Source organism: Caballeronia sp. LZ043, assembly GCF_031451075.1.
Taxonomy (GTDB): Bacteria; Pseudomonadota; Gammaproteobacteria; order Burkholderiales; family Burkholderiaceae; genus Caballeronia.
In genome coordinates, this window is the sequence record NZ_JARUXT010000013.1 from 1 (window position 1) to 46,872 (window position 46,872).

The 46,872-nt window shown below is 61.3% G+C and carries 46 protein-coding genes and 1 pseudogene; 22 read left to right on the top strand and 25 right to left on the bottom strand.

Translation table 11 applies throughout. The annotated features are described in order from the left end of the window. Window positions 1–407: 407 nt before the first annotated feature. The 8 genes from QCE64_RS35215 to QCE64_RS35245 form a co-directional block, all read right to left on the bottom strand. The gene (locus tag QCE64_RS35215) at window positions 408–1,418 is read right to left on the bottom strand and encodes an IS110 family transposase (RefSeq protein ID WP_309927973.1); all 1,011 of its coding nucleotides are present in this window, start codon (window positions 1,416–1,418) and stop codon (window positions 408–410) included. Between the two features lie 691 nt (window positions 1,419–2,109). Beyond that, on the bottom strand, window positions 2,110–2,400 hold the full coding sequence (locus QCE64_RS38030; protein WP_404987883.1) for a hypothetical protein: 291 nt from the start codon (window positions 2,398–2,400) through the stop codon (window positions 2,110–2,112). Between the two features lie 60 nt (window positions 2,401–2,460). Further along, window positions 2,461–3,195: a MotA/TolQ/ExbB proton channel family protein gene (locus QCE64_RS35220; protein ID WP_310008870.1), complete on the bottom strand. Its 735-nt coding sequence runs from the start codon at window positions 3,193–3,195 to the stop codon at window positions 2,461–2,463. Between the two features lie 39 nt (window positions 3,196–3,234). Beyond that, window positions 3,235–3,681 carry a copper chaperone PCu(A)C gene (locus QCE64_RS35225; RefSeq protein ID WP_309936010.1) on the bottom strand — a complete coding sequence of 149 codons (447 nt, stop codon included), beginning with the start codon at window positions 3,679–3,681 and terminating at the stop codon, window positions 3,235–3,237. 426 nt (window positions 3,682–4,107) lie between these two features. After that, window positions 4,108–4,959 carry a DJ-1/PfpI family protein gene (locus QCE64_RS35230; RefSeq protein WP_310008872.1) on the bottom strand — a complete coding sequence of 284 codons (852 nt, stop codon included), beginning with the start codon at window positions 4,957–4,959 and terminating at the stop codon, window positions 4,108–4,110. Further along, complete coding sequence (locus QCE64_RS35235) at window positions 4,956–7,091, bottom strand: TonB-dependent siderophore receptor (RefSeq protein ID WP_309936011.1); 2,136 nt, start codon at window positions 7,089–7,091, stop codon at window positions 4,956–4,958. The genes QCE64_RS35230 and QCE64_RS35235 overlap by 4 nt, the downstream gene beginning before the upstream one ends. Window positions 7,092–7,246: 155 nt before the next feature. Beyond that, window positions 7,247–7,702: a copper uptake system-associated protein gene (locus tag QCE64_RS35240; RefSeq protein ID WP_310008874.1), complete on the bottom strand. Its 456-nt coding sequence runs from the start codon at window positions 7,700–7,702 to the stop codon at window positions 7,247–7,249. A 413-nt stretch (window positions 7,703–8,115) separates the two neighbouring features. After that, on the bottom strand, window positions 8,116–8,475 hold the full coding sequence (locus QCE64_RS35245; protein ID WP_309936013.1) for a DUF2946 domain-containing protein: 360 nt from the start codon (window positions 8,473–8,475) through the stop codon (window positions 8,116–8,118). A 155-nt stretch (window positions 8,476–8,630) separates the two neighbouring features. Between QCE64_RS35245 and QCE64_RS35250 the strand changes: the two genes are divergently transcribed. From QCE64_RS35250 to QCE64_RS35260, 3 genes are all read left to right on the top strand, one after another. Further along, window positions 8,631–9,104, top strand: coding sequence for a DUF2946 domain-containing protein (locus QCE64_RS35250; RefSeq protein WP_310008876.1), 474 nt, complete (start codon window positions 8,631–8,633; stop codon window positions 9,102–9,104). A 347-nt stretch (window positions 9,105–9,451) separates the two neighbouring features. Further along, window positions 9,452–11,389 carry a TonB-dependent receptor gene (locus QCE64_RS35255; protein WP_310008878.1) on the top strand — a complete coding sequence of 646 codons (1,938 nt, stop codon included), beginning with the start codon at window positions 9,452–9,454 and terminating at the stop codon, window positions 11,387–11,389. Window positions 11,390–11,566: 177 nt separating this feature from the next. Then, on the top strand, window positions 11,567–12,703 hold the full coding sequence (locus tag QCE64_RS35260; protein ID WP_309927887.1) for a branched-chain amino acid ABC transporter substrate-binding protein: 1,137 nt from the start codon (window positions 11,567–11,569) through the stop codon (window positions 12,701–12,703). A gap of 4 nt (window positions 12,704–12,707) precedes the next feature. Here the strand turns inward: QCE64_RS35260 and QCE64_RS35265 are convergent, their stop codons facing one another. Then, window positions 12,708–13,184, bottom strand: a complete 477-nt coding sequence (locus tag QCE64_RS35265) for an Lrp/AsnC family transcriptional regulator (RefSeq protein WP_309927884.1) — start codon at window positions 13,182–13,184, stop codon at window positions 12,708–12,710. Window positions 13,185–13,321: 137 nt separating this feature from the next. Between QCE64_RS35265 and QCE64_RS35270 the strand changes: the two genes are divergently transcribed. Then, a complete protein-coding gene (locus QCE64_RS35270; RefSeq protein WP_310008880.1) occupies window positions 13,322–14,539 on the top strand; it encodes a diaminopropionate ammonia-lyase in 1,218 nt (405 codons plus the stop codon). Window positions 14,540–14,549: 10 nt separating this feature from the next. Continuing rightward, a complete protein-coding gene (locus QCE64_RS35275; protein WP_310008882.1) occupies window positions 14,550–15,719 on the top strand; it encodes a M20 aminoacylase family protein in 1,170 nt (389 codons plus the stop codon). On the opposite strand, the pseudogene QCE64_RS35280 reads toward QCE64_RS35275, so the two are convergent. Beyond that, window positions 15,707–16,090: pseudogene (locus QCE64_RS35280) on the bottom strand (succinylglutamate desuccinylase/aspartoacylase family protein); the annotation flags it as partial. The gene QCE64_RS35275 and the pseudogene QCE64_RS35280 overlap by 13 nt on opposite strands. Window positions 16,091–16,093: 3 nt before the next feature. Between QCE64_RS35280 and QCE64_RS35285 the strand changes: the two are divergent. Further along, window positions 16,094–16,360 (top strand): GNAT family N-acetyltransferase, encoded by a 267-nt coding sequence (locus QCE64_RS35285; RefSeq protein WP_309927876.1) that lies wholly within the window; start codon window positions 16,094–16,096, stop codon window positions 16,358–16,360. Here QCE64_RS35285 and QCE64_RS35290 read toward each other — a convergent pair. The 4 genes from QCE64_RS35290 to nikR form a co-directional block, all read right to left on the bottom strand. Further along, window positions 16,332–17,795: a PepSY domain-containing protein gene (locus tag QCE64_RS35290; protein WP_310008885.1), complete on the bottom strand. Its 1,464-nt coding sequence runs from the start codon at window positions 17,793–17,795 to the stop codon at window positions 16,332–16,334. The genes QCE64_RS35285 and QCE64_RS35290 overlap by 29 nt on opposite strands. Before the next feature lie 81 nt (window positions 17,796–17,876). Then, window positions 17,877–20,096: a TonB-dependent receptor gene (locus QCE64_RS35295; protein ID WP_310008887.1), complete on the bottom strand. Its 2,220-nt coding sequence runs from the start codon at window positions 20,094–20,096 to the stop codon at window positions 17,877–17,879. 64 nt (window positions 20,097–20,160) lie between these two features. Next, window positions 20,161–20,661 (bottom strand): hypothetical protein, encoded by a 501-nt coding sequence (locus QCE64_RS35300; protein WP_310008889.1) that lies wholly within the window; start codon window positions 20,659–20,661, stop codon window positions 20,161–20,163. Between the two features lie 121 nt (window positions 20,662–20,782). Beyond that, complete coding sequence (nikR, locus tag QCE64_RS35305) at window positions 20,783–21,241, bottom strand: nickel-responsive transcriptional regulator NikR (protein WP_309927869.1); 459 nt, start codon at window positions 21,239–21,241, stop codon at window positions 20,783–20,785. A 172-nt stretch (window positions 21,242–21,413) separates the two neighbouring features. Between nikR and QCE64_RS35310 the strand changes: the two genes are divergently transcribed. The 3 genes from QCE64_RS35310 to QCE64_RS35320 all read left to right on the top strand — a co-directional run bounded on the left by QCE64_RS35310 (window position 21,414) and on the right by QCE64_RS35320 (window position 24,079). Further along, window positions 21,414–22,475 carry a HoxN/HupN/NixA family nickel/cobalt transporter gene (locus tag QCE64_RS35310; RefSeq protein ID WP_310008910.1) on the top strand — a complete coding sequence of 354 codons (1,062 nt, stop codon included), beginning with the start codon at window positions 21,414–21,416 and terminating at the stop codon, window positions 22,473–22,475. Between the two features lie 358 nt (window positions 22,476–22,833). Further along, entirely contained in the window at window positions 22,834–23,652 is an 819-nt protein-coding gene (locus QCE64_RS35315) for an amino acid ABC transporter permease (RefSeq protein ID WP_310008891.1), read from the top strand. Between the two features lie 91 nt (window positions 23,653–23,743). After that, window positions 23,744–24,079 (top strand): hypothetical protein, encoded by a 336-nt coding sequence (locus QCE64_RS35320; RefSeq protein ID WP_309927866.1) that lies wholly within the window; start codon window positions 23,744–23,746, stop codon window positions 24,077–24,079. An 82-nt stretch (window positions 24,080–24,161) separates the two neighbouring features. Here QCE64_RS35320 and QCE64_RS35325 read toward each other — a convergent pair whose 3' ends face one another. Then, on the bottom strand, window positions 24,162–25,088 hold the full coding sequence (locus tag QCE64_RS35325; RefSeq protein ID WP_309936023.1) for a LysR family transcriptional regulator: 927 nt from the start codon (window positions 25,086–25,088) through the stop codon (window positions 24,162–24,164). Between the two features lie 266 nt (window positions 25,089–25,354). Here QCE64_RS35325 and QCE64_RS35330 point away from each other — a divergent pair, with 266 nt between their 5' ends. Together QCE64_RS35330 and QCE64_RS35335 are read left to right on the top strand one after the other, a co-directional pair. Continuing rightward, window positions 25,355–26,500, top strand: coding sequence for a porin (locus QCE64_RS35330; RefSeq protein WP_309927862.1), 1,146 nt, complete (start codon window positions 25,355–25,357; stop codon window positions 26,498–26,500). Window positions 26,501–26,528: 28 nt separating this feature from the next. After that, complete coding sequence (locus QCE64_RS35335; protein ID WP_310008893.1) at window positions 26,529–28,031, top strand: CoA-acylating methylmalonate-semialdehyde dehydrogenase; 1,503 nt, start codon at window positions 26,529–26,531, stop codon at window positions 28,029–28,031. 14 nt (window positions 28,032–28,045) lie between these two features. Here QCE64_RS35335 and QCE64_RS35340 read toward each other — a convergent pair whose 3' ends face one another. From QCE64_RS35340 to QCE64_RS35355, 4 genes are read right to left on the bottom strand one after another with little or no spacing between them, the layout of a single operon-like run. Beyond that, a complete protein-coding gene (locus tag QCE64_RS35340) occupies window positions 28,046–28,837 on the bottom strand; it encodes an SDR family oxidoreductase (protein ID WP_310008895.1) in 792 nt (263 codons plus the stop codon). Between the two features lie 15 nt (window positions 28,838–28,852). Further along, on the bottom strand, window positions 28,853–29,593 hold the full coding sequence (locus QCE64_RS35345) for a beta-ketoacyl-ACP reductase (RefSeq protein WP_309927856.1): 741 nt from the start codon (window positions 29,591–29,593) through the stop codon (window positions 28,853–28,855). A 23-nt stretch (window positions 29,594–29,616) separates the two neighbouring features. Then, window positions 29,617–30,960, bottom strand: a complete 1,344-nt coding sequence (locus QCE64_RS35350; protein ID WP_309927854.1) for an MFS transporter — start codon at window positions 30,958–30,960, stop codon at window positions 29,617–29,619. Window positions 30,961–31,007: 47 nt separating this feature from the next. Continuing rightward, on the bottom strand, window positions 31,008–31,946 hold the full coding sequence (locus tag QCE64_RS35355) for a 3-keto-5-aminohexanoate cleavage protein (protein ID WP_310008897.1): 939 nt from the start codon (window positions 31,944–31,946) through the stop codon (window positions 31,008–31,010). A 149-nt stretch (window positions 31,947–32,095) separates the two neighbouring features. Between QCE64_RS35355 and QCE64_RS35360 the strand changes: the two genes are divergently transcribed. Next, window positions 32,096–33,121: an AraC family transcriptional regulator gene (locus QCE64_RS35360; RefSeq protein WP_309927852.1), complete on the top strand. Its 1,026-nt coding sequence runs from the start codon at window positions 32,096–32,098 to the stop codon at window positions 33,119–33,121. Between the two features lie 83 nt (window positions 33,122–33,204). On the opposite strand, the gene QCE64_RS35365 is transcribed toward QCE64_RS35360, so the two are convergent. The 3 genes from QCE64_RS35365 to QCE64_RS35375 form a co-directional block, all read right to left on the bottom strand. Then, complete coding sequence (locus tag QCE64_RS35365; RefSeq protein ID WP_309936028.1) at window positions 33,205–33,456, bottom strand: hypothetical protein; 252 nt, start codon at window positions 33,454–33,456, stop codon at window positions 33,205–33,207. Window positions 33,457–33,475: 19 nt separating this feature from the next. After that, the gene (locus QCE64_RS35370) at window positions 33,476–34,849 is read right to left on the bottom strand and encodes a DEAD/DEAH box helicase (RefSeq protein ID WP_310008899.1); all 1,374 of its coding nucleotides are present in this window, start codon (window positions 34,847–34,849) and stop codon (window positions 33,476–33,478) included. Between the two features lie 103 nt (window positions 34,850–34,952). Beyond that, window positions 34,953–35,621 carry a helix-turn-helix domain-containing protein gene (locus QCE64_RS35375; RefSeq protein ID WP_309927847.1) on the bottom strand — a complete coding sequence of 223 codons (669 nt, stop codon included), beginning with the start codon at window positions 35,619–35,621 and terminating at the stop codon, window positions 34,953–34,955. On the opposite strand from QCE64_RS35375, the gene QCE64_RS35380 reads away from it, so the two are divergent. Then, window positions 35,605–36,492 (top strand): LysR family transcriptional regulator, encoded by an 888-nt coding sequence (locus QCE64_RS35380; RefSeq protein ID WP_310008901.1) that lies wholly within the window; start codon window positions 35,605–35,607, stop codon window positions 36,490–36,492. The genes QCE64_RS35375 and QCE64_RS35380 overlap by 17 nt on opposite strands. 19 nt (window positions 36,493–36,511) lie before the next feature. On the opposite strand, the gene QCE64_RS35385 is transcribed toward QCE64_RS35380, so the two are convergent. The 3 genes from QCE64_RS35385 to QCE64_RS35395 form a co-directional block, all read right to left on the bottom strand. Beyond that, window positions 36,512–37,294, bottom strand: a complete 783-nt coding sequence (locus QCE64_RS35385) for an alpha/beta hydrolase (protein ID WP_310008903.1) — start codon at window positions 37,292–37,294, stop codon at window positions 36,512–36,514. A gap of 122 nt (window positions 37,295–37,416) precedes the next feature. Continuing rightward, entirely contained in the window at window positions 37,417–37,605 is a 189-nt protein-coding gene (locus tag QCE64_RS35390; RefSeq protein WP_309927840.1) for a hypothetical protein, read from the bottom strand. Window positions 37,606–37,626: 21 nt separating this feature from the next. Then, window positions 37,627–38,025, bottom strand: a complete 399-nt coding sequence (locus QCE64_RS35395) for a 4-oxalocrotonate tautomerase family protein (protein WP_310008912.1) — start codon at window positions 38,023–38,025, stop codon at window positions 37,627–37,629. A 99-nt stretch (window positions 38,026–38,124) separates the two neighbouring features. On the opposite strand from QCE64_RS35395, the gene QCE64_RS35400 reads away from it, so the two are divergent. From QCE64_RS35400 to QCE64_RS35440, 9 genes are all read left to right on the top strand, one after another. Beyond that, complete coding sequence (locus QCE64_RS35400; protein WP_310008904.1) at window positions 38,125–39,015, top strand: LysR family transcriptional regulator; 891 nt, start codon at window positions 38,125–38,127, stop codon at window positions 39,013–39,015. Window positions 39,016–39,254: 239 nt separating this feature from the next. Beyond that, complete coding sequence (locus tag QCE64_RS35405) at window positions 39,255–40,124, top strand: transporter substrate-binding domain-containing protein (RefSeq protein ID WP_310008906.1); 870 nt, start codon at window positions 39,255–39,257, stop codon at window positions 40,122–40,124. A gap of 13 nt (window positions 40,125–40,137) precedes the next feature. Next, window positions 40,138–40,863: an amino acid ABC transporter permease gene (locus tag QCE64_RS35410; RefSeq protein WP_309927835.1), complete on the top strand. Its 726-nt coding sequence runs from the start codon at window positions 40,138–40,140 to the stop codon at window positions 40,861–40,863. 11 nt (window positions 40,864–40,874) lie between these two features. Continuing rightward, on the top strand, window positions 40,875–41,519 hold the full coding sequence (locus QCE64_RS35415) for an amino acid ABC transporter permease (protein WP_309927834.1): 645 nt from the start codon (window positions 40,875–40,877) through the stop codon (window positions 41,517–41,519). Next, window positions 41,516–42,268: an amino acid ABC transporter ATP-binding protein gene (locus QCE64_RS35420; RefSeq protein WP_309936035.1), complete on the top strand. Its 753-nt coding sequence runs from the start codon at window positions 41,516–41,518 to the stop codon at window positions 42,266–42,268. Before QCE64_RS35415 ends, QCE64_RS35420 begins: the two co-directional genes overlap by 4 nt. An 11-nt stretch (window positions 42,269–42,279) precedes the next feature. Then, window positions 42,280–43,029 (top strand): IclR family transcriptional regulator, encoded by a 750-nt coding sequence (locus QCE64_RS35425; protein WP_309927828.1) that lies wholly within the window; start codon window positions 42,280–42,282, stop codon window positions 43,027–43,029. 209 nt (window positions 43,030–43,238) lie between these two features. Further along, window positions 43,239–43,979, top strand: coding sequence for an ATP-binding cassette domain-containing protein (locus QCE64_RS35430; RefSeq protein ID WP_309927826.1), 741 nt, complete (start codon window positions 43,239–43,241; stop codon window positions 43,977–43,979). A gap of 24 nt (window positions 43,980–44,003) precedes the next feature. Next, window positions 44,004–45,029 carry an ABC transporter permease gene (locus tag QCE64_RS35435; RefSeq protein WP_309813138.1) on the top strand — a complete coding sequence of 342 codons (1,026 nt, stop codon included), beginning with the start codon at window positions 44,004–44,006 and terminating at the stop codon, window positions 45,027–45,029. A 21-nt stretch (window positions 45,030–45,050) separates the two neighbouring features. Beyond that, complete coding sequence (locus tag QCE64_RS35440; RefSeq protein ID WP_310008908.1) at window positions 45,051–46,043, top strand: sugar-binding protein; 993 nt, start codon at window positions 45,051–45,053, stop codon at window positions 46,041–46,043. Window positions 46,044–46,872 lie beyond the last annotated feature (829 nt).

Genomic DNA, 46,872 nt, shown 5'->3' on the forward strand with positions numbered 1-46,872 from the left:
ACAGACCGCCTCGATCACTTTGATACGTTCGAGTTCGTGCATAGTCGCCGTGATGAAACCACGCTCGTTCATGGTGAGCCCCTGGAAGACGCGCCATCGCCAGCGTGCGCCTTACAGGGCAAAACCGGACATTTCTAATGAGCCCAAACCCGACATTACTTATATGGTCGCCTCCCTTTTGCAAGGCAATTGCGCGTGACGAGAAGGGTGGTTGCGGACTTATATCCGGACTCGATCGCGGGCGTGCCCGCCGGCCCCGATGGATTTCGCCGCAAAGGTCCTAATCTAAAAAGCGGACTCGAGGTCCGAGTAATGTCTCAGGCTTGCCTTTGCGCGGTCCAACCTGTCTTGCCATCGTTCAATTTACCTGTGCAACCGTGGATAGGTTTTTAAGTTGCGTAGCTTGCTTACGGTGTTGGCGAGGCTTGATATGTTCGTCCGTACGCAAGCAGCGCCCAGATCGTACGGGCCATCTTGTTGGCGAGAGCGACAGCAACGACGTTCGTTGGACGCCGGGTCAACAGCAGGCGCAATCGTTCCGGCAAGTGCGTTGAGCTTGAGATCACCGATCGAGCACCATGAATCAGCAGTGTTCGCAAATAGACGTCACCGCGTTTGCTGATACCTCCAAGCTTGGTCTGGCCTCCGGAGCTATTCTGTCGGGGCACCAGACCAAGATAGGCCGCGAACTCGCGCCCGGAGCGGAACGACTTCGCCTGTCCGATCACCGAAACCGCAGCGGTCGCGGTAAGAACGCCAACGCCAGGAATCTCGGAGATGCGGCGACAAGCTTCGTCGTTGCGTCGCCATTCCTGAATGCGACGTTCGAGCAGTTCGATCTGCTCGTCGAGCGTACGAAGTCGCGAGAGTTGATCTTGCAGACTGTCCGTCAGCATGACGGGGAACTGGTCATCAATTGACGTCAGGGCCGCTTTCGCCGCCTCAATCGATGGGCGACGGCCTTGCGGCAGTACGACGCCGAATTCGTAGAGCAATCCACGAAGCTGATTGATCTGCATGACGCGAATTCGCACTAGTTGCTGACGGATCCGGTGCAGCGCGAGCATGGCCTGTTGATCTTCGGTCTTGACTGCGACGAACCGCATGCCAGGGCGCTGGGCGGCCTCCCAGATTGCTGCAGCATCAGCCGCGTCGTTTTTGTTCGACTTCACAAACGGCCGCACGAATTGGGCCGCTATCAGCCGCACGTCGTGGCCGAGTCGTGCCAGAGTTCTGGCCCAATGATGAGCGCTGCCGCAAGCTTCCATGACAACTCGGCATGCCGGTCGATTCGCAAAGAACGGTACGAGCTGTGCACGTTTGAGCGCCTTGCTGTGAATTGCGCCGGTCTCAGGATCGACGTAGTGAATCTGGAAGACGCGCTTGGCCAGATCGATGGCGACAGTCAAGGATTCCATCTGATTCTCCTTTGCGGCGGACATGCCGAACCAGCAATGTCGCACGCCCCGGTCAACGGAGCTGCGGCGACGGATGACCGTGATGGCGGGAGGCGACCATTCCATCTAAAAAGCCGTAACAAATTTAAATGCGATAAGTTAGGTTATGTCAAATATTTGATTTCGGGGAGTCTCGTTGGAGAAGATGACGCTGCCCACCAATGGCACGCTAGCGACTACTGCAAGGTGGCGTTTTGGTCGGCCCATTGGCCGCTATCAGGCGGTACTGACCTGCGCGCATACGTGTGCGCCTGAACCGAAAGGCGGTAGGCGGTTCGCTGATATGGAAGTTCGATCAAGATGCGGTGCAGTGGAGCTTGACGGATGGCCCGACCAGCACAGGAGGACCGTCACGTCCTCCCCCAGCGATCACATGTGCCGTCGATCGAGTTAAAGAAAGGCTCTCCCGAATTCCGCCTGACAACATAGGTCGCCCCTTCCGGAACCGCGCCGAGAGGCAGTCGCGAGCCCGCGTCGTGGCAGCCTGTACGACCGAAGCCGAATATAGAGAAAGTGGATGGACATGGGGTACCGTCTGCAACGCAGCAGCATAAGCGCGCGTGCCATTCGGCTGGACGCGAGACCGGACTATATGGTTGACTTCAATTCGCGTGGATTCTTCAATGGATGCCGCAGTGATGGCAACGCCGCCTCAATCCGTCGCCCTGGTTGTTCTATCGGGCGAATGACAGTTCGAGAAAGGCACGACCCAGCCGCCCTGTCGCATCGTGCCTTCGACAAATGCGTCTTTGGAAAAGCGAACTTTGAAAATTGTCCCATCGGGCCTGGTTTCCGTTCCCTGCCCTTCAGCCTTGCCGTCGACGACCTGTCCGATGTAGCGCGTACCGTCCGTTCGCAGAATTTCCGCGGACAGGCAAGGCGTCGCCACGCAAGCGAAAGCGAAAGCGAAAAAGATCCTGTCGAATCGGAACCAGACGCGCACTGTCTGTCACCCCGGATATTCGCTCAACCAACACAACGCACTTGGTCCTGCAAGTGCGACTCATAGATCGGTCGAAAGGCCGTCCGATTGACGCGCGGCGTGCCCCGACGGCACGAGGCTCACACCCGTCACAAAAAACGCATGGAGACTGTGGGCGAACCGATTGAGCTTGCGCACGGTCGACTTATTTGCACTGTTCAACGCGTTATAACCAAGGACCGCGGGGATGGCCACGCACAGTCCGAATGCGGTCATGATCAACGCCTCACCCACCGGACCCGCTACTTGATCAATCGACGCCTGCCCGCTTGCGCCGATCGTCAGCATCGCATGGTATATCCCCCATACCGTCCCGAACAACCCTACGAAAGGAGAGGTGCTTCCGATCGACGCAAGCACGGCAAGCCCGCTTTGCAGGTGCGCGATGCAATCGTCCATGGTGGCGCGCAGATTTCGAGTGATCCAGTCGGATACATCAAGCCGGTCGTGAAGATGCGTTTGTGTAAGCTGGTGGTGATCGGCCGCATCCAGTCCTGACAGGGCCAGTGCCAGAAACGGATTGGCACCCACGGACGGAGTCGCCGTCGCAAGCCTCGCCACACCCTCACTGAAGTCGTTGGCGTCCCAGAATGTGCGCTCGGCGTGGCACATCAGGCGCTTCAACCGCAGCACATTCATGTACTTGACCGCGATCACCGTCCAGGAGGTGACGGACATTAGCAACAACACCACGAGAATTCCGCGTGTAATGAAGTCGCCCTGCGCCCATACATGGGCCATGCCGTAAGTTTGCATAGCGCGTCAGGATTGACGAAACGATGCCCTGCGCAGGTGTTACTCGGCCATGGCGCCAGGAGTCTTCACCGCACAGTTCGCTTTGACCTTTTCGCCGTCGCTGAACACGAAGGTGAATGGGAGGCTCGAACCCGGTTTGAGGGCGTGTTTGGGCTGCTCCAACATCAGGTGATAGCTTCCGGGCGTAAACGCCAGCGTGCCACCCGCCGGCACCGACACCTGATCGACCATCACCATTTTTGACGTATCGCCGCTTTTCTCCGTCCGATGCAGCATCGCCATGCCGAACGCGTCGGTTTCGACGCCAGTCAGGTCGATGGGCTTCGCGCTCATATTCATCGCCTTGAAGTAACCACCGGATGGAACGTTGCCCGGCAACGGCCGGATCCAGCAATCGGACACCATCATCGACGAAGATGCGGCCCCCGCATGCATTGCGCATGTACCGAGCAACGCGGCCAAGGACCATTTGATGGATGCTTTCATCGCGCCTCCTTTATTGATTGTTGGGCACCGAATCGAGAAGTTGGATCGGACAATTCGCGCAGTGTAGCACTCGACTTTTACGCCTCGCAGCGGCGCTGTCAGCGCTTTACCGTAGAATCTGGCCGGAGAGGGACGCCTCTTTCAATGTGCGGTTTTCATCGATTCACCCACTACGCTCGTTGTATGGAATTTCGAACCTGCGTTCTGTTCACCCTCTTGCTCGCCATTGCCGAGATTGGCTGGTGTCTGCTTGACGCGCCCGATCCGGTGGAAGCGGCACTGGCGAACGCGTATTGCTCGCCCGCACCATACGTCCATCATCACCACACCCACTGACGGCAATTGCACGCCGAATTGACCAAAACGCGCCGAAACTGGCCGCGTCGGTATGCACGCTCGCCCACGGCTTGCTGATCGCCGGTCGCGTCACGCTTTGCGATTGCTCATTGCGCTGTCAGACGCCAACTGCTCAGCCTTCTTCCTGAATCCTGAAAGCAACTGGATCATGTCGGCTTTGACTTTCGCGGGCGCCGTCTTCATCGAGCCTGCGTTAAACGGCGGATGAGGGTCGTATTCGCTCACGAGCTGGGTACATTCGGCGTAAAAACGACTGCGGAGCTCGGCCACCATCGTCAGACCAAAGTCGAGCCCGGCGGTTACACCCGCGCCTGTGATCCGGTTACGGTCGCGCACCACGCGCGCACTCGATGGGATCGCGCCGAATCCAGTGAGTGCATCCCGACATGACCAGTGCGAAGTCGCCTTGTAGCCCTTCAGCAATCCGGCAGCGCCCAGAATCAGCGATCCTGAGCAGACGCTGGTGACGTATTTCGCGCGGCTACCGCGGTCGGACATGAACGCGAGCGTGTCGTGGTCCTTGGCCGCAGCCAGCGTGCCATCGGTGCCGCCCGGCGTAAAGATCAAGGTGAGGTCGCGAGGACAAGTGTCGAACGTCGCCGTTGGCACGATAATGACGCCTGCATCGCTTGTGACTGGCTCCATGGTCTTCGCAACCAGATGAATCTTCGCGCCCATCAGCGAACCGAACATGGACTGCGGCCCGATCAGATCCATCACGGTCATGCCTGGGTACATCAGCATGGCAATCTCCTCGTCGCCTTCCCAATGCACCGTGCTATCGGGCATGTACATGTGAGCATCCGGGTGATCCGCGTGACCCGCATGATCCATGTCATGCGCGCTCGCGTTGGCGGCACCGACGGTCAAAGGAGCAAGGAGCGCAGCGAGCAGGAGATTTCGGCGGGCGGTATCGATCATATTTGTGCTTTCAGTGTGAGATAGACGGAGCGCGGCTGGATCGGCATCACAACCGGAAAGGAAAGGTATTCATAGGGCGCGTAGGCTCGGCGATTGGTCAGGTTCACGCCGGACAGCCCGATCGTGTAACGGTCGAACATGTACGCGACCTGCGCATCGACGACCGCGTATCCCGGCACCGAAATGGTGTTGGGTAAGGTGACCTCGCGCGAGCCTAAGGCTGTGATGCCCGCGCCGAACGACAGCCCCGCGGCCGGCCCATTCAACAGTCGGTAGCGGAAGGCAAAGCGGCCGCTGTTTTTGGGTACGCGCGCCAGCGTGTCGCCGACCGAAATGGCGTTGTCTTCTGTGACCTTCGCGCGGGTGTACGCGTAGTTAGCCAGAAGCGATAAGGCCGGCGCAGGTTCCCAGACCAGATCCGTTTCGATACCACGCGCACGTTGCTGGCCGGCCTGAATCGAAAAGAGCGGATTATTGGGATCGGGCGTGGCGACGTTATTGCGCGTCTGCTCGAACAGCGCGATCGTGCCGGACAAGCCGATGTCCTTCAGCGCGAGCTTGATACCCGCCTCGATATTGCGCGACGTCTCGGGCTTTGGAGCCTGCGCACCGATGAACCCGAACGCCGCGCGAAACGCCGTGGCATACGCGGCATAAGCGGCAACACCGGGCGCAAGATCGAACGTGGCGCCGACTCTGGGCGACACGCGGTGGTAAGTGTCGTTGGTGCTTTGCTCGGTTTCTTTGAACACGAGCCGCGTGTAGCGCAGCGAACCGGTCAGATGGAAGCGGCCGTAGGTCGCCTGATCCTGCACGTAAGCCGCTATCGTCTGATACTGATCATTCTGAGTGAGGCTAAGCGGCGCTAGTGAACCATATCCGAGGTTGTAATTCGGCTGCGCCAGATCGAGCGAGCCGACAGGGACGCCCTCGAAGCCCATGTCGGAGGAAAAACTGGTGTGGTCGTAGTCGACGCCCGCCATCAGTTCATGGCGTCCACCCAACGCATTGACCTTTGCCGACACGTTCGCATCGAACGTTGCCTCCCTGGTGGTGGTCAGCATGTTGAGCGGCAGGATCGGATAGGTAGTGGGCGTCGCGGGATCGGGCGGATACATGCCCGGATACACGAAGCTGCCGTACTCGGGGATCCTGCTGTTGAAGTAGCGGCCACTGACGGTCAGCCGCATGCTTTCGTTGAAATCGTGCTGTAGCTGGACGGTTGCCAACTGATTGTCGATCGTGGTGCGAGGCTGCCCGATGGTCGTCCCCGGAAACGCGTGGCGGTCAAGATCGCCCGCCAGCGCCTGCGCAGCCGGCAATCCCGAATATTCAACTTGGCTGCTGTGATTGACTTCCGCCTGCAGCAGCAGAACGGTGTTCGGATCGAGCTTGAACGACACGCTGGGTTTCACCGACCACCGCTCGCCCTTCACCTGATCGATCCAGCTGCCGTTGCTCTGATACTCCGCCGCGATTCGACCGTTGATCGAGGACGTCAGCGGCCCGGTCAGGTCGAAGTACGGGTTGACCGTTCCATAGCTGCCGGTGCGCATCGCCACGTAGCCGCCCGCCTTGCTGTCCGGCAACTCGGACTGGAGGTTGATCAGACCGCCCAGCGGCGAACCCAGGCCGCCACCGTAGAGTGTCGAACTCGGTCCCTTGAGCACGTCGATCTGCTCGATGCCAACCAGACTCGTCGGGCTGTTGGCCGCATTCATGCCATACATCGGCAGACCATCCCGATAGATCTCCGCAGGAAAGCCTCGCACGATCGGCGCCACGAAGAGGTTTTCTTCCGGCTGGCTGGGTATAACGCCAGAGACATTCACCAGCGCATCGGCGAGCGTGTGGGCGTCCTGCTCTTCAAGCAGTGTGTGCGTGAGCACCTGGACCGATTGAGGCACTTCGATCAGAGGCGTAGCGGTGCGCGTTGCAGCCGTGGTGTCCGTCGCCGTGTAGGGCGTGGTGAATGGATATCGCTTCGCCTTGACGACCACAGAAGGCAAAGTCGATATGTCGGCAACGTCGCTTTCCTGCGCTTTGTTTGCGTTGGCATCTGCTTGCTGCGCATGCAGCGGCGCAGCGAACGCCGCGATCGATGCGGCAGCCACCAAGGTCAATCTGTTCATGATTGTGATATCGGTTGAACGTGCTTACTCGAGTGACGAAATGGCCTGCGTCGCCCTTTCTTTCTGGTCAAAGAAAATCGCGTGTCGATGGAAACTCGGTCATTCTTATCTATCGTTTGAATGGCCTCCCCCCGCGATCAGGCATGGCGGTTCGTCTACATTCGGCCGCTCCGCGCACCGAACAGATCAAATTTCCGAACGCGTTTGGGATCGAGCGCGCGCTCCGACTGCTCCAGTTTTTCGATCAGCGCACGCGCCGTCGAAGCCGGAATGCCGGCGTCACGCAGTTGCCGCATGTCCTTCATGGAGTCTCCGCCGCAAGCGGCGATCGTCCACGCGCCATTTTTCTTCCTCAGCAAGGCACGTCCGCCCATCTCGCCCTGAATCCAGTCGGCGATTGCTACGTGCTGCTCGACTGCGACAGGCGCAACCTCGAGCTTTTGCTGTGGTCGATCGTAGTTGCGGGAAAGCAAAGCGCGAATCTGTTGCACGTCATCCTCCGACGCCTGCGCGATATGCGTGCAAAACATTGCTTGCACCAACACTGCGGCGAGCATCGTTTGACGGGCCGAGTTCCGGCGCGGAACAGGGTTGATCGTGTGGCGCATCATGTGCGCCTCGCAACGACTGCCGTGTTTCCGTGATGCGAACACGCGCATGGCTTGAGAATCGTGACGGACGGTGCAGGATCGGCCCAACCCGGAGACGCGGTGATCGCGGCTATCCAGATGACCCACAACACGACTGCAATCAAGGCACCGATATTCAGATGCGTCGTTAAGCGCATCATTTGCTCCATGACCCGCATGGATATCTCCCGGAGACGAACGAGCAAACGCCTGCCCGGTCGGGCAAACGCAGAACGTTCGAATGTTTTTCACTTGCTTCGCGTTCGCAAGTCGAGAAACCATGCGCGGGCACTACGCGCAGGACTTATCCAGCGATGCGACGCTCGGAATGTCTCTCGACTGTGGTGAACGGTGGCACGAAAGCGTGCGCCGGACGAAACGGGCGCCGAAATCGGTCAGGAAAAAACGGGAGGACCGCGAGGGCGTCCCGAAGGGAACGCGCCGGAGGGAATGAAGCGTACTGACAGGATTAGGACCGCACTGGCAATCGCGAGGATGACCGGCATATCCACGCGCGGCGGAGCTGAGGGCATGGCCGCATGCGTAGTCAGCAAGTCACAGTAGGCACATGCGCTTAACATGTTTTCCGACTGGCGCGCCTGATGTGATTGATGATCCGACGAACACAGCACAGCGGCAGGTTGTTGCGCCTGATGTGCTTGAACCATTTGACTGACGAGCGGCACGAGCGTGATCAGGCACATCGCAATGATGCCAAGCCAAGCGCTTAGTCTTCGATGTGCATGAATAGTCATGTGGATGCCCGTTTAGCGCGTGCAGTGTAACATTCGTTCGCCTTTTCAGACGACTCAAATACCGAGTTTTCGCACCCTCTCTGCCACGTTCCGAACGCTTGAGTCACGTCGTTTCAAAATGAACCAGACAGTACGCCATCGCTCGAATGCAATGGTTGGACTGGACGCACACCGCCCTATTTCTTTTTGTAAAGGAAAGTAAAGAAAGGCATAATTCGGGCATCTTATCTTCTTGGAATGTGAACGTGTTGCGTCGCCGCCTCTATCAGCGAACGGGATGGTTGTTGGCATGGTTCGCCATGCTGCTGATCACGTTCGCCCCGGCAGTCTCGCAACTCATCGCAGCACGCGCGCATCCGGTCGAGCTCACCGCCGAGTTGTGCTCGGTGCATGTATCTCAAGCCTCGACCCATCAGCACTCGACTTCCTCGGCCGACAGTCATTTCGATGGCCAGGCTTGCGGCTATTGCCAATTCTTCACTCACGCACCCGGCATAGCGAATGCACTGTCCGCTGCGTCGCCGCAGCGCACGTCTTATGGCACGTACGTCGTTGTCACCGCGCGTGCAGACACGAGCGTTGCGCGGTTCAGTCAGGCCCAGCCACGCGCGCCACCCGCTTCAATCTGATTTCCTTTCCTGAGTCGCTGCCCGCTCATGAAGCGTGGCACCGCTTTGTCTGCGCGAACACCATGCGTTGAATTGAACGATGGTGAGCTTCGCCCTGCGCTCTCGCATCCAAGACCGCCCTTGCCGTTCCTTGACAGGACCGGTGGGCGTCGTGCTGCCAATCACTTATGATCCGAACCATCACTTTTGTTTCGACGGTATCCGTCGCGGTAGGTCCTTCTCTCGTTCACGCCCAGACAAACAATGATCCATCCAGCACGAGCCTGCCCGCGATATCCGTCAGCGCACCCAGACAGAACGAGCTCGAACGGCCTCTGAACACCGGCACGCGCCTCGGTCTCACTTCGATGGAAACACCGGCCAGCGTCGAGCAGATCGATCGCCGGCAGCTCGACGAACGCGGCGACGAAACCATTCTCGATGCCGTGAGCCGCGCAACCGGCATCAGCGAATCGCCGCATCCGGGCAACGGTGGCGCGGAGTTGTCGGCGCGAGGATTTGTCGGCACGTCCTCGGTGACGCAGCTCTACGATGGGGTGCGACCTTACGGCGCAATCGGCGTGACCTATCCGTTCGATACCTGGGCCATCGATCACATCGACGTGCTGCGCGGTCCTGCTTCAGTGATCTATGGCGAAGGCGCGATCGGAGGTATCGTCAACGTGGTGCCGAAGAAACCGACCCGCACGCCGATCGAGAGCGAAATCCGGCTCGGCATTGGCACCGAACGCACGGCGCGGCTCGCCTTCGGCAGCGGCGGCGCCATCAATGACAAACTGTCGTATCGATTCGATATCAGTGGCAACCGCTCCGCGAACTGGGTCGATTCCGGCAACTCGCGCGATCTATCCGTGTCTGGCGCGCTGCGTTACGACATCACGCCCGAGCTGAACGTCACGGCCTCGTATGCGCAGGGTTATCAGCATCCGATGGAATATTTCGGCATTCCGCTGGTCAATGGCGCCTTCGACCGCTCGCTGGTGAAGAAGAACTACAACGTGAGCGACAGCCTGATTTCCTATCGCGATAGCTGGGCCACGTTCGCCGCGACATGGCAGCCAAGCGACAACCTGAGCGTGACGAGCACGCTGTATCGCATGAAAAGCAATCGGCATTGGAAGGATGCCGAGTATTACAGCTATATTCCGTCGTCGGGTTTGATCGAGCGCAGCAGTTACACGGAGATCTTTCATGATCAGGAGCAGATCGGCAATGTCACCTATGCCACGCTCGAAAGCGGTTTGTTCGGCATGCGCAATACCGCATCTGCGGGCGTCGAATTCAACCACACGACGTTCCAGCACGACAACAACTCGCCCTATGGTGGCGAGTCTTTCGTCGATCCGTACAACTTCGATCCGGGCCTGTTCATCAACCAGGCCGGTACGCTGCCGAAATACCGCACGCAGGCGAATCAGTACGCGTTCTTTGCCGAGGACCGACTGGCCATCACCCCGCGCTGGTCGATCGTCGGCGGTCTGCGCTACGACCATGCGAGTGTGAATCGCGACGATCTGATCAACGGCGGCGCTTTCACCAAGGTATTTCCGAACACCAGCTGGCGCATCGGCAGCGTGTATGACATCACACCGACGCTTGCGGTGTACGGCCAATATTCAGTCGCCGCCGACCCGCTCAGTTCGTTGCTGATGCTTAACGCGTCCAAAGCGAATTTCACCCTGGCGACGGGCAGGCAGATCGAAGTTGGCATCAAGCAGTCGTTCCTGAATGGCAAGGCCGACTGGACGCTGGCGGCGTACCGCATCGTCAAAAACAATCTGGTGACGGCAGATCCTTTGAATCCGAACAATTCGATCCAGGTCGGCCAGCAGTCTTCGCGCGGCATCGAGGCCACGCTCGGTGCCGAGGTCGCGCGCGACTGGCGCATCGACGCGAATGTGTCGATCCTGCGAGCCAAGTACGACGATTTCGATGAAAGCACCGGCAGCGGTGTCGTCTCGCGTGCGGGCAATGTGCCGGTGTCCGCGCCGCAGCGACTCGCCAATCTCTGGGTAAGCTGGCGCTTTCTTCAAGAGTGGACCGGCATTGCCGGATTGAAGTACGTCGGCAAGCGTTATGCGGATACGGCCAACCAGATCGAGATGCCGTCGTACACGACCGTCGATCTGGCGCTCGCATGGAAGCCACGCAAAAACACGACGGTCACGGCGCGCGCCTATAACGTGTTCAATCGCCATTACGTGCAGAGCGCTTATTACGATGAAACGCAGTTTTTGCTCGGCAACGATCGGCGGCTGGAGTTGCTGGTGAATTACCGCTTCTAGTGCTTTTTTCAGGGGCTTCGAGGGCGCGTCACCGGACGCCACCCGTTTCACCGGTAAAAAATTGCGTCTCGCCTGAGTTCAGCGCACGATATTCTCGCGCGGGCCCCTTCCTTCAATTTTGGCGCTCGCGTCCGCTCTCTACGATTGAGTCTTGTCACTTATCACACGAGACTCGCCATGCGCCATCGACTGCCCGTATCCGCGCTCCTGAGCGCCGCACTTCTCACCGCCACCGCGTCCGCGCATGCCGATGTCGCCGTCAAAATTGGTCAGGTTTCGCCGCTCACAGGCGAACTGGCGCACATCGGCAAGGACGACGAAAACGGCGTGCGCCTCGCTATCGAAGATCTGAACGCGAAGAAGATTCAGATCGGCGGTCAGCCCGTCACCTTCGTGCTCGATTCACAAGACGACGCCGCCGATCCGAAAACCGCTGTGACCGTCGCGCAGAAGCTCGTCGACGATCGCGTGTCCGGCGTGGTCGGTCATGCCAACTCCGGCACGTCAATTCCGGCCTCGCGCATCTACGCCGACGCCGGCATTCCGATGATCACCGAATCCGCCACCAATCCCAAACTGACGGCGCAAGGCTTCCAGTCGGTATTTCGCATGGTTGCGAACGACGTGCGGCAAGGCACGGTGATCGGCACGTATCTGGTCCGCGATCTGCACGTAAGCAAGGTCGCGATCGTCGATGATCGCACCGCCTACGGACAAGGTCTCGCGGATGAGGTCGAGAAGGCAGTCAAGGCCGCGGGCGGCACGGTGGTGGCGCGCGAATACGGCACCGATAAGACCACCAACTGGATGAGCGTGCTGACCACCATCAAGAGCGCGGTGCCGGGCGGTATTGTGTTCACGGGTGGCGATACGCAGGCGGCGGCGTTCGCGCAACAGGCGCAGAAGCTCGGCATCAAAGCCAGGCTGATCGCGGGCGACGAAGCCTGCACGCCACAGTTCATCACGCTCGCGGGCGCGGCGATGAACACCGAAAAATACTGCACGCTCGCCGGCGTGCCGCGCTCGCAGATGCCCGGCGGCGAGACTTTTTTCAAGCGTTATCAGGAGCGATTCGGCGCGCCCGTGCAACTCTATGCGCCCTATGCGTACGATGCCGTGATGGCCATGGCCACCGCGATGCAGGCCGCCGGATCGACCGATCCGCACGTCTATCTGCCGAAGCTGCGCGAACTCTCGATGAACGGCGTCACCGGCGTAATCCGCTTCGACGACAAAGGCGATATGCGCAACGGCGCCATCACCGTGCGCCAATACGGCAACGGCGCGTGGAACGATCTGACCGTGGTGCGTTGAGCTTTTATTCGTCGATCAGCACCGGCACGCCCAGTCCGACCTTCACGCGGCTCATGCTCACCAGCGTCTTGAAGCGCTTGACGTTGTTGTTGGAAAAGAAGAGCTGCCGCGTGAGTTCCGTGTATTGATCCATATTCTGCATGGTCAGCACCAGCACGAAGTCCCACTCGCCCGCCACGTAATAACACTGCTGGATATGCGGACATTGCGCGAAGGTGCGCTTCATTGCATCGAGCAGATCAATCTGTTCGCTTTCAACTTCGACCATGGTCACGATGGTCAGCGCACAGCCCACTTTCTCCGGTGCGACGATGGCCGCGTAATGTTCGATCACGCCTTCGTCGGACAAGCGCCGCAGACGGCGGTTGACGGCGGCGGTGGAGAGATTGACGCGCGCGCCCAGTTCGTTTTGCGGAGTGTGCGCGTCCTGCTGGACCTCCATGAGCAGCTTGCGATCGAAAATGTCGAGCGACACGGACATGACAGCACTCCCCTTGCGAACGAAATTTTTTTGCGCGGATAGCAGTAATTTTCGAACCGGCTTGATGGTCCGCATGAATATTATTTGGCAATGCCGCTTCGAGCGTCAACTCGTCAATTTCCCGGAGCACCCCGCAGATGTTGATTAACAACCCTCGCGCCCAACGAAGCGAATACGCATTGCGCGACATTCTGAGCATCGCGCAGGCCGATGAAAGCCGCGCATGGCTTTCGACATGGCCGCGTCTCAATCCCGCGCCGACGCCGCTTTACAGCCTTGCGCATGCAGCGGCGCATTTCGGTATCGCTTCGCTGCATGTGAAGGACGAATCGCAGCGCTCCGCGCTTGGCAGCTTCAAGGCGCTCGGTGCGCCGGTCGCGCTGCTGCGGCTCGTCACGCGTCTGTGGCACACGCACCGTCTCGATCCGCGCGCGTTGTTCGAAGGACAACATGCGTCGCTGCTCGCGCATCTCACCGTCATCAGCGCGACCGATGGCAATCACGGCAAGGCGCTCGCTGCGGCCGCGCGTTCGCTAGGCTGCCAATGCGTGATCGTGCTGCATGCCCAGGTGAGCGCCGAGCGCGAATGGGCTATCGCCAGTGAAGGCGCGCGCATCATGCGTATCGACGGGAATTACGATGCCTCGGTCGCCGAGGCCGCGCGTCTCGCGCATGTCAACGGCTGGCATGTGGTGTCGGATACGTCATACGATGGCTATACCGAGATTCCGCGCGATGTGATGCAGGGCTACGGCACCATTCCCGCCGAGATCATCGAACAGACCGCCAGTGCGCGCGATACACCCGCATTCACGCATGTGCTGCTGCAAGGCGGCGTCGGCGGGCTCGCTGCCGGTGTGGCGAGTTACTTCTGCGAATGGCACGGCGCGCGGCGGCCGCATTTCATCGTGGTCGAGCCGCATCAGGCGGACTGTCTCTATCAAAGCGCGCTGGCAGGGCACGCCGCACACGCAACCGGTTCGGTCGATTCGATCATGGCCGGTCTCGCATGCGGCGCAGCATCGCCGCTGGCGTGGCGCGTGCTGGAGCCGTGCATCGATACCTTCATGACCATCAGCGACGACGAAGCCATCGCTGCCATGCGCGTGCTCTCCGATCCCAGCACGAACGATGTCCCGATCGTCGCGGGCGAATCGGGCGCGGCGGGTTTCGCGGGACTGGCGGCACTGATGCGCGAGCGCTCGCTGGCCGCACTCGCCGGACTCAATTCGCAATCGCGCGTGCTGGTCATCAACACCGAAGGCGCGACCGCACCCGCGTTGTACGAAGAGCTCACCGGCCAGCACCCCGAAGACGTGCTCGCGCGTCAGCGCACGATCAGCCATCTTGCCTGAGGAGAATCACATGGAAACCACACTTCAGGCGCGCTTGCAGGACTGGCGCAGACAGTTGCACCGCTATCCGGAGACGGGATTCGAGGAGCACCGCACGTCGGACTTCGCTGCGTCCATTCTCGGCGCGCTTGGTTACGAAGTGGCGCGCGGTATCGGCGGAACGGGGCTGGTGGCCAGTCTTCGCGCGGGTAACGGCATGCGTGCCGTGGGCCTGCGCGCCGATATGGATGCGCTTGCCATCAGCGAGCACGCGCCCGCCCGCGCGCATATCTCGCTCACGCCGGGCAAGATGCACGCCTGCGGCCACGACGGTCACATGGCGATGCTGCTCGGCGCGGCGCGTCAACTGGCCGAACAACGCGATTTCGACGGCACCGTGCGCTTCATCTTCCAGCCTGCCGAAGAACACGGCCGCGGCGCAAAAGCGATGATGGCCGACGGCCTGTTCGAGCGCTTTCCCGTCGATGCCATTTTTGGCGCGCACAACATGCCCGGCATGAAGGCCGGCACGTTCGCGACGCGCGGCGGTGGCATCATGGCGAGCGAGGATAATTTCGTCATCGGAATCGAGGCGCGCGGGACGCATGCGGCGCGGCCGCATATGGGTATCGATCCGATCGTGATTGGCGCGCAGATCGTGCTGGGATTGCAGACCATCGTGTCGCGCAATCTCGATCCGTCGCAATCGGCGGTCATCTCGTGCACCGAGTTTCTCACCGACGGACTGCGCAACGTGATCCCGTCGGCGGTCACCATCAAGGGCGACACGCGCAGCTACTCGCGCGACGTGCAGGCAATGCTCGAAACGCGCATGCGCGAAGTAAGCGAAGGCATCTGCCGCACGCACGGCGCGCAATGCAACTTCGAGTACACGCACGAGTTCGCGCCGACGGTCAATTCAATCGAGTGGGTCGAGACGGCGGCACGCGCGGCGGCCAACGTGGCGGGCATCGATTCCGTCGACACCAACGTCACGCCGATGATGATCTCCGAAGACTTCGGCGCGTTTCTGCAAGTGGTGCCGGGCAACTTCATCTTTATCGGCAATGGCGAAACGGGCGAGCCGCTGCACAACCCAGGCTACGACTTCAACGACGAGATACTCGAAACCGGCGCGCGCTATTTCGCGGCCGTCGCACGCCTGGCTCTGGCGCGCGACCCGAACGCTCAGGCATATTGACGATCGTCGTCGGCGAGTTGAAACAGGCAGTCACCGCGACGCACCTGCGCCTGCACCCGCCTGCATGCAATCTCTCCCTGACCGCCGAAATACACCGTCACCGGCTCACGAAGCGGCGTGTCGGGGAAATGAATGCGTGCAGCCGCCTGCCCCTTCGTCACCCGCTCGCCGAGTTCCGCAAGCGGCTCATAAAGACCATCGTCGTGCGCGTAGACATAGTGATGTGATCCCTCGACGCGGAGAAAGCGCGTCTCGGCGGGCGGTCCTTCCGGCACCAGTTCACCGCGCAATGCACCGACATGCGCCAGAAAGTTGAGGAAGCCCTGCCGCCCCTGATCGATGAGCCTCTTGCTCGACATCCCCGCTCCGCCCGCGTGCATGTCGGATATCGCTTTGCGGTGGAGGCGTGGGGCCAGGGCTATGCAACCGAACTCGCCAGGTATGCGATCGAGTTCGGTCTCCGCGATTTGTCGCTGGATGAAGTGCTGGCCTTCGTCCGGCCAGCACACACCGCGTCACGCAAGGTACTGGAGAAGGCGGGCATGAAGGTATGCGGCACACTCGACGACGTCCCTGACGCAGCGCCGAGCGTTCTCTACACCATCTCGGCAATCAGCTTGCCTGCCGCGCATAAGGTCTGAACACGGCACGATCTGCCAGCCACACCGCGATCATCGTCGCTCCCATCAACGGGAAGATCACGGCGAGTAGCACCATGCCGACCTTCCAGCCACGCATCGGCGGCGCCACACGTTCTCGCGACGGTGCGCCGACCGATTTCGCGGGTCGACGTTTCCACCACATCACGAAACCGGTCACGGCAAGCGTTGCGAGCCCGAGCGAGATCGCCGCGCAGATGATCTGATTGGCGAGCCCGAAATAGCGGCCCATGTGCAGCGCCGTGCCGTAGGACACGGCTTTCGACACAGCGCCATAGTCTGTATAGCGGATGTCCTTCATCACCGCACCGCTGTACTGGTCGATGTAGATGGTTCGCTCCGCTTCAGGGTCCGCCGGAAAATACGACACCGTATAGACGCCGTCAGTCGATGCAGGCAACGCGATCTCGTAACCCCCGTCGATTCCTTCGTGACGCATCATGTCGACGACCCGGTCGACGGTGATGCGCGCCCCGCTCTCGCCCGCCGGCGCGCTCGGCACTTTTACGGCACCCACCGCCCAGGGAACGTTGGCAAGCGGCATTTCGTCCATCGTCATGCCGGGCATCGACTCCATGTCGCTCATGTGATGATGGCCCGTCGTCTGAGTCGGCTCCTGTGCGGCCGGTGCTTGCTGCCTCGGCACGTTCGAACGCAACGGCAGCCCACCCCACGATCCCTCAGGCGCGCCCATATTCGCGCTGGTCGCAAGCGACTTGAAGCCCTGTCCCCACGATCCGGTCCACGGCAACCCCGTGAGCACAAACGCCACTGCGCCAATGGCCAGCCATATCCCGATCGACGCATGCAGGCTCTTCCAGAACGGCCGCCCCTTCAGCGCGAAATCCGGCACGAACGCGCGGCTCATGCGCGCCGCGCCTTGCGGCCACCACAGCGCGATACCCGTGCCGATCATCACCAGCGTCCAACATGCGACCAGCTCCATCAGCAATTCGCCGAACTTGCCGAGCAGGAGCTTGCGATGCAGCATGCGCGTGACCTGCATGAAGCGATCGTCGACGCTTAGCGTGCCGAGCACTACGCCGCTGTACGGATTGACGAACACGCTTTGGCTGCCTTCTTTGGGCACTCGGAATACAAACTCCGCACTGCGATTCGGCTCGTCGGGCAGGCGCACGCCAGACGGTTTCGATCCGGCCGGCAACGCGGCTTGCGCGCGTGCAAGGAGCGCCTCCTGACTCAACTTCGACGTCGCCTCCGGTTGCACGACCATGCGATGCGGATACAGCAGCGGCTCGATCTGCGGCTGAAAGCAATACAAGGTGCCCGTGATCGCGAGCACGACAAGGAACGGCATCACGAAAAGACCCGCGTAGAAGTGCCACCGCCAAAGCGTGCGGTAGCCATTGCCGGTTCGCGGTGCGGCCGCGGTGTTGTCCTTGAAGGTAGTGGACATGCATCCTCCGATTACGTGTTGCTACTGCATGCCGGCCCGTCGTATAGGACAGGCCGGTGCGTCATTTGAAAATGCGTTCGGTCAGAGCGTGATCCTCAGGCCGCCATAGACGCTGAATGGCTGGCCGTACTGCGGAGGCGTGGTCGTGCCTTGCGCGCCGGTGTCGTAGTACAAATGACCGCCCAGGTTCTGAATCAGCCCATAGACTTGAACCGTCTTGTTGATCTGGTACGACGCGCCCAGATCGATGATGGCCGCTCCGCCGTTTCTGACCGTATGCGCCGTGTTGTACCAATAGCCCGTCCACGCCTTGACTTGCGCGGTCAGCGCGAGCGCGGGGATCGCTTCCCAGCTCGCTCCGCCCGTCCATACCCAGTGCGGCACCTGCCCGAGCTGGTTATGTGTGGGCGACGTCGACGGCGTATTGGATTCGGTCAAATACGCCTCGGTGTAGGTCAGCCCGCTGTTGAGCGTGAGCGTCGGCGTGACCTTCACATCGCCGAACAACTCCGCCCCCATGATGGTCGCCTTGCCGACGTTCTGATACTGCCGCACCGACGTGATGCTGGAGAGTCCTGTCCCCGCGAGAATGCCCGCGCAACTCGCCGCTGTCGAACACAGCGTCGGGTAGTCGATGTAGTTGCTCACGCGGTTGTGGAATGCGGTGAACGATACGTTGTAGAGGCTCTTCTTCAGATCGAAACCGATCTCCTCGCCCACATTCGTCTCCGGCACCAGATTCGGATTGGTCGAGTTATACGTCCCTCCCGATACATACGCGCGGTACATCTGATTCATTCCCGGCGCGGAGAAATCGCGATAGACCGCCGCGCGCACGTCCAGCCCGTTGTCGAAGTAATACTTCGCGCCCAGCCGCGGATTGAAGGTGAATTTGCTTGCATCGTTGAGCTGCTGATTCAGACTGCCGGCCAGCGACTGCCCGGCGATCGACGCGTTGTTCGCCCGCCAGTAATCGCCCCGCAGCCCAAGCGTGATGTCCAGCGGAATCGACTGCGGCCGGTACGTGCCCTGAGAGAACACACCGAAGAACTGATGCTGCCCGTGCACCGTGAAGGTGGACGTGTTGGTGCCGGCCACGTTGTACAGATTGTTCTGGTCGTCGACACCGAGATAGCGATAGTCCACACCGACCTTCAGATCGTGGATCGGGCCAATGTCCTTCTGCCAGTACACGGAGCCGCCCGCGGTCTTGTACGGCGCGCTTTCGATCTGCGACACGTACGAGTAACCGAGCGTCGGCGTCGAAAGCGAGTAGCCGCCAGTCTGGCTGGCGTTCTGGGTGAAATAATTCGTGCGATCCACCCACGCGTAGGCGTTCAGGCTGCTGCCGTCGTCGAGCTTGCGGGTGGCGCCTGCGCGCAGTCCGTAGCGCTCCCACGTGTTCTTTGCGTTGGCGTAGACCAGGCCGTCTTCGTGCTTGTCGTGCTCGTAGACCTGCAGGTAGTACTTCGATGCCGCATCCGGCGTCAGATAGAACGACAGCGCGACATTGTTCGCAAAGCCCGACGTCGCGACGTTCGACGCATTGCGATATTGCTCCGGCGTGAGGTTATAGCCGTCCGTGTGATACGTGTTCGCGGTCAACCCGACGGTCAGCACCGGTGTGGACAGCAGCGTAATGGCGGCATCCGCCGTGCGCGTGTTGTAGCTGCCGTAGGACACGTCGAGCGTTTTCTCGCCCGGTTGCGGCTCCTTGGTGATGATGTCGATGACCCCGCCCATCGCCAGGTTGCCCCACAGGCTCGTCGCGCCACCGCCGCGAATCACCTCGATCTGGTCGACACGGCCCTTTGGCACGATCGACCAATCCACTGTGCGGAAATAGCCGTCGTTGATCGGCACGCCGTCGACAAGCACGAGCGTTTTGGTGCCGAACGCATTGCCGAAACCGCGAATGCCGACGATCGACGAAGTCGGATGCAGCGCGAAGGTCGACACCTGTGGCGTGTAGACGCCCGGAATCTTGTTGACGATCTGATCGACCGTGGTCTGCGGCGCCTGCTGAACCTGCTTGCGCGACAACGCGGTCGTGCTGAGATCCATGTCGTCAAGGCTCGTGCCCTTGCTGGCTGAGACGGTCACACTCGGCAATGTGGACGTAGCATTCGTTCTGCTGCCAGACGCGGGTTCATCTGCGGCATAGGCTGTATGCATGGCGGCAATCGATGTGGACATCGCGATCAATGCGGCGCGCGCGTTCGAATACGGCACGCGGCGTCGTAACTCGCGTGCGCGCATGCCGACGCCACCCGCACCATGCGGGCGTGGTCTGAGTTTCATGACTGTTTCGTTCGTAGATGGATAAGCGCGTCCGGACTCGCGTGCGGACGCCGATCAGGGCTTATCAGGCGAACACAGGAGGCGCGCGCGTGGGCGGCCTGATATGAAGAAGGAGCGCACGCACCGCGGTGACACGCGGCCGACGCCACGATTCACGCAGCTGCAGGGGCGCGAACAGGAAGAAAAAGACGACGATGCTGGCGAGCGCGGTGGCAAGTGCCGCGCTAAAGGCGCACAGATCGCTGGAATGACTCATGGCGCCCGCTTGGTCATGTTCGGCGTGATGCACCGTCACGTCTACGTGATCCACTGGCATCGCCATATTTGACATGCCTGACATATCCATGCCGGGCACCGCCTGCATGGACCCATCCATTGAATCTGAGGCGGACATCTGCAGCGTGTCGTCGTGAGTCATCTCCTTGACGACCATCACGCCATGACCCGAGCACAGCATCAAGAAACCACCCATCGCGTCATGATCCGGATCGATCATGACGGCGCTGGAAAGCAAGGCCCGCGCGAGAAGCACGCCAAATACCATTGCCAGCAAAGCGTGCCGCATTGCGCCGCCTCGCCGGATGAGGTGGCGAAGGGCAGTCATAGCGCGGCATTCTACAGCGATTGCGTCATCAAATCAGCGAGAAGGCGCGCCAAGGCATTCCTTACGAACAGCCTGCAAACGGTCAAACATGCAGATGGTCGTGATGACCTGTTGACGCGCCATGACTGTGCTCGGTCCGTTCGACAATCACAGGAATGGTGTGCAAGTTGGCGTACCGCACGCCACGCTGGCTGGACAAGCTATCGGCAAACGCCCGCAGGTCGGTTGCCCGCCCGCGCAGCACCGAGGATTCCAGCACGCTCTCGTGGTCAAGATGAACGCGCAGGCTCGCCACCGCAAGGTCGTGACGATCGTGGTGAGCCTGGGTCACGCGCCGGGCGAGATCCCGGGTCGCGTGATCGTAGACATAGGTGAGCGTCGCAACGCACGGTTGCTCCGGCGCTTGCTCCCTCTCACGTGAAGCACTCTCACGGACGATATCGCGGAAAGCCTCCGAGCGACTCGTATAGCCGCGTGCCTCCATCAGGGCGTCGACAACGTCGAGCAGGTCGTCGTCAATGGTGATCGAAATGCGTTGCATGCTTGCCTCACGACAATGGGTATGGACCGACTACGAACGGAGCATAGTCCGGCCGTCACGCTACCCATCGTAACTTGACAAAACGCGTATGATCTTTTTTGATAAAGGTAATATTCGCTCTGATCGCGCGCACGGCACTGCGTGGATAGCAACCATCATCGGGGTAGCGGATATGCATGTGGACCAAACACTCGTCAGTCAGGAGAACTCGAACGTTCGGGGCAGAGTGATCGGGCTATATGCGCTTCTCGCGGTCTTCAACATCGGCGCGTGGATCTGGGCGTACGTCGCTTTCCGCGGTTATCCGCTTCTCATGGGCACCAGTCTGCTCGCCTATACGCTGGGCCTTCGCCACGCGGTTGACGCCGACCACATCGCTGCAATCGACAACGTCACACGCAAGTTGATGCAGGCGGGCAGGCGTCCCGTCACCGTCGGCCTGTTCTTCTCGCTTGGACATTCGACCATCGTCGTACTCGCCTCAGTCGGTATTGCGGCGACCGCACTTGCGCTGCAAAGTCGGATGGATGGATTCAAGGAGATTGGCGGACTGATCGGCACGCTGGTATCGACGTTTTTCCTGTTTGCCATCGCGCTGATGAACCTCATCATTCTGCGTTCCGTGATCAACGCCTTTCGACGTGTGCGCCGTGGCGAACCGTATTCGGACGAGAACCTGGATTTGCTCCTTGCTAACCGCGGATTGCTCGCGCGAATTTTTCGTCCCGTGTTTCGGCTCGTCACGAAGAGTTGGCACATGTATCCGCTCGGATTTCTGTTCGGCTTGGGATTCGATACTGCAACTGAGATCGGCTTGCTTGGCATCTCAGCGGCTGGCGCATCACAAGGTTTGCCGATTTGGTCGATTCTGGTCTTCCCTGCCCTGTTCACTGCAGGCATGACGCTGATCGATACGACCGACAGCATTCTCATGCTTGGCGCTTACGGTTGGGCGTTTGTCAGACCGGTGCGCAAGCTCTACTACAACATCACGATCACGCTCATTTCCGTCGTCGTAGCGCTTGCCGTCGGGAGTATCGAGGGCCTCGGCCTAATCGCAGACAAGCTGCATCTAAGTGGTGCCTTCTGGAATTGGGTCGGCGAACTCAATGAGAATTTCGGCTTAATCGGTTATGCGGTCATTGGCATATTCGTGGTGAGCTGGATCGTGTCCGCGGTCATTTACCATATCAAGGATTACGACGAACTCGATGTTCGATCCGATCCTGCTTAAGCCCAGCCGGCGGTCTAGCCGGCGTGTATCCCTCGCCGTCCGCTTTAAACCGTCTTATTCTTTCAGGCCCGCGAGGACCTCATGGTGCCTGCCTTGACCGTAGATCGACGTCTAGCCGTGTTCAACCTCGCCGGGAAGACAGCAAGCTTTTGATTTGCAACCCTATCAATATAGGGGCGGAAGACGCAGCACTATCAGGGCTAGAGCGTCCCGACCTGGAAATTGCATCGAAATCAAAAACACCCTTAGCTCCCGCTGGACGACCCCGCCGCCAGCTTGCCACTTGTTTGAACCCGACATCTGTAAATAGCCAGAACAGGACATTGGGATATAGCCGCTACAACAAGAAAAGTTGATCGTGAGCGCTGGTGCCGTGCTCGGTCTGGTCGTGGCGATCGGCATGCGGCTCGAATCGAGCGGACAGTTCGAGGCGCCGAAGTGGGCCATTCTCTGGCATTGGGGCACCGCGAAATTCCTCTTCGACCGACTCGTCTCGACCCTCCAGGCGGCGCTGTGCTCGGCGCTCGCTGCATTCGTACTGGCCATACCGCTCGCGCCCGGCAGGTTGTCCTCGCGCGGATGGGTGCGCGCACTGTCGGGCACGTATGTCGAATTGTTCCGCGCGGTGCCGTTGTTGTTGCTGATCCTGTTCATGGTGATCGAACTGCCCGCGCCGGGTTTCGACTGGCCTGCCCTCGGCTTTTTCGCCGTGGCCATGGCGCTGCATCACGCGGCGCTCACCGCGGACGTGGTGCGCGCAGGCATTCTCTCGCTGCCGCGCGGACAACGCGAAGCGGCGCTGGCGCTGGGCATGCGTCCGTGGCAGGCGATGCTGCACGTCGTGCTGCCGCAGGCGCTGCGCAACATGCTGCCGGCGCTGATCAGCTCGTTGCTGGCCGTCGTGCAGGACACATCGCTCGGCTATGTGATTCCTTACGACGAACTGCTGCATAGGTCACAGGACATATCGAGCTATGCGCCCGAGTCGCTGCTGCAGGCGGCGTTCATCGTGACCGTGATGTATGGATGCGTCAGCGCCGCGCTCCTGTTCCTGAAGCGATGGGTCGTACGCCGCCAGATCCACGGAGCCGTACGCAAGGGGACATCCACCGCCTTGCGGGAACCGGTGCTCGAAGGCGGCGATGTGGTCACCGCTGCGGACTCCAGCAAGGCGTGAGGAGATGCGCCCCAGCGCCCCGTGGTATGTTTGGTTCCTGGCGAACAAGCTGGCTGGACATCGCCGATGTCTGTTATTCCAGGGGCTCAACATGGCAGCAGGTAACGAGACGACCGATATTGGCGACAGCCAGAGTATTCAGGCCCTTCAAGCACTTGCTGGGGTACTGGAACGTGCGCTCGACGAGGCGACGAGCGTGGTGCTGATTCGGCATGTGCCGGAGGTGTGCACTGTCTATCTCGGTGACCCGTCCGGGCCGCGAGAACAGCTTCGCCGAGTGGGGAAAGTGTCCCGCGAGATCGCGGATGAAATGTTGAAGCTGACATCATCCGGGCCAAATCGCGTTCAGATCGGCGATCAGCTTTATCGCTTTGTTCGGACCTTTACGCAAGTCGAAGGGACCGCTGCCGTGGTTCTTTCGATTTGAGCGTGTCACACTTTTAACGGATCGAACTTGCCCCTGAAAGCGAAGCACGCTTTCAAAACAGGGCGTTCTGAGGAAAGCGCCGTTACCTCACCTGTTCGAGACATTGCGTCTCGTCCGGGCTATCGGTTGCGGTTCTGAAGAAGTCGATGCAACAGTCGACAAAGTTTCTCAGCCGTGCAGGCAACAGTTCGCGATGCGGATAGAACAGACATACTTCGACGCTGCCGCTCGAACCCGTGCTTCCCGGCAGCAGCTGCACGAGATGCCTCGCAAGGATGTCTTCACGGACCATCGTATCGGGCAGAATGGCAATGCCGATTCCGGACATTGCTGCCGCGCGTAGCAGCACCTCGTCGCCTTCCATCGAGGATATCGGGGCTATCGCCACCTTGCTTCCCTCCTCGTCCAGTTCAACCACACCGGGCCGTTTTCCTCTTGCGCCGTGTTGAACCAGCAGGAAATGTCCGGCGAGATCCGCCGCACACTGGGGCAAGCCATATTCGGCAACATAGGCCGGTGAAGCGACCAGGATCGACATCGACCTCAATAACGTGCGTCGGATCACCGTCGATTGCTCGACCAGATGCGACGGCAGCATCGCGAGATCGAAGCGGCCGCCGTAGAGATTGACCGGCCCCTCCTCCACGGCAATCGCGAGCCTGATGTGCGGTGCGATGCGCCGATAATGACGCAACAGCCGCGCGAATTCGCCGCTCATCAGCGTCGGATGAATCACCAGTCGAAGGCTGCCGCCATCGAACTCCCGCTCTTGCGAGATGCGCCGGTTGGCCTCATCGAGCTCTTCGAGCAGACGGCTGCACGTGACGAAGTACGGCCGTGCGGCGTCGGTCAGGAAGACGGAGCGCGTCGTTCTCAGCAAGACTCTCGTCTGCATGCACGTTTCGAGCTTCGCAATCGCCTTCGATATCGAGCCCGTGCTGACATTCAACGATTCGGCGGCCTTGCTGAAACTCTGGAACCGCGCGGCCGCCACGAATGCCCTCAACATGTAAAGCTGATCCATCTCGCACCTCACGATTCACTCTGAAAGAAGACTAGGTGCAAAGCGCCGGCGGCTCCAGCGTCCGTTGAGGTGCCGGGCACATGCTTGCGTATATCCACGTCATACCAGCGGATAGTTCTGCTTGCGCATTCCGGATGACACGCATATTCGCCACGGCGGGAAAGCTGTTTTTACCGCCGCGCGTTTGAACAGCAGCGCATCGGCCGATACTCTTTAGACACCCACTTGTCCTGTCCGCTCCGGGGTGTGACATGAAGAGACTCGCTCTAGTCGTGATATCCGGCATCGTAGCGGCGTCGGCCCAGGCGCAGTCTTCTGTCGTGTTGTATGGATTGATCGATGCAGGGCTTTCCTATGCGAACAACGTCGCCAAGGGCGGCTCGCAAGGCGGGCTGTTTCAGACGACCAGCGGCCAGATCAACGGCAGCCGTTTCGGCGTGCGCGGCACGGAAGATCTGGGTGGAGGACTGCACGTCATCTTCGTCCTGGAGAACGGCTTCAATCTTCAGAATGGCAAGCTCGGACAAGACAACCGTTTCTTCGGCCGGCAAGCCTTCGTGGGCCTCGATGCGAAGCGCCTCGGCACCGTGACCGTGGGCCGGCAATATGACTTTCTGACTGACTTCGTCGAGCCGTTGACAGGTGTTGCTACGACGTTCGGTGACGCAAGCTTCGCTCACCCGTTCGACAACGACAATCTCGACCACTCGATCCGCATGAACAATGCCATCAAGTACACGAGCGATGATTACTTCGGCTTGAAACTCGGCGGACTCTATGCGTTCTCGAACAGTCCGTCCTTCGCGAACAATCGTGCCTACAGCGTCGGCGGGACTTATACGCACGGCTCGTTCAATGCCGCCGCCGCGTATCTGCAGGAAAACGGCTCGAACTCGACGACGAACGCCTCGGGTGCAATCGATTCAATTGAGACCCAGTCCAATGGCACCGCCGGATTCCAGCTTGGAGCCGATGTTCAGCGCACCGTCGCGGCCGCACTCAATTACGCCTTCGGCAGCGCGACAGTGGGATTTGCTTACTCGCACAGTCAATTTCAGGGTACGCGGTCATTCGGCTCGAACAACGGCACGCTCAGATTCGACAACTACGAACTCAACGCGAAGTATGCGTTCACGCATGTGCTGGTCTTCGGCCTGTCCTACACCTACACGGACGGACATGTGACGCAGAGCACCAGCTATGGCGCGGATCCGAAATGGAATCAGGTCAACCTGCAGGCAGTGTATTCCTTGTCGAAGCGTACCGATGTCTACATGGAAAGCATGTTCCAGCACGCAATCGGACACGGCTATGTCGCGTTCGTCAATAACTCCGGCGGCGCGTCCTCGACATCGAATCAGGTGGTCGTGGCCATCGGCATGCGCGCGCGGTTCTAGGCGCACGCAGGACAGACAGGAGGAAGCAATGAGCGAAGCGAGCGATTCGAAGTCATCCACGGTGCGGGAGCTGGGCCATTTCATCGACGGTCGACGGGTCGCCGGCACCAGCGGGTCGTTTTCCGACGTATTCGATCCCGCGCAAGGGCGCGTATCCGCGCGCGTGCCGGTCGCGACGCCGGACGAAGTTGCCGCCGCCGTGAGCGCGGCACAAGCCGCATTCCCGGCCTGGAGTGAAACGCCACCGCTGCTTCGCGCGCGCCTGATGTTCAAGTTCAAGGCGCTGCTCGAGACGCACGCCGACGAAGTCGCGGAGCTCATTACCCGCGATCACGGCAAGCTGTTCGACGATGCCAGGGGTGAAGTGTCGCGAGGTCTGGAGATCGTGGAATTCGCCTGCGGCATTCCCGACCTGCTCAAGACCGACTTCACCGATCAGACCGGCGTGGGCATCGACGCATGGAATCTGCGTCAGCCGCTCGGCGTTGCGGTGGGCGTCACGCCGTTCAATTTTCCGGTGGTCGTGCCGTGCTGGATGTTCGTGATGGCAACGGCCACGGGCAATACCTTCATCCTCAAGCCCTCCGAGCGCACGCCATCGGCGTCCATACGGCTCGCCGAACTGTTCTTCGAGGCGGGCTTCCCGAAAGGCGTCTTCAACGTCGTGCATGGAAGCAGGGAGGTCGTCGACGCGCTGATGGCCCACCCCGACGTGAAGGCAGTGTCGGCTGTCGCCTCGACGCCCGTGGCCGAGTACATCTATACGGAAAGCGCAAGGCACGCCAGGCGCGTGCAGGCGCTCGGCAGCGCGAAGAATCACCTGGTCGTGATGCCCGATGCCAATCTCGACCAGACGATCGATGCCTTGATCAACTCGTCGTATGGCTCGGCAGGCGAACGCTGCATGGCGACATCGGTGGCCGTGGCGGTCGGCGCTATCGGCGATGAACTGGTCGAGCGCCTCATTCCGCGCGTGCGCTCACTCAGGATCGGCGGCGGCATGGAGCCCGATCTGGACATGGGTCCGCTCATCAGCGCCGCTCATCGCAGCAAGGTCACACGTTATATCGAAGCCGGCGTCGCGGCGGGCGCCAGGCTGCTGGTCGATGGCCGTGGACACACCGTGCGCGGCCACGAGGAAGGATTCTTTCTCGGCGGTTCGCTCTTCGATGACGTGACGCCCGACATGAGCATCTATCGCGAAGAGATTTTCGGGCCGGTGCTGTCGGTCGTGCGCGTACCCGATCTCGCCAGCGCCATCGCGCTCGTCAACGCGCACGAACTGGGCAATTGCGTATCCCTCTACACCTCGGACGGCGCCGCTGCGCGCGCCTTCTCTCGCCAGATCCAGGTGGGCATGGTGGGCATCAATGTTCCCAGCCCGGTGCCGTCGGCGTGGCATTCGTTCGGCGGCTGGAAGCGCTCGCTGTTTGGCGATCATCACACCCACGGAGAAGAAGCCGTGCGCTTCTACACGAACTACAAGAGCGTCATCCAGCGCTGGCCGGATAACGCCGGCAGAGACCGTTGAGCTGCGCCGCGCGCTCACAGATACTCGACATTCCCATCGACGCTGATTGCCTGTCCCGTGATATTGCGGGCCGCCGGCGATGCAAGAAAAAGCGCCATCGCGGAGACATCGTCGACCGTGACCATGCGCCGCAGCGAGATCTTCTTCAGATACTCGTCACGCATCGCCGTCTCGCTCACACCGAGCGATTCGGCGCGTGCCGCGATCACGCGATCCATCCGCTCGCCCTCCACCACGCCCGGCAGAATGGCGTTGACCCGGATGTCGCTGGGCCCCAGTTCGACGGCCAGGGATCGCGTAAGTCCAACCAGCGCCCACTTCATGGCGGCATACGGCGTGCGAAATGCGTAGCCGAGCCTTCCTGCAACGGACGACATCGTAATGATGCCCGCACGCTGCGAAGTCGCTTTCATCAGCGGCACGGCCTTGCGCAGGAAGTTGAACTGCCCGTTCAGGTTCGTCGTGACGGTTTGCTCCCATTGCTGCGCGTCGATTTCTTCGATGGCTCCGGTCGGCCCTGCAATGCCGGCGTTGTTGATCAGCAGATCCAGTCCGCCCAGCGCGCGTTCGGCCAGGGCCGTGACCTGCCCGACCTGAGCCGCATCGCTGACATCCGCAACGCAGCCGTACAACGAAGCGCTCGCCGAGGTGAAGCGCTCGACGGCGGCCGCATCGACATCGCAGATCACGACTTGCGCGTCCACATCAACAAAGGCGCGGGCCATCGCCGCGCCGATGCCCGAGGCCGCGCCGGTGATCAACACCCGCAGACCCGGCTGCGGCTTCAACAGTTCGAAAGGTTTCATGGCAAGGAGAAAGTTCTAGAGCGTCATGCCGCCGGACACTTCGATGACGGCGCCATTGATGTAGCTGGCCTCGTCGCTCGCCAGGAAGGCGTAGACGTTCGCGACCTCGTCAGCTGTCCCGAGCCGGGCCAGGGGAACCTGCTCGCGCATCTTGTGCAGCACGTCTTCGGGAATCGTCGACAGGATGGCCGTGTCGATAAAGCCGGGCGCGACCGCGTTCACACGAATGCCCTTCGGACCCAGTTCACGGCTCCATGTCTTCGTGAATCCGATCACGCCGAATTTCGATGCGGCGTAGTTGGTCTGCCCGAAGTTGCCATGGATGCCCACGACCGAACTCGCGTTCAGGATTACGCCCGAACCGCGCGCGACCATCCCGTGTGAAACCGCCTGACTCAGGTGGAAGACTCCGCGCAGATTGACGTCGATGACAGCGTCGAACTGGTCGAGCGTCATCTTCTGGAGACGTGCATCGCGCGTGATGCCTGCGTTGTTTACCAGCACGTCGATCCGGCCGAAGCGATCGAGCACGCTCGCGATCACTTCGTCCACGCCGTGCCGGTCGGTAGTATCGAGGCAGTACGCCGCCGTCTGCGCGCCTGCGTTCGTACATGCTTCGGTGATCGCGTTGAGCGAGGATGGGTTGATATCGCACGCGACGACCACCGCGCCTTCGCGCGCGAACTTGAGCGCTGTGGCGGCGCCGATGCCCTGCCCCGCGCCCGTGATCAACGCAACCTTGTCTTGTAGTCTCATGTTTTTTCTCTGGCGTCAGTGGTTCAGGAATGCACGCCGGCAGCGCTGGCGTTGCCAGGCGGCGGCGACGCTTCGGCTTCGCGGCGAATGGCCCGGGCGAACACCGGCACCAGCAGCAGGCCGAGCAAGGATGCCACCAGGATGATGTAAAAGCCGGAGTCGCTGCGTCCGGTGACCGTCTCAGTCAGTCCGAACAGATACGGTCCGACGAAACCGCCGATCAGCCCGATCGTATTGATGAATGCGAGCCCAGCCGCCGCCTGAATGCCGTGCAACCGCTTCATCGCAATCGACCAGTACGAGGGCAGCACGCCGCCGGCAAAGAACGCGGTGACCGCAAGCAGCACCATGCGCGCCGCGGGGCTCGATGTAGCGATGAACGCGCACGCACCTGCAATGAGTCCGACCGTGAGCATGCCCAGAAACGCGCAGTCATTGCCGTAGCGCCGATGAATCCGCGGCAGCACGAGCACACCCAGCAGGAAGCCGAGACCCACACTCGCGGACAGCACGCCGACGAGCAATGGCGTCTTCACATGCATCTGCTGGATCATCGAGGGCGCGAAGAAATACAGACCGACGAACGCGACCTGATTGAGGAAGTAGATCAGTCCCATCAGCACCGTCGTGGGACGCTTCAATGCGGCCATCCAGTCGGATGAGGTCAGTTCGGGATGAGCGTGCGCATCGGCGGCGGCGCGCGCTTCAAGCACGCGGGCTTCATCGACGGACAGCCAGCGCGCATCGCGCGGACGTTCCGGCATCTTGAAGAACAGCAGGATACCCACGAGCACGCTCGGAATGCCTTCGATCATGAACATCCATTGCCAGCCATGCAGGCCGCCAAGGCCGTTCATCTGCATGAGCGCGCCGCCGAGCGGGCTGCCGAGCATCAGCGCAAGCGCCGGCGCGATATAGATCCAGCCTACTACGACGGGCTTGTCGTTCGGCGCGAACCACAACGTGACCATGTACATCAGCGCCGGGAACAGTCCGGCTTCGGCGATGCCCAGCAACACGCGCAGCACGTAGAACGACCACTCGCCCTGCACGAACATCATCGCGGTGGAGAGAATGCCCCATGTCACCGCGATGCGCGCAATCCATCGACGCGGCCCGACCCGGTGCGCCGCGAGATTGCTCGGCACTTCCAGCAGCGCATAGCCGATGAAGAAGATGCCCGAGCCCAGTCCGTATGCGGCCGCGCTGATGCCGACATCGATGGCAAGTTGCGCCTTCGCGAGCGCCACGTTCGTGCGATCCAGGAACGACATGAAGTAGATCGCACACATGAGGGGAATCAGCCGCTGCATCGCCTTGTGCGTGGCGACGCGATGCAGCTTGTCGAGATCGTCGATGAGGTTCATGGTGTCTCCAGGATGGGTCTGCGCCCTGTCTTTGAATATCGAAAGTCTTACGGTGCAACCGTGTCGCGTCCTTTCAGGCCGAGCATGGCGCGCGCATCGTCCGGTGTGGCGATCTCGAACGACAGCTCTTCGAGGATGCGGCGGATCTTGCGCACTTGCTGCGCATTCGATTCGGCCTTGACGCCTTTCGCGATGTAGACGCTATCCTCCAGCCCGACGCGGACGTTGCCGCCGAGAATGGCGCTCATCGTGACGAGCGGCATCTGATGACGGCCCGCGCCGAGCACCGAGAAGTGATAGTTCTCGCGTCCGAACAGGCGGTCGGCCGTGGAACGCATCACAGTCATGTTCTCGGGATCCGCACCCATGCCGCCCAGAATGCCGAACACCGACTGAATGAAGAACGGCGGCTTGATCAAGCCCTGATCGACGAAATGCGCGAGATTGTAGAGGTGGCCGAGGTCGTAGCACTCGAACTCGAAGCGCGTCCCTCGCCCGCCCAGTTCGAGCAGGATGTGGCGGATGTCCTTGAAGGTGTTGCGGAAGATCCCGTCCTCCATGCCTTCGACATAAGCCTTCTCCCAGTCGTAGCGCCATGACGACACCTTCGCTGCGAGCGGATGGATCGAGAAGTTCATCGATCCCATATTGAGCGAACACATCTCCGGCGCGGCGAGCAAGGGATAAGCGAGCCGTTCCTCGAGCGTCATGCGGGTGCTGCCGCCGGTCGTGATGTTGATGACCGCGTCCGTCGCTTCCGCAATCGCGGGCACGAACTGGCGGAAGATGTCAGGACTGGGCGTCGGGCGGCCATCGTGCGGATCACGCGCATGAAGATGGATGATCGCGGCGCCTGCCGCGGCGGCCTCGATCGCCTGATCGCGGATCTGGGCGGGGGTGATCGGCAGATGCTCCGACATAGTCGGCACATGCGTCGCGCCGGTCACAGCGCAAGAAATAATGACCTTGCGGGCGGAATCGCTCATCGGTGTGTCCTTGTCTCCGTTTTTTGGGTCGGCCGCTCGCACGGAGTGGCGCCTTGTGACCGGAATGTTATTGAGATAGCATGCCCGGGGAAAGGTCTTTTTCGGACACCCGGACGTCATCAGAGGACATTGGAAAACACCAGGCAAGCATGGCTACCATCCGACCGCCGTTGAACGAACGCATGTTCGCGCCTTACAAGATCGCCGCGCTGGTCGAGGTGCTCGAGGAGCAAGGGATTGCGCCCGAAGACAGCCTGAACGGCTCGGGCGTCACCGTGGGTGAACTCCAGGACGCATCGGTGCTGACTTCGGTCGGCCAGTACGCCACCGTCTGCCGCAATGCGGTCCTGCTCGGCTGCGAACCGGCGACGCCGTTCAAGGTGGGCCGCAAGCTGCACTTGTCGGCCTACGGCATGTATGGCTATGCGCTCATGTCGTGTCTGTCGTTGCGGGACTATTTCAAGCTGGGCGTGAAGTATCACAGCCTGGCCACGCCCACGGTTGCGATCGAATGGACCGAGTATCCGGATCGCATGGTGTGGACGTTTCCCGACGCGTTCGTTTCGAGTCCGTCGCGCGAGTTGCGCGAATTCATCATCGAGCAGCAATACACCCAGCACGTGACACATCTTCAGGACGTGGCGGGCGGACTCTGCCCGCCGGTGAGAGCATGTTTCTCGTACGCCGCGCCCTTGCACGCGGACATCTACCCCGAGTATCTCGGATGCGAATGTCTCTTTGGACAGGACCAGTGCGAGCTGATTTACGACAGCGCTATCCTCGGCCGCAAGCCGCAACTGGCTCATCCGCTGACGACGGCCATGCTCCAGGAGACCTGCGACCGCTTGATAGGACAGGCGAAGACATCGAGCGGCATCTCGGGCGAGGTGTATCAGAGCCTGATGTCCACGCCCGGAAGCTTTCCGGACATGGAAGCCGTCGCGAAGTCGATGCATCTGACTTCACGCACGCTCAGGCGGCGGCTGAATGACGAAGGCACGACGTTTCAGGCTATCGTCGATGATGTCAAACGCTCGCTTGCGCTGGAGTATCTCAGGACGACCAAGATGAGTACGGAAGATATCGCGATGCTGCTCGGCTTCAGCGACGCGGCGAATTTTCGCCGGGCGCTGAAGCGGTGGACTGGGAAGGGAGTTGAGGATTTGCGTGATTGATTCACGATGGTTTTTGCTGTCGCAGTAGAGTAGCCATGTCCCTGGACAACGATGACGGAGTGCTTCCGGCGAGATCGAAGCCATTACTCCTGCGCGGCGGCGCTGACCGAAATGACGCTCGCCTGATCCCCCGCGAGCAGCAACTGCGGAACCTGCGAAAAGCTCCACGGTCCCGTGCCGTTGGTTCGGTCGAGGACCCACACCAGATCGAAGCGGTCGCCCGGCCAGCTCAATGGACAGACGCCGTCGCGACCAAGAATCGCCGCTGCGATGGCGGGAATGTAGTGGCCGCGCATGCGCATCGTAAGTTGCGACGCGGCCGTTGATCGCAGCAAGCTTCTCGTTCGAACTGGTTCAACGTGGGCGTTTGCCGCGGCCGCCCACGGGTTTGTCCGCTGGCTTGCGGGACGCCGCAGACGGCTTGCCGGTTGGTTTGCCGGCCGGTTTGCTCCGCGGCTTTGCTACGCTGAACGGGTTCGGGCCCGACAGGCTGGTGTCTTCACCCCCAGCCGCTGCTTGCCACACCTTGGGCTTTTTCGGCTTCTTCGGTTTCTTGATGATCTGGCCCGTCGCACTGGTTTCCGGTACGCGGTGATCGGCTTCGAAACCCGGCACCTCTTCGCGACGCAACGTTTGCCCGATCAATGCTTCGATCGCGGCCAGCTGCGGCGCTTCATCGGCGCAGACGAGGGACACGGCCACGCCGCTCGATCCCGCCCGCCCGGTACGGCCAATACGATGAACATAGTCTTGCGGCTTGATCGGCAGATCGACGTTGATCACAAGCGGCAATGCATCGATGTCCAGCCCGCGCGCGGCGACGTCGGTGGCAACCAGCATCTGTACCTCGCCCGTCTTGAACCGCTCCAGCGCACGCAAACGCGCGGGCTGCGGCTTGTCGCCGTGGATGGTGTCCACCGCATAACCGGCTTCGTCCAGCATGACCGACAGATAGTCCGCGCCGTTGCGGGTCTTGACGAACACCAGCGCGTGCGTCCACTTCTTCTCGGCTACGAGGTGCATGAAGAGATCGGGCTTGTTCCGCTTATCGACCGGCACCACCCATTGCCTGATCTTGCTTGCAGTGACATTGGGCGGGCTGACGCTGATATCGACCGGGCTGCGCAGAAGACTCGCCGCCATGGCGCGGATCTCGTCGGTGAAGGTGGCGGAGAACAAGAGGGTCTGCCGCGCGGCAGGCAAGGCGGCGCAGACCGCGTCGAGTTCGCGCGCGAAACCCAGGTCGAGCATGCGATCGGCTTCGTCGAGCACGAGCGTTTCCACCTGATCGAACTGCACCGCGTTCTGACGATGGAGATCCAGCAGACGGCCGGGCGTGGCGACGAGCACATCCACGCCCTTGCGCAACTTCATCATCTGCGGGTTGATGCTGACACCGCCGTAAGCCGCGAGGAAGCGTAGATCGAGCCCTGCGCCGTAATCAGTGAAGCTTTGCAGCACTTGCTCAGCCAGCTCACGCGTGGGCACCAGCACCAGCACGCGCGCACGGTTGCTCGACACCCTTGGGCCTTGTTGCACCAGCCGTTGCAGCAGCGGCAGAGCAAATCCCGCCGTCTTGCCTGTCCCGGTCTGGGCCGAAGCCATGACGTCACGGCCATCGAGCACGGCCGGAATCGCCTTGAGCTGGATTGGCGTGGGTGTCTGGTAGTTGAGACGCTGCGCGTTTTTCAGCAGCGGGTCGATCAGACCAAGCGAGGCGAACGACATGAACGGAATCCGGGCGAAAGCCGCCATTTTAACGGCTGCACCCGCCAGGATTGAACCGCCGTCCGGGCGACCGTGCGCGATGTGGGCATGCGCCCGGAGCCCGTCAAGCCTTCTCGCCCGCGGCCCTGGATCTGAACCGGTCACGATACTCCGCGGGATTGATTTGCAAGCGGCGCAGGAACGTGCGGCGAAATCCGTCGGTATCGTCAAAGCCGCAGCGGCGGGCAATCTCACGCGGCGGTAGTTCGGTCGCCTCGAGATAGCGCCGCGCGGCGTCGATTCGCGCATTGGCGAGGAAGGTCATGGGCGTGATGCCGCAGTCCTTCGAAAAGATCCGCGACAGGTTGCGGGCACTCATATGCACGCGCTCGGCGAGCGAGGTCACCGAATGACCGACATGCAGGTTATCGAGCATGTATTGCTGCACCGCGACCGTTTGCGATCCCGGCGACGCCTGCGTTTCCAGCAGCGGACTGAATTGCGACTGGCCGCCCGCGCGCCGGAGATAGACGATCAGGCACTTGGCGACATCGAGCGCCAGCTGCCGCACGAAGTCGTCCTCGATCATCGCGAGCGACAGGTCGATGCCCGCCGTCACGCCCGCCGTCGTATAGATGCTGCCATCGCGGACGAAGATATGATCTGGCTCGATGCGGGCCTTCGGAAACATGCTGGCCAGACGAGGCACGTCCATCCAGTGCGTCGTCACCAGCTTGTTGTCGAGCAATCCCGCCGATCCCAGCGCAAACAGGCCGTTGCAGATCGCGGACACGCGACGGCACTGCCGATGCTGGTTCTCTTCCGGCGAAAGCCACTTCGCTTCCTTCGGCTTGTTCCTTCGGCTGAAGAGACTGGAAGAGGCACTGGGCGTCGCCCTTTTCGTGCGTCAGGCACGGGGCGTGTCCTTGACCGCGGCCGGCAATGTGATGCTCGAACCCGTGCGGCACTGTGTGGCGCGGCACGAGCAGATGCATGCGGATCTCTCGCCCTACGCGCTCGGATTGACGACGCACCTGACCTTCTTCGCCAACAACGTCGTCAATTTCCATCTGCCGGACGACCTCGCCCGCTTCTTCGCTGCACGTCCGTCCGTGCGCATCACCCTGGAAGAGCGGCTCGGCACCGACATCATCGTGGCGGTCCTGCAGGGTCGCGCTGACCTGGGTGTGGTGGCGGTCGACTCGGACCATCCCGATCTCGAGTTCCCGCCCTATCGCGAAGACCGCTTCGTCGTGGTGGCGCCGTCAGAAAGCCGGCTGGCGCGGCGTGGCGCGGTGCGCTTCACCGAGTGCTTCGGCGAGCCGTGGATATGCCAGCAAAATGGCTCGGCGCTTCACACCTATCTCATGAGTCAGGCCGCTGCGCTGGGCGGCGGCCTCGACGTACGGGTGCAAGTCGCAAGTTTCGATGCGGTGCTGCGACTGGTTGCGTCGGGCGCCGGCATCAGCATCGTTCCGGGATCCGCGATCGGCAAACGGAAACCGGGGAACGTCACCGTCGTGGAACTGAAGGAGCCCTGGGCGGCCCGTCATCATCGGGTCTGCTTTCGCAAAGGCGCACTCGTCGGGAACAGGCACCGCGTCGATCTCGTGGAGACGCTTTGCGGGCCTCGAGGCGTGGCTCGGGTCGCGGCAGGAAGGTGAATCAAGTACGCTCGTCGCCTCAGTTTTTCTCACCCACGGCATCGAGAATCAGATCTGCGACTTCCTTCGGATGCGATATCAGCACGATGTGGCTCGCCTTGATCTCGACGGTGTGCGCGTGCATGCGCCTGGCCATGAAGCGCTCGAGATCGGAATTGATGGTGCGGTCTTCGGTGGACACCACGTACCATGTCGGCTTGTCGCGCCATGCGGCGACGGTCGTTCTCGCCGATGTGATTGCCCGCCCCATGGGCTGCTGAACGGCAAAGTAGGCCTTCGCTTCCGGCTTGGGGAGATCTCCCGCGAAGTCGTCGATGAACGCCTGCTCTGACAAACTGCCATAGCCGTCAACCGACCACTGCAATCCTGCCGACGCAGGCGCGGCCGGGAATGTCTTCGTGAGAGCCGTGTAGTCCTCGCCGGCATCGGGTGCGCGCGCGGCGACGTAGACGAGCCCGCATACCTTGGGATCGTCGCCCGCCTGGCTGATCACCATGCCGCCGTACGAATGAGCGACCAGCAGCGTCGGACCGTCCTGCTGGGCCAGGACGCGCTTGACGGCGGCAACGTCCGCATCCAGCGAGGTGGTCGGGTTTTGTACGGCAGTGACGTGCAGTCCTTTGGCTTGCAAGAGCGGAATGACCTTCATCCAGCTCGAACCGTCTGCGAAAAGCCCGTGCACCAACACCACGTTCCTGACCGAAGCACACGCTGAAGCCTGGCCGGTTTGCGCGAAAGCAGGACTCGCAGTGAACAGCGCGATACACGTCATGGCGGCGACCGCACGTGCTTTCAACTTCATAGGGATGCTCCTCTTGATAAGACTGACAGTCAGGGCGACGTCATGCTGCGATTCGTTGCCTGGAATGCATGCACGATCGCATCCGACTCCTGCGCCGGGTATCGGTCAAATGACCGACCCGGTCAGTGGTCGGAAGCGCGGTCGTGCGCCGCGCCTGAATCGTCGATACACGCTCCTTGTCGACGATCCAGGTAACCGCCCGGATCTTCCGCCGGCGCCTGACCACGACCGCTGACGGCAATGCTGTAGTGGACCATCGCACTGGCCAACACGCCCAGTGAGCCGATCGTTTCCAGGATGTCTCCGAGCATGGCTCTCTCCCTGAAGTGCGCTTAGACGCCTGCCTGCTGATGCCGCCACTCTTGCGTCCGTCCGCCGAACCCATAAGCAGTAGCGCGAGCGTCGATCAGATAAACGTACGAGACTTCATGGACAGCCGCGCGCAAGCCGCGCATCGCTTCGTGCACCTGGCGGATGAACTCCGCCTTTTCCGCCTTGGTATTCGTCTCGTCGGTGATGCTCACCTCGACGAAATACGATGCCGCCGACAGTTCAGCCAGGCTCTTCCCACCCACCAGCCAATCCTCATCGGCGATGTAGTCAAGCGTCACGGCCATGTCGGAAGGCTTCTTGCCGAGAATGTCCGCGGTCAACTGGCTGACCGCTTCCGCTGCTCGCCGGCCCAGCGCGCGGTCACGGGATCCCGAAAGTTGAATCGTGATGTGAGGCATGGTTCGCTCCTGTGTGTGATTGGATGTGTTCATGGTGCGCGTCATCGACGCTCCCGAAAAGCGGGAAGATGAGCTAACATCCATCGGGAAATCCGGGGGATGAAAATGCACGCATTCGACGTCGAACAGCTGAAGTCGTTTATTGCCGCGGTGGACGCGCGGAGCATCACGGCGGCTGCGCCGGCGCGCAGCCTGTCGCAATCGGCCTTGAGCGAGCAACTGGCCAAGCTGGAGGCCCGGGCCGGCCAGACGCTGCTGCTGCGCGCCAAGAGCGGCGTCACGCCTACTGCGGCAGGCGTTCAGCTGCTGCGCCATGCAAGGAGGATCGTTGGCTTGTCGGAGGCCGCGTGGCGCGACATGCATGAGATTCCCGAGGACATTGAAGTCGGAATCGGTGTGACGGGGTACTTCCGCAGCGCGGATCTCGGACAACTGCTCGCGCGAGCCGTGACGGACTGTCCGCGGATCCGGCTGCGCAGCCTGGTCGGCATGACTTCCGACATTCAGTCCGCGTACGAGCGCGGCGAAATCGATCTTGCGTTGCTGATGAGCCTGACCGGCGCGAAGTCGCGCCGCTCGAACGACAGCACGGAGCTCGGTGTCGAGCCGCTGCAATGGGTGACGGCCGCAGGCCGCCCGGATTTGCCTCGCGGGCGCCCCGTGCCACTCGTCCTTCTGCCCGAGTTCTGTTCCCTGCATCGGCTGGCGGTGGACAGCCTGCAGAAAAAAGGCATTCCTTTCTACGTGAGTCATATCGCGTCCGGCGTCGAGGGCCTCACCGCCGCCCTGGAAGCCGGGCTCGGCGTGGGTTGTCTTAACGCCTCCGCGGCCGCGCGGCCCGGACTTCGGACGTTGTCGAAACCTGCTCTTCCGTCCCTTCCGAAGGCCCGCTTCTTCCTCAGGTCACGGCGCGAGGAGCGTTTCGATGAGAAGTCGGAATTGCAGGAATTGGCAGCGGTCGTGACCAGGCACTTTACGGAACGCGCGTAGGCCGAATCGGTTGCCGGGATAAAAGCGCGATCGCCAGTTAGCCCAACAAAATCCAAAACGCAATAAGGGTTCTGGCCGCTTGCACAGTCCTTTTTTACGTCCAACACTCTGGCATCAATCCGGCTCGCCAGATAGCTGTCCGATATACCGGACACATTAGCGCTTCGACATCAAGGTCGCCAACGCGCGGCCAAGCCGGGAGCGGTTCCTCAGACCACCCCCTCGACCAGGATCTGAACATGAAGCTCGCCACCAAAGGCACCAAGGGCACCACGAGCACGAAGGCCGTCTTACTGCTCGCCGCAACCGCCGCGAGCGGACTCCTCGCCCTCTCCGCCTGCACGAAAGTGGCGACGCCCGAGCAGGGTTCATCCGCGGCGGCCCCCGCATCGACGCTACAAGCCGTGCTTCAGCGCGGCACGCTGCGCGTCGGCGACTGCCTCACGTTCGCGCCGTTCGGCTTCTACGACAAGGACGGCAATCCGGATGGCTATGACGTCGACCTCGCCAAGGAACTCGCGAAGCAGATGGGCGTGAAGCTCGAAGTCGTGAACACGACCAGCGCGAACCGTATCCCGAACCTGCAGACCGCCAAGGTCGATGTCGTGTTCTGCAACTTCACGCGCAACCTCGAACGCGCGAAGGTCGTCGAATTCACCTCGCCCTACGTGGTGGCCAGCGAAGCGATGCTCGTGAAGAAGCGCAGCGGCATCCAGTCGGCGAAGGACATGAGCGGGCGCACCATCGCCACGGTCAAGGGCTCGACCAACGGCGACGAAGTCCGCTCGATGGGCATCCCCGTCAAGATCCAGGAATACGACAGTTCGCAGGCGGCCATTCTCGCCGTCAAGCAAGGCCAGGCCGATGCCATGATCGAGGACAACAACTTCCTCGCGTATCAGGCAAAGCTCGATCCGGAACTGGCCGTGACCAACGAAGCACTTGTGCCGCTCGAATACAACGCGTTCGGCGTGAAGGCAGGCGACCAGGCGTGGCTCAACTACCTGAACCTGTTCCTGTTCAACATCAATGCATCGAAGCTGAATGCGCAGTTGTACAAGAAGTGGTTCGGCGTGGATCCGAAATATCCGCTCAATCCGCAGTTCTGACGCGGAGGCGCACATGAGCTATCAATGGATGACGCTATGGGGCTATGTCCCCGAGTTCCTCAAGGCCGGCTGGCTGACCTTGCAGGTCACGTTGCTGTCGTTCGTGCTGGCGCTTGCGCTCGGGCTGATCGCGGCGCTCGCCAGCATGTCGCCGTCGTCCATCGTGCGGTTCATCGCGCGGGCTTATGTCGAAGCCATCCGCAATACGCCGGTGCTGCTGCAGATCTTCATCGTGTTCTTCGGCTTGCCGTCGATGGGCATCGCGCTCGATGCCTATTGGGCCGGTGTCATCGCGCTGGGCGTGAACGTGGGCGCGTATCTGTCGGAAGTGTTTCGCGCGGGCATGCAGTCCGTGCCGCGCGGACAGATCGAGGCAGCCGGCATTCTCGGGCTGGAACGCGGGCAGATCTTCAGGGAGATCGTGCTGCCGCAGGCAGCGCGCGCGGTGTATCCGGCCATCGTCAATTATCTGATCCAGTTGCTGCTCGGTACGTCGCTGCTGTCGGCCATTGCGTTGCCCGAACTCACCGGCACCGCCACCGTCATCAATTCGCGCACGCTCCTGTACGTCCAGACGTTCGCGGTCGTGCTGGTCGCGTATCTGGTGCTGAGCAATGTGCTGTCGTGGATTGCCAGTCAGCTCGGCGCGCGCATGTTTCATCCGCCGCTCATCGTGAGGCCGGGCGCGCGCGGGGCGGGATTCTCGCTGCGTCGTGCGAATCGTGCGAAAAGTGCATAAGGGATTGAGCCATGTCACTCGAGCTGCTGAAAAACAGTCTGTCGATCCTGCTGCAAGGGCTCGTGACGACGCTGCTGCTGTCGCTTGCGGCGATCGTCGGAAGCACGCTCATCGGCCTGCTTGCCGCCGTGCTGCGTTCGTTCGGGCCGTGGGGAACGGACCGCATCGCAAAGCTCTATACGGAGTTGTTTCGCGGCACGCCCGTGCTCATCACGCTGATGTTCATCTACTTCGGCGTCTCGTACTTCGGCTACGCCATCGATGTCTTTGCAGCGGGCGTGATCGGCCTGAGCGTGTATCAGGGCGCGTATATCGCGGAAGTCTTCCGCTCGGGCATCGAGTCGGTGCCGAAGGGACAGTGGGAAGTCTCGCAGATCCTTGGTCTGTCGCGCATGCAGGCCTTCACCTCGGTCGTGCTGCCGCAGACCGGACGCATCGTGCTGCCGCCGCTCGTCGGTCAGTATCTGTCGCTCATCAAGGATACGTCGATCGTCAGCATGATCGGCATGTCCGAACTGATGCACGGCGGCCAGGCGATCGTGGATCGCATCGGCAAGCCGGTGGAGATCTACGGACTCGTCGCGCTGATCTATTTCATCGTGTGCTTCCCGCTTTCGCAATGGGTGCGCCATCATGACCGCCGGAGACTGACGTGAGCGATTCCCTCCAGAACAAGCCCGTCATTTCACTGACGGGCGTGAGCAAGGCATTCGGCGCGACGCGCGTGCTCAACGACATCAATCTCGACGTGCGCGCGGGCGAAGTGCTCGTGCTGATTGGCGCATCCGGTTCGGGCAAGAGCACGGTGCTGCGCATCATGGCCGGACTGGAGACGACGGACTCCGGCCAGGTCTGGGTCAATGACGTGCCGATGCACGATCCGAAGCGCGCGCGCGAAATTCGCGGCCACGTCGGCATGGTGTTCCAGCAGTTCAATCTGTTCCCGCACAAGACCGCGCTCGGCAATGTCACGCTTGCCTTGATCAAGGCGCGCGGCATGTCGCCCGCCGACGCCCGTACCCGCGCCATGGAGACGCTCGACCGCGTGGGTCTCGCGGACCGTGCCTCGCACTATCCAATCCAGTTGTCGGGCGGACAGCAGCAGCGTGTCGCGATTGCGCGCGCGCTGGCGGTCGAACCGGGCATCATGTTCTTCGATGAAGCCACGTCCGCACTCGATCCCGAACTCGTCGGCGAGGTGACGGAAGTGATGCGCGGCCTGGCGCGCGACGGCATGACGATGGTCGTCGTCACCCACGAGATGGGCTTTGCGCGCAAGACGGCGGATCGCGTCGTGTTCATGGACAAGGGCGTGATTGCGGAGCAAGGCGGTCCCGAGGACATCTTCGTCAACCCGGCGAACGAACGCACGCGGCAGTTTCTCAGCCGTGTACTCGACCATTGAAGGCTGAGCGAATGGCAGCAACGGAATCGTCGCGCGCGCGAGGCGTGGACCGTGTCATCGATATCTTCAGGAAGCTGCATCATGCGCAGCGGCCCATGACGATGCGCGAGCTGATCGAAGCGACCGGCTCGCCGCGTTCGAGCATCTATGAACTGGTTGCCATTCTCGCCGACGTGGGCTGGCTCGAAACATCGGCGGACGGCAGTGTGTTCTTCGGACGCGAGATGCATTACTACGGCTCGGACTACGCGGCGCACAACGACCTCATCAGCCGCGCGCATCAGTCCATTCTCGCGCTCGTACGCAAGTACGACGAGACCACGCAGCTGTGCATGCTCGAAGGAAACAAGTACGCGGTGGTGTTATCGGAGAACAGTGCGCGTCCCTTCAACATCAGCTCGGATATCGGCGTGCGCGTGCCCATTCCGTGGACCGCGACCGGACGCCTGTTGCTCGGCCACATGAACGCGGACGCCATCCGCGCGCTGATTCCCGCCGATGACTTCGTGCTCGACAACGGCGTGCGCATCGATTTCGACCAATTCATGCGCGACGTGCAGCACGCGAAAGCACTGGGCTATTGCTGCACGGAAGGTCTGTCCAATGCGTTCCGCCTCTGCATGGCCGCGCCCGTGCGCGACCGCATGGGCATTCCGATCGCCGCGCTGTGCTTCATGACGGGCCGCGACACGGACCCTGAACGCCGTCAGTCGATGCTGGACGATCTGCTGCAATCGGCGCAGGCGCTGTCGCAGCGCTGAGGGGAATGTAAGGCTTCGACTGCTTGCGGCAAGCCTGTAAGATGCGAGTCAGGACACAAGGCGTTCGCGACGCTGCCGGGCCTCGGGAAAGCGCTGATTGAAAGTGCCTTGCTAAAAGGGGCGCCATGCTCTAAAAAAATAGCTAGTCAGCGAATCCAACCGTCGCCCGCGCCGCAGCATGGACGACTCCACCGCGAGCCCGCCCGTCCATGAGTCTTCTCGAACTCAAGGAGGTTTCGAAGCACTTCGGCGCGATACAGGCCTTGACCGACGTGACATTCAGCCTCGAGCCCGGCGAGGTGGTGGGTCTGATGGGCGACAACGGCGCCGGCAAGTCGACGCTCGTGAAGATCATCGCCGGGAATTTCCCGCCATCGCAGGGCGAGATCCGCATGAGCGGCCAGCCGGTGCACTTCAGCAAGCCTGTCGATGCGCGCGCCCAGGGCATCGAGGTCGTCTATCAGGACCTCGCGCTATGCGACAACCTGACGGCCGCCGCCAACGTCTTTCTGGGCCGGGAACCGCGCATCGGCGTCTGGCCTTTCCGCGTCCTCGATCACGCCACCATGTATCAGCGGGCCGGCGAACTCTTTCGTGAATTGAAATCCGAAACGCGTCCCCGCGATCTCGTGCGGCAGATGTCGGGTGGTCAGCGGCAGGCCGTGGCAATTGCGCGCACGCGTCTGTCGGAAGCGCGGCTCGTCATCATGGACGAACCGACCGCCGCGATCAGCGTGCGTCAGGTGGCCGAGGTGCTCGACCTGATTCGCCGGCTGTCCGAACATGGCATCGCGGTCATTCTGATCAGTCATCGCATGCCCGACGTGTTTGCCGTGGCGCACCGCGTGGTCGTCATGCGGCGGGGCCACAAGGTGTCCGACAAGCCGACGGGCAACACATCGCCGGAAGAAGTGACCGGTCTCATTACCGGAGCCATCGCCGTCGCCTGACTTTTCACCGCCTGGAGACCTCACTTGAAGGATGCCCAACAGAGGCCGAACCCGATTCCGGTCGTGCTCGATGATCCGCAGTCAGCGCGGACGCATACGCGCTGGTCCGGCATGCTTGCAAGCCAGGTGTTCTGGGTGGTGCTCGCGACGATCGTTGCCTGCATCGTGCTGTCTCTGGCGACCTCGACATTCGCCACGTCGCAGAACCTGTTCAACGTCACGCGCAACTTCGCGTTCGTCGCCATCGTCGCGCTCGGCATGATGGCGGTGATCGTCACGGGCGGCATCGACATTTCGGTCGGATCGACCATCGGCCTCAGCGGCGTCGTGCTGTCGGTGGTCATGAACGCCGGCTATCCGTTGTGGGCCGGCATCGGCATGGGCTTGCTGACCGCGGGTCTCGTCGGCCTGGTGAATGGCTTCCTGATCGCCTATCTCAACATGCAGCCTTTCGTCGTGACGCTTGGCATGCTGAGCGTCGGCCGCAGTCTCGCGCTCGTCATATCCCGCAGCCGCACCATCTTCGATTTCGGTCCCGACGGCAGCAAGCTGCTCGCGCTCGGCGGCGGATCGACGCTCGGCGTCGCCAATCCGGTGTGGTTTCTCGTCGTGCTCGCGCTGCTGTTCTGGTTTGCGTTTGGCTGGACGCGCTGGGGCCGCTATGTCTTCGCGGTCGGCGGCAATCGTCATGCAGCGAACCTGACCGGCGTGCCGGTGCGCCGTGTGATCTGCTCGGTGTACGTGCTGGCTGGCTTGATGGCGGGTGTCGCCGCGATCCTCGAGGTTGGCTGGCTCGGCGCGGTGACGACGGGTCTCGGCACGGGCGACGAACTGCGCGTGATTGCGGCTACGGTGATCGGCGGCACGAATCTGATGGGCGGCATGGGCAGCGCGTTCGGTACGGTCGTCGGGGCGGCGCTGATCGAGGTCATCCGCAACAGCCTGATCCTGCTCGGTGTCGATTCATTCTGGCAGGGAACGGTGGTGGGCTCCTTCATCATTGTCGCGGTGCTTTTCAACCGGCTCGGCGGCGACCGGCAGACGGACTGAGCTGTCTTACTGGAGACGAAAATGAAGAAAGCATTGGTGTACCTTGCTGCGCTGGGAAGCCTGGCGATGCTGGCCTCACCTGCCCACGCGGCGGACAAGACCTTGGCCCTGGTGGTGAAGGGCCTCGACAACCCCTATTTCGATCTCATGCATCAGGGCTGCGACCGGGCGAACAAGGAGCTGAGCAAGCAAGGCTATACGTGCTACTACACGGGGCCGGCGACGGCGGCTGACGAAAGCGCGGAAGTGCAGATCATCGACGACTTGCTGACGAAGGGCGTGGCAGCGATTGCGATTTCGCCATCGAATGCGCCGGCGATTGCCGAAGTGATTCGCCGGCGTGGCAGCAAGATTCCGGTCATCACTGCGGATGCGGATTTGTTGCCGAAGGACCAGTCGTTGCGCAAGAGCTATGTCGGCACGGACAACTACGACCTGGGGGTGAAGCTTGGCGAGCAGTTGAAGACGTTGATGCCGAAGGGTGGAAAGATATGTCTGGTGATGGGCAACCCGGCTGCTGAGAACATCAATCAGAGGGCTCAGGGGACGCGCGATGCGTTGGCGGGCAAGAAAGGTGTCTCGAAGCTGGCGGGCGAGAATGGCTGGAACGAGATCAGCGCGTGCCCGCTCTACGTGAATGATGATGCGGCGAAAGCGAACCAGATGATGCAGGACACGCTGACGGCGAACGCCAGTGGTCTTGATGCGTTCGTGCTGGAGGGTGGCTGGCCGCTGTTTGCGCCGCAGGCCTATTCGCAGGTGGTTGCGCCGATCATGGACAAGATCCGGAGCGGCAAGTTCGTGATTGTGTCGGCTGATACGCTTGCGCCTGAACTGCAGGCTTTGAAGGACCACAAGGTGAATGTGCTGGTGGGTCAGCGTCCGGAGGAGATGGGCTATCAGGCGGCGATGGTGATGCGTGATCTTGCGGAGGGCAAGACGGTGAAGCCGATCGTGCATACGGGGCTTGACACGTGTACGTGGAAGAATGTTGATACGTGCCTCAAACATTGAGCAGAGAAGCCCGGCGCGCGGCGTACCGTGTTCATCATCGTTTCACCGCGTGCGCCAAACCCTTGCGCGATCGCGTCACAAGTATGGACAACGGGCAGCGAATCACGCACATTCAACGCATCGCAAGACTCAGAATCTTCTCAGTGCAATTAGGCGCGATTGTGCGTAGTTTTTGCGGTTCGGCGAGTGCATCGCGGAAGCAGGCTTTAAGCGACCTGTGAGCCGCAAATGAGAAGAACCCTGCTTCGCCTGTCAAGGGCGAGGCGGTTGAATTCGCAGGTTTCCGATCTCTCACGTCCTTGCACGGACGTGCATCGTGTCCGACCGTTCAATGGCGGGCCGTAGTAGAGGGTGCAGAGCGATTTGGGTTCATCGTCGCTCCAGACGCTCAACTCTGCTATTGGCCCGTCGCCTCTCTTCGAGAGGGACGCGGGCCCTCACCACAAAAGGGCGAACCCGTGAGCGTCAGAGGCACCGCAATCCATACCCGTATTCCACCCGCCCCCCTGCTATCCGCGCGTACCTGAGTCAGCTTCCGGCGACGTGCTCGATCACGATTCACCACGCAAGCAAGCTGCGCGGGCTCATTGCAATCGAGGTCGCCGCGCTTGGCTGACCTGTCCTCGCCTCCCTGAGAGGCACCGATCCCAGGTCCCGCGTGATCGTTCCGTCGCGCCACGGACTGGCAACAGGCACGCCTCTGATTTTTGCGCCTCGCCTCGTGCGAGGCTTTTTTTTCAGATTTATCGGCCTACGCCGGGCAATTCGGAGCGCTGACAATACACGTGCTGCTTGCTTACGTTGCCATGCCTCGCGAGCCGGTTCCGCC

Coding starts and splice junctions, on each gene's coding strand:
- QCE64_RS35350 (WP_309927854.1), bottom strand. CDS start 30,960: ATGAACCTCATCGACGATCTCGACAAGCTGCATCGCGTCGCCACGCAC.
- QCE64_RS35390 (WP_309927840.1), bottom strand. CDS start 37,605: ATGCTCGGAGACATCCTGGAAACGATCGGCTCACTGGGCGTGTTGGCC.
- QCE64_RS35325 (WP_309936023.1), bottom strand. CDS start 25,088: ATGTTGAGGGCATTCGTGGCGGCCGCGCGGTTCCAGAGTTTCAGCAAG.
- QCE64_RS35265 (WP_309927884.1), bottom strand. CDS start 13,184: ATGTCCGTGTCGCTCGACATTTTCGATCGCAAGCTGCTCATGGAGGTC.
- QCE64_RS35345 (WP_309927856.1), bottom strand. CDS start 29,593: ATGAGACTACAAGACAAGGTTGCGTTGATCACGGGCGCGGGGCAGGGC.
- QCE64_RS35235 (WP_309936011.1), bottom strand. CDS start 7,091: ATGAACAGATTGACCTTGGTGGCTGCCGCATCGATCGCGGCGTTCGCT.
- QCE64_RS35295 (WP_310008887.1), bottom strand. CDS start 20,096: ATGAAACTCAGACCACGCCCGCATGGTGCGGGTGGCGTCGGCATGCGC.
- QCE64_RS35430 (WP_309927826.1), top strand. CDS start 43,239: ATGAGTCTTCTCGAACTCAAGGAGGTTTCGAAGCACTTCGGCGCGATA.
- QCE64_RS35400 (WP_310008904.1), top strand. CDS start 38,125: ATGAAAATGCACGCATTCGACGTCGAACAGCTGAAGTCGTTTATTGCC.
- QCE64_RS35290 (WP_310008885.1), bottom strand. CDS start 17,795: ATGTCCACTACCTTCAAGGACAACACCGCGGCCGCACCGCGAACCGGC.
- QCE64_RS35335 (WP_310008893.1), top strand. CDS start 26,529: ATGAGCGAAGCGAGCGATTCGAAGTCATCCACGGTGCGGGAGCTGGGC.
- QCE64_RS35270 (WP_310008880.1), top strand. CDS start 13,322: ATGTTGATTAACAACCCTCGCGCCCAACGAAGCGAATACGCATTGCGC.
- QCE64_RS35310 (WP_310008910.1), top strand. CDS start 21,414: ATGCATGTGGACCAAACACTCGTCAGTCAGGAGAACTCGAACGTTCGG.
- QCE64_RS35405 (WP_310008906.1), top strand. CDS start 39,255: ATGAAGCTCGCCACCAAAGGCACCAAGGGCACCACGAGCACGAAGGCC.
- QCE64_RS35425 (WP_309927828.1), top strand. CDS start 42,280: ATGGCAGCAACGGAATCGTCGCGCGCGCGAGGCGTGGACCGTGTCATC.
- QCE64_RS35440 (WP_310008908.1), top strand. CDS start 45,051: ATGAAGAAAGCATTGGTGTACCTTGCTGCGCTGGGAAGCCTGGCGATG.
- QCE64_RS35260 (WP_309927887.1), top strand. CDS start 11,567: ATGCGCCATCGACTGCCCGTATCCGCGCTCCTGAGCGCCGCACTTCTC.
- QCE64_RS35230 (WP_310008872.1), bottom strand. CDS start 4,959: ATGATCGATACCGCCCGCCGAAATCTCCTGCTCGCTGCGCTCCTTGCT.
- QCE64_RS35340 (WP_310008895.1), bottom strand. CDS start 28,837: ATGAAACCTTTCGAACTGTTGAAGCCGCAGCCGGGTCTGCGGGTGTTG.
- QCE64_RS35255 (WP_310008878.1), top strand. CDS start 9,452: ATGGAAACACCGGCCAGCGTCGAGCAGATCGATCGCCGGCAGCTCGAC.
- QCE64_RS35320 (WP_309927866.1), top strand. CDS start 23,744: ATGGCAGCAGGTAACGAGACGACCGATATTGGCGACAGCCAGAGTATT.
- QCE64_RS35415 (WP_309927834.1), top strand. CDS start 40,875: ATGTCACTCGAGCTGCTGAAAAACAGTCTGTCGATCCTGCTGCAAGGG.
- QCE64_RS35360 (WP_309927852.1), top strand. CDS start 32,096: ATGGCTACCATCCGACCGCCGTTGAACGAACGCATGTTCGCGCCTTAC.
- QCE64_RS35355 (WP_310008897.1), bottom strand. CDS start 31,946: ATGAGCGATTCCGCCCGCAAGGTCATTATTTCTTGCGCTGTGACCGGC.
- QCE64_RS35225 (WP_309936010.1), bottom strand. CDS start 3,681: ATGAAAGCATCCATCAAATGGTCCTTGGCCGCGTTGCTCGGTACATGC.
- QCE64_RS35215 (WP_309927973.1), bottom strand. CDS start 1,418: ATGGAATCCTTGACTGTCGCCATCGATCTGGCCAAGCGCGTCTTCCAG.
- QCE64_RS35370 (WP_310008899.1), bottom strand. CDS start 34,849: ATGTCGTTCGCCTCGCTTGGTCTGATCGACCCGCTGCTGAAAAACGCG.
- QCE64_RS35220 (WP_310008870.1), bottom strand. CDS start 3,195: ATGCAAACTTACGGCATGGCCCATGTATGGGCGCAGGGCGACTTCATT.
- QCE64_RS35300 (WP_310008889.1), bottom strand. CDS start 20,661: ATGCGGCACGCTTTGCTGGCAATGGTATTTGGCGTGCTTCTCGCGCGG.
- QCE64_RS35395 (WP_310008912.1), bottom strand. CDS start 38,025: ATGCCTCACATCACGATTCAACTTTCGGGATCCCGTGACCGCGCGCTG.
- QCE64_RS35410 (WP_309927835.1), top strand. CDS start 40,138: ATGAGCTATCAATGGATGACGCTATGGGGCTATGTCCCCGAGTTCCTC.
- nikR (WP_309927869.1), bottom strand. CDS start 21,241: ATGCAACGCATTTCGATCACCATTGACGACGACCTGCTCGACGTTGTC.
- QCE64_RS35245 (WP_309936013.1), bottom strand. CDS start 8,475: ATGACTATTCATGCACATCGAAGACTAAGCGCTTGGCTTGGCATCATT.
- QCE64_RS35385 (WP_310008903.1), bottom strand. CDS start 37,294: ATGAAGTTGAAAGCACGTGCGGTCGCCGCCATGACGTGTATCGCGCTG.
- QCE64_RS35275 (WP_310008882.1), top strand. CDS start 14,550: ATGGAAACCACACTTCAGGCGCGCTTGCAGGACTGGCGCAGACAGTTG.
- QCE64_RS35240 (WP_310008874.1), bottom strand. CDS start 7,702: ATGATGCGCCACACGATCAACCCTGTTCCGCGCCGGAACTCGGCCCGT.
- QCE64_RS35330 (WP_309927862.1), top strand. CDS start 25,355: ATGAAGAGACTCGCTCTAGTCGTGATATCCGGCATCGTAGCGGCGTCG.